General features: G+C 71.4%; 50 protein-coding genes (1 of these 50 cut by a window edge). 24 read left to right on the forward strand and 26 right to left on the reverse strand.

All coding sequences use genetic code 11. The annotated features are described in order from the left end of the window. The coding region (locus AC0699_RS06610) for a hypothetical protein (RefSeq protein ID WP_478656450.1) at positions 1-256 on the reverse strand (256 nt) is incomplete at its 3' end. A 463-nt stretch (positions 257-719) separates the two neighbouring features. On the opposite strand from AC0699_RS06610, the gene AC0699_RS06615 reads away from it, so the two are divergent. Then, complete coding sequence (locus AC0699_RS06615; protein ID WP_478656452.1) at positions 720-1,580, forward strand: slipin family protein; 861 nt, start codon at positions 720-722, stop codon at positions 1,578-1,580. Positions 1,581-1,662: 82 nt separating this feature from the next. On the opposite strand, the gene AC0699_RS06620 is transcribed toward AC0699_RS06615, so the two are convergent. Further along, on the reverse strand, positions 1,663-2,628 hold the full coding sequence (locus tag AC0699_RS06620) for a pirin family protein (RefSeq protein ID WP_478656454.1): 966 nt from the start codon (positions 2,626-2,628) through the stop codon (positions 1,663-1,665). 373 nt (positions 2,629-3,001) lie between these two features. Here AC0699_RS06620 and AC0699_RS06625 point away from each other — a divergent pair, with 373 nt between their 5' ends. From AC0699_RS06625 to AC0699_RS06640, 4 genes are all read left to right on the forward strand, one after another. After that, positions 3,002-5,305, forward strand: coding sequence for a VMAP-C domain-containing protein (locus AC0699_RS06625; protein WP_478656457.1), 2,304 nt, complete (start codon positions 3,002-3,004; stop codon positions 5,303-5,305). 17 nt (positions 5,306-5,322) lie between these two features. Next, the gene (locus tag AC0699_RS06630; RefSeq protein ID WP_478656459.1) at positions 5,323-6,369 is read left to right on the forward strand and encodes an AAA family ATPase; all 1,047 of its coding nucleotides are present in this window, start codon (positions 5,323-5,325) and stop codon (positions 6,367-6,369) included. Between the two features lie 2 nt (positions 6,370-6,371). Beyond that, positions 6,372-10,145, forward strand: coding sequence for an SAV_2336 N-terminal domain-related protein (locus AC0699_RS06635; protein WP_478656462.1), 3,774 nt, complete (start codon positions 6,372-6,374; stop codon positions 10,143-10,145). A 145-nt stretch (positions 10,146-10,290) separates the two neighbouring features. Then, the gene (locus tag AC0699_RS06640; protein WP_478656464.1) at positions 10,291-10,641 is read left to right on the forward strand and encodes a tetratricopeptide repeat protein; all 351 of its coding nucleotides are present in this window, start codon (positions 10,291-10,293) and stop codon (positions 10,639-10,641) included. A 100-nt stretch (positions 10,642-10,741) separates the two neighbouring features. Here AC0699_RS06640 and AC0699_RS06645 read toward each other — a convergent pair whose 3' ends face one another. Further along, a complete protein-coding gene (locus AC0699_RS06645) occupies positions 10,742-12,184 on the reverse strand; it encodes a dihydrolipoyl dehydrogenase family protein (protein ID WP_478656466.1) in 1,443 nt (480 codons plus the stop codon). Between the two features lie 148 nt (positions 12,185-12,332). Here AC0699_RS06645 and trxA point away from each other — a divergent pair, with 148 nt between their 5' ends. Further along, on the forward strand, positions 12,333-12,701 hold the full coding sequence (gene trxA, locus AC0699_RS06650; RefSeq protein WP_453669003.1) for a thioredoxin: 369 nt from the start codon (positions 12,333-12,335) through the stop codon (positions 12,699-12,701). A gap of 380 nt (positions 12,702-13,081) precedes the next feature. Here the strand turns inward: trxA and AC0699_RS06655 are convergent, their stop codons facing one another. The 3 genes from AC0699_RS06655 to AC0699_RS06665 form a co-directional block, all read right to left on the reverse strand. After that, positions 13,082-13,351, reverse strand: coding sequence for a hypothetical protein (locus tag AC0699_RS06655; protein ID WP_469766781.1), 270 nt, complete (start codon positions 13,349-13,351; stop codon positions 13,082-13,084). 143 nt (positions 13,352-13,494) lie between these two features. Then, the gene (locus AC0699_RS06660) at positions 13,495-14,517 is read right to left on the reverse strand and encodes a LacI family DNA-binding transcriptional regulator (protein WP_478656469.1); all 1,023 of its coding nucleotides are present in this window, start codon (positions 14,515-14,517) and stop codon (positions 13,495-13,497) included. Between the two features lie 139 nt (positions 14,518-14,656). Beyond that, complete coding sequence (locus AC0699_RS06665; RefSeq protein WP_478656472.1) at positions 14,657-15,481, reverse strand: TIGR02452 family protein; 825 nt, start codon at positions 15,479-15,481, stop codon at positions 14,657-14,659. 136 nt (positions 15,482-15,617) lie between these two features. Here AC0699_RS06665 and egtA point away from each other — a divergent pair, with 136 nt between their 5' ends. From egtA to egtD, 4 genes are read left to right on the forward strand one after another with little or no spacing between them, the layout of a single operon-like run. Then, the gene (gene egtA, locus AC0699_RS06670; protein ID WP_478656475.1) at positions 15,618-16,886 is read left to right on the forward strand and encodes an ergothioneine biosynthesis glutamate--cysteine ligase EgtA; all 1,269 of its coding nucleotides are present in this window, start codon (positions 15,618-15,620) and stop codon (positions 16,884-16,886) included. Then, complete coding sequence (egtB, locus tag AC0699_RS06675) at positions 16,883-18,196, forward strand: ergothioneine biosynthesis protein EgtB (protein WP_478656476.1); 1,314 nt, start codon at positions 16,883-16,885, stop codon at positions 18,194-18,196. Before egtA ends, egtB begins: the two co-directional genes overlap by 4 nt. Beyond that, on the forward strand, positions 18,196-18,951 hold the full coding sequence (gene egtC / locus AC0699_RS06680; protein WP_478656479.1) for an ergothioneine biosynthesis protein EgtC: 756 nt from the start codon (positions 18,196-18,198) through the stop codon (positions 18,949-18,951). Before egtB ends, egtC begins: the two co-directional genes overlap by 1 nt. Continuing rightward, entirely contained in the window at positions 18,948-19,910 is a 963-nt protein-coding gene (egtD, locus tag AC0699_RS06685; RefSeq protein ID WP_478656481.1) for an L-histidine N(alpha)-methyltransferase, read from the forward strand. Before egtC ends, egtD begins: the two co-directional genes overlap by 4 nt. Here egtD and AC0699_RS06690 read toward each other — a convergent pair. From AC0699_RS06690 to AC0699_RS06700, 3 genes are all read right to left on the reverse strand, one after another. After that, positions 19,805-20,839, reverse strand: coding sequence for a lysophospholipid acyltransferase family protein (locus tag AC0699_RS06690; RefSeq protein WP_478656483.1), 1,035 nt, complete (start codon positions 20,837-20,839; stop codon positions 19,805-19,807). The two genes, egtD and AC0699_RS06690, sit on opposite strands and share 106 nt — an antisense overlap. Continuing rightward, positions 20,836-21,618 (reverse strand): GNAT family N-acetyltransferase, encoded by a 783-nt coding sequence (locus AC0699_RS06695; protein ID WP_478656486.1) that lies wholly within the window; start codon positions 21,616-21,618, stop codon positions 20,836-20,838. Before AC0699_RS06695 ends, AC0699_RS06690 begins: the two co-directional genes overlap by 4 nt. Positions 21,619-21,786: 168 nt before the next feature. Beyond that, positions 21,787-23,034, reverse strand: coding sequence for an extracellular solute-binding protein (locus AC0699_RS06700; protein WP_478656488.1), 1,248 nt, complete (start codon positions 23,032-23,034; stop codon positions 21,787-21,789). A 189-nt stretch (positions 23,035-23,223) separates the two neighbouring features. Between AC0699_RS06700 and AC0699_RS06705 the strand changes: the two genes are divergently transcribed. Continuing rightward, complete coding sequence (locus tag AC0699_RS06705) at positions 23,224-23,436, forward strand: dodecin (RefSeq protein ID WP_478656490.1); 213 nt, start codon at positions 23,224-23,226, stop codon at positions 23,434-23,436. Positions 23,437-23,533: 97 nt separating this feature from the next. Here AC0699_RS06705 and AC0699_RS06710 read toward each other — a convergent pair whose 3' ends face one another. Beyond that, the gene (locus tag AC0699_RS06710; protein WP_478657188.1) at positions 23,534-24,016 is read right to left on the reverse strand and encodes a phosphatase domain-containing protein; all 483 of its coding nucleotides are present in this window, start codon (positions 24,014-24,016) and stop codon (positions 23,534-23,536) included. Positions 24,017-24,100: 84 nt separating this feature from the next. Between AC0699_RS06710 and AC0699_RS06715 the strand changes: the two genes are divergently transcribed. Further along, positions 24,101-25,123, forward strand: a complete 1,023-nt coding sequence (locus AC0699_RS06715; protein WP_478656493.1) for an MsnO8 family LLM class oxidoreductase — start codon at positions 24,101-24,103, stop codon at positions 25,121-25,123. Between the two features lie 10 nt (positions 25,124-25,133). Continuing rightward, complete coding sequence (locus tag AC0699_RS06720; RefSeq protein ID WP_478656495.1) at positions 25,134-27,482, forward strand: ATP-binding cassette domain-containing protein; 2,349 nt, start codon at positions 25,134-25,136, stop codon at positions 27,480-27,482. A 3-nt stretch (positions 27,483-27,485) separates the two neighbouring features. Here the strand turns inward: AC0699_RS06720 and melC2 are convergent, their stop codons facing one another. The 3 genes from melC2 to AC0699_RS06735 all read right to left on the reverse strand — a co-directional run bounded on the left by melC2 (position 27,486) and on the right by AC0699_RS06735 (position 30,097). Then, positions 27,486-28,331, reverse strand: coding sequence for a tyrosinase MelC2 (gene melC2 / locus AC0699_RS06725; RefSeq protein WP_478656497.1), 846 nt, complete (start codon positions 28,329-28,331; stop codon positions 27,486-27,488). Positions 28,332-28,348: 17 nt separating this feature from the next. Beyond that, complete coding sequence (gene melC1, locus AC0699_RS06730) at positions 28,349-28,777, reverse strand: apotyrosinase chaperone MelC1 (RefSeq protein ID WP_478656499.1); 429 nt, start codon at positions 28,775-28,777, stop codon at positions 28,349-28,351. A gap of 363 nt (positions 28,778-29,140) precedes the next feature. Beyond that, positions 29,141-30,097 carry a LysR family transcriptional regulator gene (locus tag AC0699_RS06735; protein ID WP_478656502.1) on the reverse strand — a complete coding sequence of 319 codons (957 nt, stop codon included), beginning with the start codon at positions 30,095-30,097 and terminating at the stop codon, positions 29,141-29,143. 44 nt (positions 30,098-30,141) lie between these two features. Here AC0699_RS06735 and AC0699_RS06740 point away from each other — a divergent pair, with 44 nt between their 5' ends. Continuing rightward, complete coding sequence (locus AC0699_RS06740) at positions 30,142-31,086, forward strand: serine hydrolase (RefSeq protein ID WP_478656504.1); 945 nt, start codon at positions 30,142-30,144, stop codon at positions 31,084-31,086. Between the two features lie 57 nt (positions 31,087-31,143). Next, positions 31,144-32,163, forward strand: a complete 1,020-nt coding sequence (locus tag AC0699_RS06745) for an MBL fold metallo-hydrolase (protein ID WP_478656506.1) — start codon at positions 31,144-31,146, stop codon at positions 32,161-32,163. Here the strand turns inward: AC0699_RS06745 and AC0699_RS06750 are convergent. Genes AC0699_RS06750 through AC0699_RS06760 form a run of 3 tightly spaced genes read right to left on the reverse strand, consistent with a single transcriptional unit; the run spans position 32,153 to position 35,548 of the window. Beyond that, on the reverse strand, positions 32,153-32,899 hold the full coding sequence (locus AC0699_RS06750; RefSeq protein WP_478656508.1) for a succinate dehydrogenase/fumarate reductase iron-sulfur subunit: 747 nt from the start codon (positions 32,897-32,899) through the stop codon (positions 32,153-32,155). The two genes, AC0699_RS06745 and AC0699_RS06750, sit on opposite strands and share 11 nt — an antisense overlap. Then, positions 32,896-34,842 (reverse strand): fumarate reductase/succinate dehydrogenase flavoprotein subunit, encoded by a 1,947-nt coding sequence (locus AC0699_RS06755; RefSeq protein ID WP_478656510.1) that lies wholly within the window; start codon positions 34,840-34,842, stop codon positions 32,896-32,898. Before AC0699_RS06755 ends, AC0699_RS06750 begins: the two co-directional genes overlap by 4 nt. A gap of 1 nt (position 34,843) precedes the next feature. Then, positions 34,844-35,548, reverse strand: coding sequence for a succinate dehydrogenase (locus AC0699_RS06760; RefSeq protein ID WP_478656512.1), 705 nt, complete (start codon positions 35,546-35,548; stop codon positions 34,844-34,846). A 97-nt stretch (positions 35,549-35,645) separates the two neighbouring features. Here AC0699_RS06760 and AC0699_RS06765 point away from each other — a divergent pair, with 97 nt between their 5' ends. Further along, positions 35,646-36,542: a LysR family transcriptional regulator gene (locus AC0699_RS06765; protein ID WP_478656515.1), complete on the forward strand. Its 897-nt coding sequence runs from the start codon at positions 35,646-35,648 to the stop codon at positions 36,540-36,542. 226 nt (positions 36,543-36,768) lie between these two features. Here the strand turns inward: AC0699_RS06765 and AC0699_RS06770 are convergent, their stop codons facing one another. The 3 genes from AC0699_RS06770 to AC0699_RS06780 all read right to left on the reverse strand — a co-directional run bounded on the left by AC0699_RS06770 (position 36,769) and on the right by AC0699_RS06780 (position 40,949). Next, positions 36,769-38,937, reverse strand: coding sequence for a putative bifunctional diguanylate cyclase/phosphodiesterase (locus AC0699_RS06770; protein ID WP_478656518.1), 2,169 nt, complete (start codon positions 38,935-38,937; stop codon positions 36,769-36,771). After that, positions 38,937-39,749, reverse strand: coding sequence for an SAM-dependent methyltransferase (locus AC0699_RS06775; protein WP_478656521.1), 813 nt, complete (start codon positions 39,747-39,749; stop codon positions 38,937-38,939). The genes AC0699_RS06770 and AC0699_RS06775 overlap by 1 nt, the downstream gene beginning before the upstream one ends. A gap of 225 nt (positions 39,750-39,974) precedes the next feature. Beyond that, positions 39,975-40,949 carry an SCO0930 family lipoprotein gene (locus AC0699_RS06780; protein ID WP_478656524.1) on the reverse strand — a complete coding sequence of 325 codons (975 nt, stop codon included), beginning with the start codon at positions 40,947-40,949 and terminating at the stop codon, positions 39,975-39,977. Positions 40,950-41,143: 194 nt separating this feature from the next. Here AC0699_RS06780 and AC0699_RS06785 point away from each other — a divergent pair, with 194 nt between their 5' ends. The 3 genes from AC0699_RS06785 to AC0699_RS06795 all read left to right on the forward strand — a co-directional run bounded on the left by AC0699_RS06785 (position 41,144) and on the right by AC0699_RS06795 (position 43,185). Continuing rightward, a complete protein-coding gene (locus AC0699_RS06785; RefSeq protein WP_478656526.1) occupies positions 41,144-41,650 on the forward strand; it encodes a hypothetical protein in 507 nt (168 codons plus the stop codon). A 23-nt stretch (positions 41,651-41,673) separates the two neighbouring features. Next, positions 41,674-42,438: a bestrophin-like domain gene (locus tag AC0699_RS06790; RefSeq protein WP_478656528.1), complete on the forward strand. Its 765-nt coding sequence runs from the start codon at positions 41,674-41,676 to the stop codon at positions 42,436-42,438. Between the two features lie 195 nt (positions 42,439-42,633). After that, positions 42,634-43,185 carry a hypothetical protein gene (locus AC0699_RS06795; RefSeq protein ID WP_478656531.1) on the forward strand — a complete coding sequence of 184 codons (552 nt, stop codon included), beginning with the start codon at positions 42,634-42,636 and terminating at the stop codon, positions 43,183-43,185. 106 nt (positions 43,186-43,291) lie between these two features. Here AC0699_RS06795 and AC0699_RS06800 read toward each other — a convergent pair whose 3' ends face one another. Continuing rightward, entirely contained in the window at positions 43,292-44,197 is a 906-nt protein-coding gene (locus AC0699_RS06800; RefSeq protein WP_478656534.1) for a hypothetical protein, read from the reverse strand. A 310-nt stretch (positions 44,198-44,507) separates the two neighbouring features. On the opposite strand from AC0699_RS06800, the gene AC0699_RS06805 reads away from it, so the two are divergent. Continuing rightward, positions 44,508-45,167 (forward strand): class F sortase, encoded by a 660-nt coding sequence (locus AC0699_RS06805; RefSeq protein WP_478656536.1) that lies wholly within the window; start codon positions 44,508-44,510, stop codon positions 45,165-45,167. A 59-nt stretch (positions 45,168-45,226) separates the two neighbouring features. Here the strand turns inward: AC0699_RS06805 and AC0699_RS06810 are convergent, their stop codons facing one another. Both AC0699_RS06810 and lysX read right to left on the reverse strand, forming a co-directional pair. Then, positions 45,227-46,078, reverse strand: a complete 852-nt coding sequence (locus tag AC0699_RS06810) for a polysaccharide deacetylase family protein (RefSeq protein ID WP_478656539.1) — start codon at positions 46,076-46,078, stop codon at positions 45,227-45,229. Positions 46,079-46,189: 111 nt separating this feature from the next. After that, the gene (gene lysX, locus AC0699_RS06815) at positions 46,190-49,498 is read right to left on the reverse strand and encodes a bifunctional lysylphosphatidylglycerol synthetase/lysine--tRNA ligase LysX (RefSeq protein WP_478656541.1); all 3,309 of its coding nucleotides are present in this window, start codon (positions 49,496-49,498) and stop codon (positions 46,190-46,192) included. A gap of 60 nt (positions 49,499-49,558) precedes the next feature. Between lysX and AC0699_RS06820 the strand changes: the two genes are divergently transcribed. Further along, a complete protein-coding gene (locus tag AC0699_RS06820) occupies positions 49,559-50,044 on the forward strand; it encodes a universal stress protein (RefSeq protein WP_478656544.1) in 486 nt (161 codons plus the stop codon). Between the two features lie 200 nt (positions 50,045-50,244). Then, positions 50,245-51,678: an amino acid permease gene (locus AC0699_RS06825; RefSeq protein WP_478656546.1), complete on the forward strand. Its 1,434-nt coding sequence runs from the start codon at positions 50,245-50,247 to the stop codon at positions 51,676-51,678. A gap of 31 nt (positions 51,679-51,709) precedes the next feature. On the opposite strand, the gene AC0699_RS06830 is transcribed toward AC0699_RS06825, so the two are convergent. Next, on the reverse strand, positions 51,710-52,846 hold the full coding sequence (locus AC0699_RS06830; protein WP_478657190.1) for a CapA family protein: 1,137 nt from the start codon (positions 52,844-52,846) through the stop codon (positions 51,710-51,712). A 297-nt stretch (positions 52,847-53,143) separates the two neighbouring features. Between AC0699_RS06830 and AC0699_RS06835 the strand changes: the two genes are divergently transcribed. Continuing rightward, positions 53,144-53,710 carry a sigma-70 family RNA polymerase sigma factor gene (locus AC0699_RS06835; RefSeq protein ID WP_478656548.1) on the forward strand — a complete coding sequence of 189 codons (567 nt, stop codon included), beginning with the start codon at positions 53,144-53,146 and terminating at the stop codon, positions 53,708-53,710. Here AC0699_RS06835 and AC0699_RS06840 read toward each other — a convergent pair. Next, positions 53,659-54,105 carry a nuclear transport factor 2 family protein gene (locus AC0699_RS06840; RefSeq protein ID WP_478656551.1) on the reverse strand — a complete coding sequence of 149 codons (447 nt, stop codon included), beginning with the start codon at positions 54,103-54,105 and terminating at the stop codon, positions 53,659-53,661. The two genes, AC0699_RS06835 and AC0699_RS06840, sit on opposite strands and share 52 nt — an antisense overlap. 221 nt (positions 54,106-54,326) lie before the next feature. On the opposite strand from AC0699_RS06840, the gene AC0699_RS06845 reads away from it, so the two are divergent. Further along, a complete protein-coding gene (locus tag AC0699_RS06845) occupies positions 54,327-54,848 on the forward strand; it encodes a hypothetical protein (protein ID WP_478656553.1) in 522 nt (173 codons plus the stop codon). A 122-nt stretch (positions 54,849-54,970) separates the two neighbouring features. Here AC0699_RS06845 and AC0699_RS06850 read toward each other — a convergent pair whose 3' ends face one another. Together AC0699_RS06850 and AC0699_RS06855 are read right to left on the reverse strand one after the other, a co-directional pair. Beyond that, positions 54,971-56,182, reverse strand: coding sequence for a histidine kinase (locus tag AC0699_RS06850; protein ID WP_478656555.1), 1,212 nt, complete (start codon positions 56,180-56,182; stop codon positions 54,971-54,973). After that, positions 56,179-56,415: the end of a sodium/solute symporter gene (locus AC0699_RS06855; protein ID WP_478656558.1), read on the reverse strand. The gene runs 1,497 nt beyond the window's last position; the window shows 237 of its 1,734 coding nt (coding positions 1,498-1,734); its start codon lies off the right edge, out of view — the gene reads right to left on this strand; the stop codon is at positions 56,179-56,181. The genes AC0699_RS06850 and AC0699_RS06855 overlap by 4 nt, the downstream gene beginning before the upstream one ends.

Below are 56,415 nucleotides of genomic sequence, written 5' to 3' on the forward strand. Positions count from 1 at the left end.
TGTATGGGTCGTTCTCCTGCGGGATCAGGCGGACGGGTCGCGCGGTGGCGCCCGCCCCCCCCCCCCCCCCCCCCCCCCCACGCACGGTCACTTCTGCGGAGGCGGTCGCGCCCTTGCGGACCTTGCGGCCGGCTCCGTCCTCGGCGAGGTCGACACCGCTCATACGGGTCTGAGCGGTGAAGGGCACCCACTCGGCCCCCTCGAGCTCGCCCTGGTGGCGCTCGCGCAGCCCGTAGTTCTCCTTCGCCAGGACCACGACCGGGCCCCTTGAGAAAACCGCCTGTTTCGAGCCAACGCGATCGTCCTTGATGGGGTCCTTACGGCAGCTGACTCGACTTTGACGACTCTTTTACGGCCACCTCTTCGGCCTGCGAAGATCCGGGTCCGCCGGCAACACGGGGCGGCACCTCGCCCTGCCCGCCCCGCCGTCCAGGCGCAGGGCCGCCAGGGAGTCGGTCGCCCGGGGCGGGAAGCGCAGGGCCAGACGGCCGGCACACGCCGTTCGTTCTCGCGGAAGATCTCGACGGTCCGCTCGGCGGCGGCACGCTCGCGGCGAAGGTGATGTTGTCGAACTCGCCGCGTGCCCGCGTCCATGGGCGACGTCCAGCACACCACAAGAGGCACTCTTAACGACTCCCTGATGCTCAACCGGGATCCGTACGGCTCCGGAGGCTGTCATCTTCGGTATCCCACTCACCTCTCGGGGAAGGGCCGTTGCCGTGGAAGCTGCCGTAGCAGGAATCGTCGTTGTCGTGGTCTGCGCACTCGTCGTGCTGCGCAGCGGGATGCGTGTGGTCAACCAGGTGGAGCGGGGCGTCGTCTTCCGGTTCGGCAAAGCGCTGCCCGGGTACCGGCAGCCCGGCATCACCTTCCTCATTCCGTTCGCCGACCGGATGCGGAAGGTGAACGTCCAGGTGGTCACGCTGCCGATCCCGACACAGGAGGGCATCACACGTGACAACGTCTCGGTGAAGGTGGACGCCGTCGTCTACTTCCGGGTCACCGACCCCGCCCGAGCCGCGATCGAGGTCCAGGACTACGTCTTCGCTGTCGGCCAAGTGGCACAGTCCTCGCTCCGTTCGATCATCGGCAAGAGCGACCTGGACGACCTGCTGTCCGACCGTGAACGGCTGCACGAGGGACTGGCGCTGATGATCGACAGCCCGGCAGCCGGCTGGGGTGTCCACATCGACCGGGTCGAGATCAAGGACGTACAGCTGCCGGAGTCGCTGAAGCGGTCGATGTCCCGGCAGGCGGAGGCCGAGCGGGAGCGACGGGCGCGAGTGATCACGGCCGACGGTGAGTTCCAGGCCGCACAGCAGCTCGCCAACGCCTCCCGGATCATGGCCGACACGCCAGAGGCCATGCAGTTGCGACTGCTGCAGACGGTCGTCGAGGTGGCCGCGGAGAAGAACTCCACTCTCGTGATGCCGTTCCCGGTGGAACTGCTCCGCTACTTCGACCGGGCAGCGCGGAACCTCGGCTCCGGGGGCAATGCCGTGGATGCGGTGCCGGCACCCGACGCCGTGCCCGCTGCGCGGGATGAGAGCCTGGCCGACCCACGCGTCCAGCCGTCATAGTCGTCGGCGGCGTACCGACACCACCCGAGAGCCTCACCCGAGAGACCCACACGAAAGACTCACCCGAGAGCTTCAGCCCTGGTCAGCGCACCCGTCCCCGTGGTTTCAGCGCCACGGGCGGGAGTTCGGGAGCGGCCAGCCGGTCCCCGGCGTAACCCTTGACGTCGCCGAAGCGGGTGCCCTCCATCCAGTCCCGGCGGGCCTGTTCGATCTCCTCCTGCGAACGCCCGATGAAGTTCCACCACATGATGAGTTCTTCCTCGAACGGCTCGCCGCCGAGCAGCATCAGGCCCGCGTCCGACTCGGCGCGCAGGGGCAGTTCGGTACGACCGCAGCCGAGGTAGAGCATCGACCCGGGCAGTACGGGCACTCCGTCGACATGGGCCTCGCCGGACATGGACAGCACGGCGTACTCGAAGTCCGGTTCGAGCGGGATGCTGGTCTCGGTGCCGAGGGACAGCGCCAGGTCCGCGCCCACGATGGGGGTGTACGTCGAACCGGGCGAGGCGGCGCCGTCGAGCTCGCCCAGGATGACCGTCGCGGTGAGTCCCGGTGCGGTGACGTGCGGCAGCTCGGCGTGGTGCTGGAAGTGCGGCTCCACATCGCGGTGGGCGTCGGGCAGCGCGACCCACAGCTGGGCGCCGTGGAGGAAGCGGGCGTGCGGCTTCGGGCTCTCCTCGGAGTGGCTGATCGCCCGCCCCGAGGTCATGAGTCCCAGCTCGCGCGGCCGGATCGTCTGGAGGCTGCCTGCGCTGTCGCGGTGCAGGACCTCGCCCTCGTGCAGCCAGCTCACGGTCTGGAGTCCCATGTGCGGGTGGGGCGGGACCTGCATGCCGGGTTCGTCGGCGATGTCGTCGGGGCCGTAGTGGTCGACGAAGCACCAGGCGCCGACCATGCGGCGGCCGAGGTTGGGGAGCAGCCGGCGGACCTCGGTGGATTCGCCGAGCGGGACATGGCGGGGGGCGAGGAGCTCACGCACCGGCTCGGCGACGACGAAGCCGCGGCCGCCACATGCGGAGAGCGCAGCCTGACGATCAAGATTGCTCATGACGCCCAACCTAGCCCTGTGCGGGGCGGGTCACAAAGACCTGCCGACTGAGCCACCGTGTACTCGGATTCGCCTGGTGGGACTGTGTTTGTCGGCCGCCTCCCCCGGTCCGGGGCCGTACCTGGACCCAGGGGGTGTCCGGTGGATCGGACCCGGCAAGATCCATAAGACACAAACACCCCTCGGAGCTGGAAGGCTCGCATCGGGGTCGAGGGGCCGGGGCGCGCGCTCAATATCCGCAACCGCCACCGCCCGCGCCCGCTCCTCGTGCAAACTGATCGAATGGCAATGCCGATGGGCCTTGAACGCGTCAACTCCGCGTCCTCCTATGCGTGGTAGCGGGGCGCGCACGCGGCGGCTCTGGTTCCGCCCGGTGTCCGCCGCGTCGTCCGGGGCCGAGGGTGCGCGCGCGTCCCTGGCCTGCGTACGGACGGTGGAACGGTCCGTCGGCAGCGGTGTCTATCTGGGCGAGCGCCGCGTGCTGACCTGCGCGCACGTCGTCAACGAGTGCCTGGGCCGGGAACCGTTCGCCACGGACCGGCCCGCTTCGGCAGCGGTTCACGTCTCCTTTCCCGTCGCGCCGCACACCGATCCGCTGACGGCCCGTCTCGCTGTGTGGGTTCCGGCTCGGGCGGAGCACGACGGGCCCGGTGCGGGCCGGCCGTCACAAGGAACGAGCGCCGTGTGGCAGGGGGACCTAGCCGTCCTCGAACTGGACTCCGAGCCGCCCGCGCCGATCCGCCCGGTCGAGTGGGCGGACATGGCGCAGGAGCAGCGGGTGCGGGCCTGGTACAGCACGGGCCAGCCCTTCACGTACGCGGACGGGCAGGTCGAATGGTGCGACGACCGGCTCGGGTTCGTCGACGCCGGCATCCGCGGAGCGGCCATCGGCCCCGGCTACAGCGGAGGTCCGCTGTGGTGCGACGGACAACAGGCCGCGGTCGGCGTCGTCCTGGGTGTCCTGCACCCGCCGGAGGGGCCCTTCCGCCCGGGGGACGTCACCCGCAGGACGCTCGCCCTGCCCTGGCAGGCCGTACGCGCCGAGCTGGAGGCCGCGGAGCCCCGGTCTCCCGGCTCGACGTCCCCGTGGAGCGGAGCCGGGCACGAGGCGGCACTCGTCGACCCCGGCACCCGGCACGGCATAGCCGCCGTGGTCGCCCACCTGTGCGCCGACCCCGAGCGTCGCGCCGAACACGCCGACCGGATGGCGGGCGAACTGGGGCTGACCCGGGCCCCGGGAGCCGTCCCCACGGTGGACGACATCGTCGATCTGCTCCTCACGCATCCCAGGGCGCTCGCCGTGCTGACAGAGGGCCTGCCCGGCGGTGAGCGCGAGGCAGCACTGAAACTGCTCTTCCTCGGCCGTGCTGCCGCCGTCCAGGGCCTGTTGTCCGTACGCGAACACCGCTGGCTCCTGGACCTGTTGCCGCCGGAAGTGGCCGCGCGGCTCCCCGAAGCGGCCCGGGCGGCCCTGCCGCACACCACGCTCTTCGACGGCGCACCGGGCGAGGAGACGCAGCCGCCGCAAACTCCTGCCGCCCCTCCGCCGGCGGACCCGACAGCCCGGTTGGTCGAGGCGCTGGAGGGGTTCTGGGGCGACAGCGCGCCCGTACCGGCCGGTTCGCCACGCGTACCCGCCCTGCTGCGGGCGATGGAGTATCTGGCCGCCACCTGTGAGGAGAAGCAGTCGCGCGATCTGCGCGACTGGTCCGAGCAGGTCGCCCACCGGCTCGGAGTCGCGGCCGAGGCTCTCGGTGAACGGCGGGACGACGCCATCGCCTGGGCGCGGCGCAGGCAGCAGGAGGGCACACCGCCGGTACCGCGTCTGACGGTGCGGCTCACCCGGGTCTCCGGCGAGACCTTCCGCTGCGAGGCGTGGTACGAGTCAGGCAGGGGCGACGCGGCTCCGGATGATGCGGCTCCGGATGATGCGCCGGGCGGCGCAGAGACGGAGCGCCTGGTCGTTTCGGACGACGTGGACCGCACCCCGGCGCAGATCGCGCGGCTGCTCCACGGCGTACTGGCGCGGGAAAGGACGCCGTCCGCATCGCCGGACGCCCCGGGCGCGCTCATCGAGGTGCTGCTCGAAGCAGACGATCTGGACGTCGCCGTGGACCAGTGGGAGCAGGAGACGTCACCGTACGAGGTGCCGGTCGTCCTCGGCGCCGAGTACGTCGTCGTCATCCGCTGCCCGGAGATCCGCAGGCGGGTGCCTGAGCGCCTGCCCGACTGGCGGGCGCGCTGGGCGGAGTTGGAGCGCGGGGGCGGCGTCCTGCGACTGGATCGCCGCCACACCACACGCCACCAGGTCTACGGGCTGCTCACGGAGGACCCGGGTCTGGCCCGGGTGATCGTCGACTGTGCGGAGGAGTATCGGGGGTCGTTGCGGGCCGTGTGTCTGGCGCTCGGTGTGCCCGTCGTCGTCTGGGACCGGTGCGCCTCGCCCGCGCCCACGGGCGGGGACCGGCTCCTCGCGCTGGTGCTGAACGGACCGCCGAAGGGTCTGCCGCACCGGGTGCGCCGCCACCGCGCCCGCGCCCTCGCCGAGGCCGACGACTCCCGGCTCACGGCCGTCACGCCCGCGCTGGTGTGGGACGACGCGTCCCGGCTGCCGCCGCGGGCGCTGTGGAGCGACCCGTCGTACGAGAACCCGGCAGCCCTCGGCCGTACGCCATGAGAGGAGACGCGACACCGATGACGTCCGCGCAGCACCCGCACCACGCCCAACCGCCGGAGACGGACGGCTGGTTCCTGTTCCGCGGAGACGGGGAGGTGCGACAGGTCTCCATGCCCGAGCCGCCTCCCTGGCGGCGCTTCGGGGCGGCGGACGCGGAGCGCGGCCACGGCGCCGGTCCCAGGGCTGCGGACTCCCCGCGCCCGTACCTCATCGGGCGCCCCGAGACCGACGTCGTCAACGCGGCGCTGCATCTGCGGCGCCCCCTGCTGGTCACCGGCCATCCGGGCACCGGCAAGTCGTCGCTCGCGTACGCGGTGGCGCGTGAGATGTCGCTCGGCAAGGTGCTGCGCTGGACCGTCAACAGCAGGTCGTCCTTGGCCGCGGCGCTCTACCAGTACGACGCGGTGGGCCGGCTGCGCGAGTCGAACTTCCGCGGTGACGGCGCCGCACGGGAGGACTCCACGCCACCGGAGTCACCGGAGCCGCCGGAGTCACCGGACATCGGCCGCTACATCCGGCTGGGTCCGCTCGGCACCGCGCTGCTGCCCTCCGAGGCGCCCCGGGTCCTGCTGGTCGACGAACTGGACAAGGGGGACATCGATCTGCCCAACGATCTGCTGGCCGTCTTCGAGGAGGGGGAGTTCGAGATCCCCGAGCTGTCCCGGCTGCCTCCCGGGCAGGACACCGTGTACGTCCACGCGCTGCACGCCGCCGAACCGCAGCCGGTGCACCGGGGCTTGGTGCGCTGCCAGGAGTTCCCGGTCGTCGTCATCACCAGCAACGGCGAACGTGAGTTCCCTCCGGCCTTCCTGCGGCGCTGTCTGCGCCTCGACCTGCCGGACCCCGACGAGGAGCGGTTGCGCGCCATCGTGGCGGCGCACCTCGGCGAGGAGGCGCTGCCGCGTGTCGAGGACCTGATCCAGGCGTTCCTGGCCCGCCGGGCCCCCGGTGAACTCGCCACCGACCAACTGCTCAACGCGGCCCATCTGCGGCTGGGCGGCGTCGACCTGCACGCGCAAGGGCTCCTGGACTCGGTGCTGCGCCAGCTCGGAGGGCCGGCCTGACCGTGCTCGACATCGACCGGCTCCGGGACCTGACCGGGCTCTTCGGTGGTGAGGTCACCGCCGAGGAGCTCGCCGACGTGCTGTGGCTGGCCGAGCGCGTGCCCGGCGGCGCGGACGCCCCGCTGGCGCTCGTCGGCTCGTCGGGAGCGGGGAGCGGGCGGTCGGACCGGGCAGAGGGCGGCTCCGAGCTCTCCGACGGCATGGCGACCGGTCCGGACGCCGCCGACGCCGCCGACGCCGCGGGCCTGCACGCCGCACCGGCCGATCCGCAGCCCACGGTCCCGGAACCGGAAACGGAAACGGAACGGGAACCGGAAACGGGAAACACAGAGAACACGGACGACGGCGAGGACGCACAGGACGCACAGGACGTCCAGAGCACGGACGGCACCGGCACCGACGAGCCCGGCGGCCACCCTGACGAGGACGTCCACGAGGAGCCCCCACCGCTGCCCGACAGCCCGGGCGACGCCGCCGGCCCGCCCCCGGTCCTGCCTCGCGCCGTCTCCGTACGCATCGCCCAACCGCGCGGCCTGGCCGCCCCGTTGCTCGCCGCGCGCGCACTGCGGCCCCTCAAGCGGCTCCGCGCCGATCCTCGCCGTACCGAGATCGACGAGGCCGTCACGGCTTCCCGGATCGCCCACACCGGGCTCGTCGACGTGGTGACCAGGCCGGGGCGCGAACGCTGGCTCGATCTGGCGCTGGTCGTGGACGACAGCGTCTCGATGCTGCTCTGGCAGCAGCTGTACGCCGACCTCCGCACGCTCTGCGCCCGCCTCGGCGCCTTCCGGCAGATCCGTACGTGGGCACTGCGCCCGGACGGGCCGGACGGGCGGGCCCCGGGCCGGCCGGTGCTGTCCACAAGGCCGTTCGGCACGGCGGGGGCGTGGGTGCCGCCGGAAGTGATCTGCGACCCCTCGGGCCGCACCATGACCCTCGTGATCACCGACGGGGCGGGGGCGGCCTGGCGCGGCAGCGCGCTGCGCCGGGTACTGACCCGCTGGTCGGACTGCGGACCGACCGCGATCGTGCACGCGCTGCCCCCGCGCCTGTGGGAGGGGTCGGCGCTGCCGGTACGCCGCTGGACGGTCCGGGTGCCGCACTCCGGAGCTCCCAACAGCCGGTGGAGGGTACGTGATTCTCTGCTGCCACCGGAGCTCAGCGCGTTCACCGGCCGGGCGCTGCCGGTGCTCGAGCCGACGCCGCAGGGGCTCGGCCGCTGGGCACGGGCGGTGGCGACGGGCGGCATGGACACCGTGTTCACGCTGTGGGACCCCGAGGCCGCCGCTGCCGGCGCATCGGCTGACGTCGCGCCCCGCGATGACGTCCGGCGCTTTCGCAGTACGGCGTCACCCGAGGCGTATCGACTGGCGGCACATCTCGCGGCGATCGCTCCGGTCACGGTCCCGGTGATGCGCCTGGTGACGAACGCGGTGCCCTGGCAGGCCACCACCGCGCACCTGGCGGAGGTCTTCCTGGGCGGGCTGATGCGGCTGGACGGGAACGACCGGCCCGCCGACCGCGCGGGCGGCGCCGACCGCGGCCACGGTCGCAGGCTGTTCTCCTTCAGCGACCGGACCCGTGACGTCCTGCTCGACGCCGTCCCCACGGCCGAGATCGTGCTGACGGCGCGCCGCGTGTCCACACTGGTGGCCGGACTCGCCGGGCAGGCACCCGAGTTCGCCGCCTGGCTCAACCGGGCGGACGGTCCCGAGCGGCTTCCCGAGCACGCCCGGAGCTTCGCGTGGCTCGGGCCCGCGCTGCTGCAGCGACTGGGGCTCGGCGCCCTGCCCGGAGCGGAGTGGAACGAGCTGCCCACCGCGCTGCCCAGGGAGGAACCGGCGCCGTCCCCGGAGCCCTCCGGCCTCCTGCCTCCGTCCTTCCCGCCCGTGGACCGGGCGACGCCCGCCCCGCGCCGACCCTGGGCGCTGGTCACGACGGTGGAGACACGCAACCGGACCCATTACCGGCTGGTCTCGAGGATCGGGGAGAGTGTCTGGTCCGGGGCGCATCTCGGGGTCAGCCCGGAAGGCCACGAGGTGGTGCTGCGCACGGTCCGGCCCGAGCACGTGGCCACCGAGCACGCCGCCCTGGCCAGATTCGCCCACGACTGTCTCCCGTCCCTGATCGAGTCCGACGCGGCGCACAGCACCCCGCACTGGACGGCGAGCTCGGTCGTGGGCACCCGGTCCGGCCGCCCGGCGCCGCATCTGGGCCAACTCGTCGGCTCCACGGGGCGACTTGGTGCGGAGGCAGCGCTCTGCCTCGCCCAGCGTCTGGCCGCGGCCCTGACCCACAGTCACAGTGCCGGCGTCGTCCACGGGCGGCTGCAGCCCCGCCACGTACTGATCACCGAGGACGGCCCGCTCATCACCGGCTGGCACCGGGCGACGATCGACGGCGCCCCCGCCGGCCCGAACGACGAGGCCGCGCTGCCCGAGGACGACATCGCGGCGCTGGGGGCCATCGTCGCCCACGCCGCGTACGGGAACGACGCATACGCCCACACCCCCCGCTATGACGCCGATCGCGGCACGCTGGAACCACTCGACGCATCGGACTGGGAGCCGTCGTCCTACGCGCGGGACGATCAGGCCCTCCACGCCGTGGTCAGCACCTGTCTGCACGGCACGGACGGACCGCCGACGGCCCGGGACGTGCTGAGTCTGCTGCGGGACCGGGTGCCGCGAGGCGCCGCGTCCCGCCCGCTGGGGGAATGGCTGTCACCGTCCGCCGTCACGCTCATCGACGGAGCCCGCATCCGCCGCACTGCCCCGGACGGCGTCGGATACGAGGGGGTGGGCCCCCAAGTGCCCGTCCAGCCGGGCGCTTCGGCCGCACCCTCCGCGGCCCCGAAGCCCGTCGGCGTATCGGTCGAACGCTGGTTGCGGCTCCCCGGGGAGCCTCCGCAGCGTCCACGGCGCCGCCGGTTCGGCTCCCGTTCCCGCGCCAAGGCGGCCGATCAGCGGCTCGCTCCGATCGGTCCCGCGCGGCGCGGATTCTGCGTCGCGGTGCTGGGCGCACTGCCGGGCTCCGGACGCAGTACGGTCGCCGCGCACCTCGCTTCGGCGCTGGCCAAACCGGTCGCGGACGCCTACCGGACCCCGGTGATCATGGTTCCGGCCTGCCGGCGGACGCAGGTCTTCGGCTACCGCGTCGCACCGGCGGACTCGGCCGGCGCCCAGCGATTCGCCGACGGCACAGCGCTGGCCTGCCCGAGCGGTGACGACTACCTCACCTTCACCGACGCGGCGGGGGCCCGGTTCCTGTACGTGAGCGTCGGGCCCGGGGACCGGCTGGACCTCGGCACGGGCCCACGACGCAGCCACGTGGAGTGGGTCACCCAGTACGGCACGACCGTCGTGGACGCGTCCGACTCGTTCCTGCCACCCGCCGGCGAGGCGCTGCGCGGCCTGCTGGGCTCGGTCGACCATCTCGTCTTCACGGCCACCACGGCGCCGGGCCAGGTGGAGAGGACCGCCCGGCTGATGGCGTGGCTCGCGCGCGAGAGTCTCGACCTCGTGGCCCATTCGACGGTGGCTCTGTGCGACGCGGAGGACGACGGCGACATCGACGGCCGGCTGCGGGAGGCATCGGCGCAACTCGGCAGCCTGACGGGTCGGTTGATGGCCGTACCGTACGACGCGACGATCCGCGGCCAGGGCCTGACGGAGCTCGCGGCGCTCGCCCCCGCGACACAGAGCGTGTTCCACCGTCTCGCGCGCGAGGTGATGGAGAGCTTCCCGCGCGGCGGCACGCCGTTCTTCATACGGTGAGCGCGCTCTTCACACGGTGAGCGCGCTGAGCCGCTACGGCGCGTGCGGCCCGTGCACACTGCCCGCCGTTGCGGAATATTGAATCGATCTCTCCGGTTGGCGGTGTCGCAGGGCGGCGGAGCAGGCCACCGCGGAGGGAGAGCAAGTGAGCGAGACGTACTACGAGTTCGGGACGGCCTCGGAGCGCTGGGACCGTGCACAGTTCTTCTTCGAAGCCAAGGAGTACCTCACCGCTGCGCGAATCCTCGGCGGGCTGGTGGCGGAGGTCCCGGAGCAGGTCGCGCCGCGGCTGCTGCTGGCCCGGGCGTACTACCACTCGGCCCAGCTCGGGAAGGCCGAGGCCGAACTGCGCGCGGTCCTGGATCGCGACCCGGTCGAGCACTACGCCCGGCTGATGCTTGGCCGCACGCTGGAGCGGCAGGGGCGGGGCGCCGAGGCTGCTCCGCATCTGCGGATGGCGGCGGCGATGTCCGGAGACTTCCCGGAGGGGCCGTGAGCGGACTGCGGCCGGTGTGCGCGCACCGGCCGCAGTCGGCGCTGAGCGACCCGTCCGCCATGGAGTCCCGGCGGACGGGTCGCTGCCCGGTGGCGCCGGATCAGGCCCGACTGCCGTCCCGGTACGCCTCCAGGAGGCGCAGCCACACCTCGCTGATCGTCGGGTATGCCGGAACCGCGTGCCAGAGCCGGTCGATCGGGACCTCGCCCGCCACCGCGATCGTCGCCGAGTGGAGCAGTTCGCCCACGCCCGGGCCGACGAAGGTGACGCCCAGGAGGATCTCCCGGTCCAGGTCGACGACCATCCGGGCTCGCCCGCGGTAGCTGTCGCCGTAGAGTCCCGCGCCCGCGACGCCGGCGAGGTCCTGGTCGACGGCGCGGACACGGCGGCCGGAGGCCTCGGCCTGCGCGAGGGAGAGGCCGACCGCCGCCGCCTCCGGATCGGTGAAGACGACCTGCGGCACGGCGTCATGGTCGGCGGTCGCGGCGTGCGCGCCCCAGCGGTCCGACTCCAGCAGCGGTACGTGCTGTGCCCGGGCGGCGATCGCCGCTCCCGCGATGCGGGCCTGGTACTTGCCCTGGTGGGTGAGGAGAGCGCGGCGGTTGACGTCTCCGACGGCGTACAGCCAGTCCTTGCCGTCGACCTGGCAGCTGTCATCGACCGGGAGCCAGGAGCCGGGCTCCAGCCCCACCGTCTCGAGTCCGATGTCCTCGGTGCGCGGGGCGCGTCCGGTGGCGAAGAGCACTTCGTCGGCCTCGATCAGCTCCCCGCCCTCAAGGACGACCGTGACCGGGCCGGCGCCGTCCGACCGCTGTACGGCGGCGACGCTCACGTGCGTACGGACGATCGCACCGGCCTCGGTGAGGGCGTCGGCGACGTGCTCGCCGACGAAGGGCTCCATGCGCGGCAGCAGCCCCCCGCCGCGCACCAGCAGGGTCACCTGGGAGCCGAGCGCCTGGTAGACGGTGGCCATCTCCGTACCCACGACTCCCCCGCCGACGACGACGAGCCGCCCCGGCACGGCCTGCGCGCTGGTCGCCTCCCGGCTGGTCCATGCCTTGGCACCGGCCAGCCCCGGCAGACCGGGCAGGACGGCGCGGCTGCCGGTGCACACGGCGACGGCGTGCCGGGCGGTCAGCACGTGATGCTCGCCCTCGGGTCCCTCGACGACGACCTTGCGGGGACCGTGCAGCCGGCCCCGCCCGCGGTAGAGGCGGGCGCCGATCGAGTCCAGCCAGGCGACCTGGCCGTCGTCCTTCCAGTGCGAGGCGTACTCGTCGCGGTGCGCCAGGACCGCGTGGGCGTCGAGCGGGCCCTGTACGGCCTGGCGCACGCCCGGGACCCTGCGCGCGTCGGCGCGTGTGATGACGGGCCGCAGCAGCGCCTTGCTCGGCATACAGGCCCAGTACGAGCACTCCCCGCCGACGAGCTCGCCCTCCACCACTGCGGTACTCAGCCCCGCGGCTCGGGTCCTCCCCGCCACGTTCTCCCCGGTCGGACCGGCCCCCAGGACCACAACGTCGTATTCCACAGCTTCCGTCATACGGACAGTCTGGTGCCACGTGTGCACCGAAGCCACATGGGCAGGCGGAATACCGCCGCCCCGTGCGCCGTTGGCCTGGGGGTCCCCCCGGGCCCGCCAGGGCGTAGGGGGAGGGTCCGACCGGACACCAGGAAGAGGTAGGGAAACAATGAGCACTGTTGAGCTCACCAAGGAAAACTTCGATCAGGTTGTATCTGACAATGACTTTGTCCTGATCGACTTCTGGGCTTCCTGGTGCGGCCCGTGCCGTCAGTTCGCGCCGGTCTACGAGCAGGCCTCCGAGCGCCATCCGGATCTCGTCTTCGCCAAGGTGGACACGGAGGCGCAGCAGGAGCTGGCCGCGGCCTTCGAGATCCGCTCGATTCCCACGCTGATGATCGTCCGGGACAACGTGGCCGTGTTCGCCCAGCCCGGGGCGCTGCCGGAGCCCGTCCTGGAGGACGTGATCGGCCAGGCCCGCGGGCTGGACATGGACGAGGTCCGCAAGTCCATCGCGGAGGCGCAGCAGCCCCAGTAACCGGGGGGGACGGGCCCGGGCCGCCGCTGTCCGCGTGCGGCCCCGGCTCCGGCGCACCGGAACGGACGCCCCACCGCCTCGCAGGCGGCGCGGGTCGCCGGCGAGGCGAGCAGGATTCCGCGCCGACCCGGTGCGCGAGGCCGGGCGCCTCGGCAATGCGGTCGGGTAGGTGAACTCGACGCCGGGCTTGCGAGGTTGTGTGTTGCGGGGTGCGTACGCCTGCCGTCCGGGCGTACCGGTGGCCCGAGTTCGTGGGCAGGCATTCCGCAAGGCGAGCGCGGCGACATGACGGTACCCCCAGGTGAAGCGCTGCGGGAGGGTGGGCACAACCAGTCCACCGGCCCGCACCCGCACCCGCACCCGCACAACGAGAGCCGCCCTCACTCCGGTGTCTGCCGGGAAACCAGCGCCGTCAACCCGTAGTCCAGCTCCGAGCCGTCAACGAGCAGCGCCTCCACCGTGCGCGTCACGGGGTCGATGTCCGCGACGATGCCGTGCCCCGCGTACCGCGGGTAGCCCGACGCGCCCGTCTCACCGGTGGTCTCGACCACTGCCGAGCGCACCGCGCTGTCCTCCACCGTCGCGCCGGCGCGGTCCTCGACGTGCTCGGGCACCAGCAGGATCTCGAAGCGCCGCGGAACTGTCCTCATGCCATGACGCTAGCCATGCACCGCCCGCCACGCATGTGCAGATCGACGCATCATGCCGACGCCGGTCGGCCCGTCGGGTCGGGTCCGCCCGTCGGGTCGGCCGGGCAGCCGGCCCATCAGCCCGCCGCGTCGGCCCCGCCTCGTCAGGTCGACTCGCGCCTGACGACCTGCGCCCCCATCAGGTCGTGCCGCTCGGGCGCCCCGCCCGGATCCCGGACCACGCGGTCCACGAGCTCGGCCAGATACTCCCCCGTCACCATGTCGATCCGCACGGTACTGAGCCTCGGTCGCAGCAGCCGCCCCAGCAGCAGGTCATCCGCACCGATCACCGCGGTCTCGTCCGGGACGCCGATCCCGGCGTCCTGGAGGGCCCGCATCAGGAGCATCGCGTACTCGTCGTTGTACGCGTACACGGCGTCCACACCGAGCTCACGCCACCGCGCGGCGAGCGCATCCGCGGCGTCCTCGTCGTAGGCGAGCGGGATCGCCTCGACGGTCGCACCCGTCGGCTCCGCGGTCTCGCGCGCCCCGGCCAGCCTGGGCTCGGAGAAGAGCTCGAGCCCCGGCTCCACCGGCATGATCACACCGATCCGCCGGTGCCCGCGCTCCAGCAGATGCTCCGCCGCCCGGGCGCCGACCTCACGCTGGTCCATGACCAGGGAGTGCGCGCCCTCGACCGGCTGCGGGCCGAGCGTTATCACGGCCTTCGCGCCGGAGCGCTTGAGCACCTCGACCCCCTGCGGAGTGAGCGCGATCTCGCCGAGCGAGAGGACCGCGACGGGCCGCAGCTCTGCCCACGCGCGGGCCGCCGCGTCGCCGTCGAGGCCCAGGCTGCCGTACTGCACGACGGTGTAGTCGAGGCGCCGCAGCGCCCATTGGAGTTCGTTGATGAAGCTGCTGTAGAGCGGACCGACCGGGATGTGCGCGGTGGGCAGGAGAACCATGCGGGTGTGTCCGGCCCGCAGACTGCGTGCCGCCGCGTGCGGAACATAGCCCAGCTCCTCCGCGGCCTCGCGGACCCGTCGGCGGGTGGGCTCACTGATCCGTACCGCCGAGGTGTTGTTCAGCACGTACGAGACGGTGGCCCGGGAGACTCCGGCCAGCCGGGCGACATCGGCACTGGTCGGTACGGAACGTTCTGCTGGCTGTCTGGGTGTCTGGCTCATCGCCCTCGGCATCCTTCCAGACCAATCCTGTTCAGGGTCTGGCGGTTGGCCTGAATTGAACGCTACACAGTGGTGACACGAGCCATTGACACGAGCAACCCTTGCGCCACCACGGTCAGGCACCCGGGCGGACAGTGGCCTACGACGCCGGGAATGCCGCGCGGAACGCCCCCAGCGTGGTCCCGGCCTGCGTGCGGTCCAGCACCGCGAAGACGCTCTCGTCGAAATGCCCGGAGAACCGGCCACCGCCCGTGAGCAGGGCCTTGAACGCGCCGGCCACCTGGGCCGGGTCGTTGCGGAACACCCCGCAGCCCCAGGCGCCGAGCACCAGCCGCCGGTAGCCGGTCGTGGCGGCCGTCTCCAGCACCCGTTCGGCCCGGGACGCGAGCGCGGCCGGTATCCGGGCGGCCTCCCCCGGCGTACGGCTGGTGATCACGCCCGCCTTCGGTGCGGGTGAGGTGAGGAAGCCGACCGTGTACGGCGCGTCGAGCAGACCTCCGCGGTCGTCCCGGAAGACCGGGACACCGGGCGAGTGGATCACCCGGTCGGTGTAGAAGGGGCTGCGCTCGGCCCGGTGGTGATCGTAGAAGTCCGGGACGCTCAGCAGCGTGGTGTAGAGCGCGGAGGACCGGCAGAGCGCCTCCTCCTGGGCCTGTGCGCCGTTCAGATAGCCGCCTCCCGGATTCCGCGCGGAGGCGAAGTTCAGCACGGCGACAGGCCCGCTGTCCTGGGCCGTCATGCGGCGGGCGGCTTCCAGGCTGCTCTCGCCGGTGACCTCGCATACGCTGGAACGGTCCGTGTCGGGGGTAACCGGCACGGGCCCGGGTCCGTACATCCGTGTCCCCTCGACCGCGGCGGACAGTTCCCCGCCGATCGTCACCATGTGGCCGCCCGGCGCCCGGTAGCGACCTGCGTCGACGATCTCCTGGGTCTGTTTCGCGATCCCCCGCAAGCGTGCGCTCATACCCGGAATCCTCAGTGACCGAACCTCAACACGGCAAACGGATATTACGAGCCGCTGACGCCCGGCGGGGGCACTCTTGTGCGAACCATCGGCGGTGGCCTTAGGTGGACGGAACGCTTCGACAGAGGAGTCGACCATGCCAGCACCCGACTTCGGGGGCAGCGGCCCGCCGCTCACCGAGGACGACGCCGAAGACCTGCTTCGATGTATCTGCTTCAAGACGGGCCCGCCCCGCACCGTCGGGGTCGAACTGGAATGGCTCGTTCACGAACTGCACGTTCCGCAACGGCCTGTCGCGCCGACCACGCTCGACCGGGCCTACGCCGGACTGAGGGAGCTGCCCCTCGGCTCGACGCTCACTTTCGAACCCGGTGGCCAATTGGAGCTCAGCTCCCCGCCCGCCGCGTCGCTGATGGAGTGCATCGACTCCACCGCGGCGGATCTGGCCCTCGTCCGGACCGCACTGCGCGGATCCGGCCTCACTCTGACCGGGTTCGGCAACGACCCCTGGCACCCGCCGCGTCGGCTGCTGCGCCAGCCGCGCTATGACGCCATGGAGGCCTGGTTCGATCGCACCGGACCCTCCGGGCGCTCGATGATGTGCTCGTCCGCCTCCGTACAGGTGTGTCTGGACGCGGGATTCGAGGAGCCCGGGCCGCTCGGGCTCGGCAGACGCTGGCAGCTGGCTCATCTGCTGGGTGCGGTGCTGGTGGCGGCCTTCGCCAACTCCCCTGCGGGCGCCGGGCGGCCCACCGGCCGGCGATCCACCCGGCAGGCTCTGTGGACGGATCTGGACCCCGTACGGGCTCTCGCGCCGGATCCGGGAGTACCTCCGCGGGAAGCGTGGGCCGCTCATGTGCTGGACACGCCGGTCATGTGCATCAGGGCGCCCGAAGGGCCGTGGGCGTCGCCGGAGCGGCTGACTTTCCGGGAGTGGATACGGTCCCGCGCGCCGCGGCCGCCCACCCGGGCGGATCTCGAGTACCACATGACGACGCTGTTCCCGCCCGTGCGGCCGCGCGGACATCTGGAACTGCGCATGATCGACGCGCAGCCCGGCGAGGACGGCTGGATGGTGCCGGTCGCGGTGACGACGGCGCTGTTCGACGACCCGGAGGCCGCGGAGACCGCCTACCGCACGGTCAAGCCGCTCGCCGAGACGGCGGGCGCGCTGCCCGCGCCGCGCAATCCGCTCTGGACCCATGCCGCCAGGGACGCACTCACCGATCCCGAACTGCACAGCGCCGCCGTCACCTGCTTCGCCGTCGCTCTGGAGGCTCTGCCCCGGCTGGGGGCCTCCACCGCCGTCCAGGACGCGGTCGCGGCGTTCCACGACCGCTACGTCCTGCCCGGCCGATGTCCGGCCGACGACTTCTCGCTCCGCAGCAAGGAGATCCACTCATGAACGAGTCCCTGGTGGCGTCCGACGACGTGCTCAGGAAGCGCGCCCTGGAGGCGCTGACCTCGGCCCGGGCCCGTACCACGGTGCTCACGACGTGCGTCGACGACCATGAACTGACCGCCCAGCACTCTCCGTTGATGTCGCCGCTCGTCTGGGACCTGGCGCACATAGGCAACCAGGAGGAGCAGTGGCTGCTGCGGGCCGTCGCCGGGCGTGAGGCGATACGCCCCGAGATCGATTCGGTCTACGACGCCTTCGAGCATCCCCGCGCCGAACGGCCTTCGTTGCCGCTGCTCTCCGCCGCCGAGTCGCGGATGTACGCGTCCGACGTACGCGGCCGGGTGCTCGACATCCTCGACTCCGCGCCGCTGCACGGCAACCGGCTGACGGACGCGGCTTTCGCCTTCGGGATGATCGCGCAGCACGAGCAGCAGCACGACGAGACCATGCTGATCACCCATCAGCTCCGGAAGGGACCGGCCGCGCTCGACGCCCCGGAACCGCCGAGCGGCAGCACGCTCGGGCTGCCGGCCGAAGTGCTGGTTCCGGCGGGCCCCTTCACGATGGGCACCTCCGCCGAGCCGTGGGCGCTGGACAACGAACGGCCCGCGCACCAACGCCAGGTCCCCGCGTTCTTCATCGACACCACGCCCGTCACCAATGGCGCCTTCCAGGCCTTCATCGCGGACGGCGGGTATGCGGACGAGCGCTGGTGGGCGGCGGAGGGCTGGGACCAGATCCGCAAGCACGGCATCGGCGCACCGCTGTTCTGGCGGCGCGAGGGCGGCCAGTGGCTGCGTCGCCGGTTCGGGGTGACCGAGGTGGTCCCCGAGGACGAGCCCGTGCTGCACGTCAGCTGGTACGAGGCCGACGCGTACGCCCGCTGGGCCGGGCGGCGGCTGCCGACGGAGACCGAGTGGGAGAAGGCGGCCCGCCACGATCCCGTTTCCGGGCGCTCCCGGCGCTACCCGTGGGGCGACGAGGATCCGTCCCCGGACCGCGCCAACCTGGGCCAGCGCCATTTGCGGCCCGCACCGGCAGGGGCCTACCCGGACGGTGCGTCGCCGCTCGGGATCCGGCAGCTGATCGGCGACGTCTGGGAGTGGACGTCGAGCGACTTCCTGCCCTACCCCGGCTTCGCGGCGTTCCCGTACCGCGAGTACTCCGAAGTGTTCTTCGGCCCCGACCACAAGGTGCTGCGTGGCGGTTCGTTCGCCGTGGATCCGGTGGCGTGCCGTGGCACGTTCCGCAACTGGGACCTGCCGGTGCGCCGGCAGATCTTCTCCGGGTTCCGTACCGCCAGGGACGCGTGATGTGCCGGCACATCGCTTTTCTGGGCCCGCGGACGGCGCTGGGTGAGCTGCTGGTGCGGCCGCCGCACGCGCTGCTGCGGCAGTCCTGGGCGCCGCGCCGGCAGCAGCACGGGACGGTGAACGCGGACGGCTTCGGGGTGGGCTGGTACGCGGAGGGTGACCCGGTCCCGGGCCGCTACCGCCGGTCCGGGCCCGTCTGGGGCGACCAGTCCTTCGCGGACCTGGCCCGGGTGGTCCGCAGCGAGGCGCTGCTGGCCGCCGTCCGGGACGCGACCGAGGCGGGCGCGGACGGGGAGGCGGCCGCCGCGCCGTTCGCCGCCGGGCCCTGGCTGTTCAGCCACAACGGTGCCGTCAGGGGCTGGCCGGGCTCGGCCGCCCCCCTCGCCGCCGCGCTGCCCGCCGCCGAACTGCTGTCGATGGAGGCGCGGTGCGATTCCGCGCTGGTGTGGGCGCTGGTGCTGCACCGGCTGCGGGACGGCGACGAACTGGGCCAGGCGCTGGCCGAGACCGTCCTGGAGGTGGCGGCGGCCGCGCCGGGATCGCGGCTGAATCTGCTGCTCACCGACGGTGTGACGATCACCGCGACCGCCTGGGGCGACACGCTCTGGTATCTCGCCGAGCCCGGCCGCAGGACGGTCGTGGCGTCGGAACCGTACGACGACGATCCCCACTGGTGCGAAGTGCCCGACCGGACACTGCTCGCGGCAACCCGCACCGATGTACTACTGACCCCGCTCAAGGAGCCATCTGCGTGAGCCCGTTCCAGCTGACCCGCACCCTGCCCGAGGACGCCACGGGCGCCGCGTTGCGCGCCGATGTGCTGCGCGGGCTGACCCGTACCCCCAAGGAGCTGCCTCCCAAGTGGTTCTACGACGCTCGCGGAAGTGAGCTCTTCGAGGAGATCACCCGGCTGCCCGAGTACTACCCGACCCGCGCCGAGCGGGAGATCCTCCTCGCACGCGCGCAGGAGATCGCGGCGGCGACCGGTGCCCGCACCCTGGTCGAGCTCGGTTCCGGCTCGTCGGAGAAGACCCGTCATCTGCTGGACGCGCTCACGGACCTGCACAGTTATGTGCCGGTGGACGTCAGCGAGAGCGCCCTGGCCGGGGCCGCCGAGGCACTGCTGGCCGAGCGGCCCGGGCTCCAGGTGCATGCTCTGATCGCCGACTTCACGCATGTACTGGCCCTGCCCACGACGCCGGGGCCGCGGCTCGTCGCGTTCCTCGGCGGCACGATCGGCAATCTGCTGCCGGCCGAGCGCGAGGTGTTCCTGCGGTCCGTGCGGGCGCTGCTCGCGCCCGGCGACGCGCTGCTGCTCGGCACGGACCTGGTGAAGGACGAGGAGGTGCTCGTGGCGGCGTACGACGACGCGGCCGGTGTCACCGCCGAGTTCAACAAGAACGTGCTGGCGGTGATGGACCGGGAGCTGGGGGCGGACTTCCGCCCGGACGACTTCGACCACGTGGCGGTGTGGAACGCGCAGGAGGAGTGGATCGAGATGCGCCTGCGGGCCCGGGAGGCACTGAACGTGAAGATCCGCGAGCTGGATCTGGTGGTGCCGTTCGAGGCGGGTGAGGAGATCCGTACGGAGGTGTCGGCGAAGTTCCGTCAGGAAGGCGTGCGTTCCGAGCTGGCGGACGCCGGGATGAAGCTGGTCGAGTGGTGGACGGATACGGAGGGCAGATTCGCGCTGTCCCTGTCGACCGCGGTCTGAGCCTGAGCGGGGATCCCGCGAAGGCGTTTGCGGGGCGGGGCGTGGGTGTCGTGGCCGGCAGCGGCCCCGGTGACCGCGCTCTGCGCCGCGCGGGCCAGTGAGCGGCGGTCGGTGTGGACGCCCGCGGGGATCGGGGGCAGGATCCTGATCTCCGCGGTGAGCCCGCCGGCCGTCGCGACCCGCCACAGGGAGGCGGCCAGCGGATCCTCTCCGACGAACGCGGCGGCGCCGACGGGCCCGTACGTGATGCGTACGGGCTGTACGGTTGCGCCCGCGTCGATCGCCGCCTGGAACGCGGCGTGCCGGAAGCGTCCGCTCTCGCGGCCGCACCACGTGGACCCCTCGGGGAACACGATCACCCGTGCCCCGGTCCTGAGCGCGTCGGCCATGGTCCTGACGACCCCGGGCAGCGCGCGCAGCCGGTCCCGGTCCACGAACAGCGTCCCGCCGAGCCCGGCGAGCGGCCCGAGGACGGGCCACTGCCGCACCTCGCGCTTGGCGAGCATCCGTCCGGGCATGGCCGCGGCCACGAGGGGGATGTCCAGCCAGGAGATGTGGTTGGGGACGACGAGTGTGCCGGGCAGCCGGCGCCGCGGGTGCAGCTCGTCCTGAGCGGGCCCGGGACCCGGCGTGAGGCCGGCCCCCGCCTCAGGGCCGCTCCCCGGCTCGGGGCCGGTCCCAGCCTCGGGGCCCACGATGCGTATCCGCACGCCGAAGGCCCGGATCACCGCGCGGCACCACAGGCTGACCAGCCGGGCACGGCGGCTGGAGCCGAGCAGGATCACCAGTGGGGACAGGACGACGCCGGCGAGGACCGCCGACGTGCCCGCGATCAGGCGGACGACCGCCGTGAGGCGGCCGACCATGGGCCACTGGGTGGTCGCACAGTCGGCCGGAGTGCAGGGTGCGGTGGGAAGCCAGACGCTCATTTCACCGGGGCCAGCGAGAGGAAGTGGCGGAGGTAGCGGGGGTTGGTGCGGCGCAGCGACAGCAGGACGTACAGGTCGGCGACGCCGAAGTCCGGGTCGTGGGCGGGCGCGCCGCACACCCAGGCGCCGAGGCGGAGGTAGCCGCGCAGCAGCGGGGGAAGCTCGGTGCGTCCGGCGGGGCGGTCGATGCCGTCGGCGCTCCAGAGCTTGTGCGGGGTGACCCAGTACTCCTCGGGCGCGAGGTGCTTGGCCTTGACCGTGTCCCAGGTCGCGGCGGCGAGGGTGCCGCCGTCGGCGAGCGGGATCGAACAGCAGCCGGCCAGCCAGGTGTGGCCCGTGCGGGTCATGTAGCGGGCCAGGCCGGCCCAGATGAGGGCGATGACGGCGCCGTTGCGGTGGGCGGGGTGGACGCAGGAGCGGCCGACCTCGACCAGGTCGTCGCGGATGGGCGCGAGCCGGGCGAGGTCGAACTCGGTCTCGGAGTAGAGCCGCCCGGCGACCTTGGCGCGCTCGGGCGGCAGCACCCGGTAGGTGCCGACGACCTCGCCGGTGTCCTCGTGCCGCACCAGGATGTGGTCGCAGTACGCGTCGAACGCGTCGATGTCGAGGCCGGGCTCGGGCCCCTCCAGCCGGGCGCCCATCTCGCCGGCGAACACCTGGTGGCGCAGCCGCTGCGCGGCCCGTACGTCATCCTGGTCGCGGGCGAGGGACACCACGTATTTGGGCTCCGGCTCAGCGGACAGGAGTGGGGCCGGGACGACGGCTGGCGTTGCGGGCATGACGGTCTCCTCTGCCGGACGGTGAGGCCGGATCGCGCCTGTGACGGTCCGGCCTCTAACTAATTCCGTGACCGGCTGGATTCGACATGACGTCGATGCGGAGTGTGGATGTGCGACATCTGAATGACGGGCAACTCCGCTCGCCCGGGCCCGTGCGTGACGGCAGGGTCAGCCGAGGGCTTCGGTGATCCGCTCGGAGGCGCTCTTGGCGGCGCGCTCGGCGTTCTCGCCCCGCAGGACGGCCGTCATGTACGGCTTGATCGGGTTGTCGGCCTCGACGGAGGCCCACTTGGGGGAATTGGGGGTGGCCCGGCCCTGCGCGGCGCCGGCGGCCATCGCGGCGGTGGCCTCCTGGCCTTCGATGGCCGATGCGAGGGTGGTCTTGTTGGGGACGTAGCTCATGGTCCTGGCGAGGTCGGTCTGCCAGCGTTCACCTGCCAGGGCCTCGACGACGTCGATAGCGGCACTGCGGTTGCGCGCCTTCCTGGGGATGATCAGATCGGATCCGCCGGTGAAGACGGCGCCGGGTCTCTTCGCGGTCTTTCCGGGGATCGGGAAGAAGCCGAGCTTGCCCCGCAGCGCCGGGTTCTCCTTCTCGATCACGGTGGCGGAGGACGGGGTGGCGATGATCTGGGCGACGTTCCCCTTGGCGAACACACCGGTCTGCGGCGGTGTCATCTCGTCCGCGCCCTCGGGGCCGTCGCCGAGGGCCTGGAGCTCCTTGTAGAACGTCATGCCGCGGATCGCGGCGGGTTTGTGCAGGACGCCCGCCCAGGAGCCGGCCTCGTCGACGGCGAGGTCCCCGCCCTCGTCCCAGATGAAGCCGGCGAGGGTGTACCAGTCCTGCCCGGAGAGGTAAATGCCCTGGTTGCCCTCGCTGTTGAGCTTGTCGGTGTCCTCGAGCCACTGGGCGCGGGTCTTCGGGGGCTGTGTGATCCCCGCCTCCGTGAACAGGTCCTTGTTGTAGATGACGACGCGGTTGGCGGCGTACCAGGGGATGCCGTACTGCGTACCGTCGATGCTGCCCGGCTCGGCGAGGCCCGGCAGCCAGTCGTCGCTGCCGAGATCGCGGATGGACTCCAGGGTCAGGTCGAGCAGTGCGTCGCTCTCGGCGTACTGGGCGACCTGGGTGTTGCCGACCTCGATGACGTCCGGCGCCTCGTCGCTCTCCAGCGCTGCGGTGACCTTCTCGCCGATGCCGGTCCACTCCTGGAAGGTGACGTCCAGCCGGACGCCGGGATGGTGTTCCTCGAAGTCGGTGACGAAGCGGTCGAGGAAGTCCTCCGAGACGCTGTCCTTCATCAGCCAGACCCTGACGGTGCGGCCACCCGGGCCGCCGCCCGGCAGCATTCCGCATCCGGCGAGCGCGACAGCGGACACGACGGCCAGGGAGCAGGCCAGGAGGCGGTTCTTCACGTAGGTCACCTTTTACGTTGGGCACGGGAAGTGGACCCGACGTGGGGGGACCGAACGGCGTTCGCACGGGCGTGGCTGGGATTTTGGTATGTACCAATCGGGTGGTCAACCCCCGACGCCTCGCGGACGGCCCCGGGCTGGGGCACCGTGGAGTGAAACCTTCGACACAGCGAAGAGGAGTGCGGCCCCATGTCCCAGCACACCTACCGGGTCACCGAGATCGTCGGCACCTCCCACGAGGGAGTCGACCAGGCCATCCGCAACGGCATCGCCCGCGCCAAGCAGACCCTCAGGGGCCTCGACTGGTTCGAGGTGACGCAGGTGCGCGGCAACATCCTGGACGGCGAGATCGAGCACTACCAGGTCGGCCTGAAGGTCGGTTTCCGGCTGGAGGAGGCGTAGGGGCGGGGTGACCGAGGTCACCCGTACGGCCCACGGGGGCAGGTGCGGCCCTGGGCCAGGTGGGGCCCTCGGGTATCGGGTGGGCAGGACCCACGGGTCAGGTACGGCCCTCGCGCCCCTGTGCGTCCTTCATCGCCTGTGACGTGCTGGCCCAGCGGGCGCGCACGACCCTGAAGCCCGCCCGTTCGGCGGCACCGCAGACGAGTTCGTCGTCGTCGACGAGCATCCGGATCTCCCGGCCGCCGCCGAGGCGCCGCAGGATCTCCAGTTTGGTCGTCCGGGCGGGCCGGCGGTCGTGGTTGCGCCGCATCCACACCCTGCCGGTGGGCAGTCCGTGCCGCGCCAGCCACTCCAGGGTGGCGGGGCGGCAACGCTCGGGCCGGCCGGTGAGGTACATGACCTCGCACTCCCCGGCCGCCTCGGCCGCCATCCGTACGCCCTCGACGAGCGGTGTGTCGTCCGGCGCGGCAGCGAAGAAACCGTCCCAGTCGCGCGGCCTGCGCTCCAGGAAGTGCTGGCGGTGGCCGGTCTCGGCGATGGTCCCGTCCAGGTCGAATACGGCCAGTGGCCTGCTGTTCATGGTCACGCTGCCAGCCTAGGGCGTGGCCCCGGTGATCCTGGCTGCACCGGGAATCCTGGCGCCGTGCGGGCGTTGAACCCTGGTGTGACCTCAGTGATCGCTTCGACCAGGTTCTCCGTGCTGGACCGCTCCCGCACCCGTGCCGGGCAGGACGGCCCGCAGGCGCTGCGCGACACCGTGTGGCTCGCGCAGCAGGTGGAGGCGCTGGGCTTCCACCGCTTCTGGGTCTCCGAGCATCACGGTGTGCCGGGTGTGGCCGGCTCCGCGCCGACGGTGCTGGCGGCCGCCGTCGCCGCCGCGACCTCGGTGATCCGGGTGGGTACGGGCGGGGTGATGCTGCCCAACCACCAACCGCTCGTGGTCGCCGAGCAGTTCGGGGTGCTGGAGTCCCTCTTCCCGGGGCGGATCGACATGGGGCTCGGCCGGTCGGTCGGCTTCACCGACGGGGTACGCAGGGCGCTGGGCCGGGACAAGGACGACGCGGAGGACTTCGCGGGGCAGCTGGGCGAGCTGCTGCGGTACTTCGAGGGGAGACATCAGCAGGTGCACGCGCGCCCCTCCGAGGGACTGCGGGTACCGCCGTTCGTGCTGGCCACGGGCGAGGGCGCGGAGATCGCCGCATCGGCCGGGCTGCCGCTGGTGGTCGGGGACCTCAGGAGCCGGGAGCGGCTGCTGCGGGCCGTCGACCGCTATCGCGCCGGGTTCCGGCCGTCGCCGTGGGCGGCGGAGCCGTACGTCGTGGTGGCGGGCACGGTCGCGGTCGCCGGGAGCGAGGAGGAGGCCCGGCGGCTGCTGATACCGGAGGCGTGGGCGATGGCGTACTCCCGGACGCACGGCACCTTCCCTCCGCTCGAACCGACCGAGGCCATCGAGGCACGGGCGATGACCACGAAGGAGCGCGAGCTCTACGAGTCCGGGCTGCTCGGCCAGATCCACGGCACGGAGGCGCAGGTCACGGACGCACTGGAGACGGTGATCAAGGACAGCGGCGCGCACGAGGTGCTGGTGACGACGAGCACGTACGACCGCGAGGGTCTGCTGGACTCGTTCCACCGCCTCGCGCGCACAGCGGGCCTGACCAGCGCGAACGAGGGGGACACTGCCTAGAATCCCCGGTATGCAAGGCCCCCACGACCCCTACGTCCGCGTCCGCGCCGCCCGCGAGCACAATCTCAAGAACGTCGACGTCGACATCCCGCGCGACGCGCTCACGGTCTTCACCGGAGTCTCCGGGTCGGGCAAGTCCTCGCTCGCCTTCGGCACGATCTACGCCGAGGCGCAGCGTCGCTACTTCGAGTCCGTCGCCCCGTACGCCCGACGGCTCATCCACCAGGTGGGCGCGCCGAAGGTCGGCGAGATCAGCGGTCTGCCACCGGCGGTCTCCCTGGAGCAGCGCCGCTCGTCCCCCACCTCGCGCTCCTCCGTCGGTACGGTGACCACCCTGTCGAACTCGCTGCGGATGCTGTTCTCCCGCGCGGGCGACTATCCGGCGGGCGCCGCGCGGCTGGACTCGGACGCCTTCTCGCCCAACACCGCCGCAGGGGCCTGCCCGGAGTGCCATGGCCTCGGGAGGATCCACCGCACCAGCGAGGACCTGCTGGTCCCCGATCCGTCGCTGTCGATCCGGGAGGGCGCGATCGCCGCCTGGCCGGGTGCCTGGCAGGGCAAGAACCTGCGTGATGTCCTGGACACCCTCGGGTACGACGTCGACAGGCCTTGGCGGGAGCTGGAGCAGAAGGACCGCGACTGGATCCTGTTCACGGACGAGCAGCCGGTGGTGACGGTCCATCCGGTACGGGAGGCGAGCCGTATCCAGCGCCCGTACCAGGGCACGTACATGAGCGCCCGGCGCTATGTCCTGCACACCTTCGCCGACTCCAGGAGCCAGACGCTGCGCACCAAGGCCGAGCGCTTTCTGACCAGCGCGCCGTGCCCGGTGTGCGGAGGCAGCCGGCTGCGGCCGGAAGCGCTGGCGGTGACCTTCGCGGGGCGGACGATCGCCGAGCTGGCCGCGCTGCCGCTGACCGCGCTCGCCGACGCCCTGCGCACGGACCGGGACGACGAGACGGCGCGGGTGCTGACGGCGGATCTGCTGTCCCGGATCGGCACGGTGACCGAGCTGGGGCTCGGCTATCTGAGCCTGGACCGTGCCACGCCTACGCTCTCCAGCGGTGAGCTGCAGCGGCTGCGGCTGGCGACGCAGCTGCGCTCCGGCCTGTTCGGGGTCGTGTACGTGCTCGACGAGCCGTCGGCGGGGCTGCATCCCGCGGACACGGAGGCGCTGCTCGTCGTCCTGGACCGGCTGAAGGCGGGCGGCAACACGGTGTTCGTCGTGGAGCACCATCTGGATGTGGTGCGGCACGCCGACTGGCTGGTCGATGTGGGGCCGCGCGCGGGCGAGCACGGCGGCCGGGTGCTGCACAGCGGGCCGCCCGAGCGGCTCGCCGAGGTGACGGAGTCGGCGACCCGCCGCTTCCTCTTCGGCGCGGAGCCGGCTCCGGTCCGGGCGTCCCGGCAGCCGTCGGGGCAGCTCACGCTGGGGCCGGTGACCCGGCACAATCTGCACGGCCTCACGACGCGGCTGCCGCTCGGGGTGTTCACCGCGGTCACCGGTGTGTCGGGTTCCGGAAAGTCGACGCTCGTGGGATCGATCTCCGGGGAACTCCCGGGCGTGGAGCGGATGGTGACGGTGGATCAGCGGCCGATCGGCCGTACTCCCCGGTCCAATCTGGCCACGTACACCGGGCTCTTCGACGTCGTGCGCAAGCTCTTCACCGCCACCGACGAAGCCCGGGCGCGCGGCTACAAGGCGGGGCGGTTCTCCTTCAATGTGACGGGCGGGCGGTGCGAGACCTGCCAGGGCGAGGGGTTCGTCTCCGTCGAGCTGCTCTTCCTGCCCAGTACGTACGCACCCTGTCCGGACTGCCAGGGCGCCCGCTACAACCCGGAGACCCTCGAGGTCCGGTACGGCGGCCGGAACATCGCCGAGGTGCTCGATCTGACCGTCGAAGCCGCGGCCGAGGTCTTCGCGGACACACCGGCGGCGCTGCGGAGCCTGCGCGCGCTTCTCGACGTCGGCCTCGGCTATCTGCGGCTCGGCCAGCCCGCGACCGAGCTGTCCGGCGGCGAGGCCCAGCGCATCAAGCTCGCCGCCGAGCTTCAGCTCCTGCGCCGGGGCCACACGCTGTACGTGCTGGACGAGCCGACGACCGGACTGCATCCCGCCGATGTGGAGGTGCTGATGCGGCAGTTGCACGGCCTGGTCGACGCCGGGCATTCGGTGGTGGTCGTCGAGCACGACATGGATGTGGTCGCGGGCGCCGACTGGGTGATCGACCTGGGCCCGGGGGGCGGAGACGAGGGCGGCAGGATCGTGGCCGAGGGGTCTCCGGCGGAGGTGGCGCGGGCGGCCGGGAGCCGCACCGCGCCGTATCTCGCCAAGTCCCTCGGAAGTGAAGCCCGTTAGGACCTACGCGGCCGGGGCGGCCCCGGCAGCCCTGTCATAGGTGTAGTGGGGCGTGTGGTCGAGCATGTCCGCGGGGGTCACGTCGTTCCACGGGCGCATGGTGTCGTGCAGGTCCACGACGTTCGCCGTGCCGGCCGCGGGCAGGTACGTGGAGCCCGGGTGGCGTGCCTGCCACTGCGACCAGAGCTTGTCGATGAACGCGTGATGCATCCAGAACACCGGGTCGTTCGGGGAGACTCCCGTCGCCATCTGGCCACCGACCCAGACGTGCACGCGGTTGTGCAGATTGACGCCGCGCCAGCCCTCGAGGTGGTTGCGGAAGCCGTCGGACGCGCTGTTCCAGGGCGGGGCGTCGTACGTGGGCATGGCCATGACGGAGTCGAGCTCGGCCCTGGTCGGCAGCTGCCGTCCGTTCTCGCCGAGGGCGCGCCGCAGATAGCCGCGCCCGTCGACCCGTACGGTGATGGGCCAGGCACCGGAGGCGGCCGCGAACGGGCCGTCCATGACCTGGCCGTCCCTGCTGCGGCCGGTGCCGCCGAGGAAGTCGGCGGCCCAGAGCGAGGAGGCGGCGGTGCGGTCGGCGGTCCAGTCCCAGTACGGGAGCGCCACCGACGGGTCCACGGACTGCAGGGCCCGCTCGAACTGTATGAGGAACCTGCGGTGCCAGGGCAGGAAGGACGGCGAGCGGTGCCCGACGCGGTCCCCGTTGTCCGTGTCGTTCATGATGAAGGCGTTGTGGGTGGTGACGAAAGCGTCGTACTGCCCATTGCGCTTGAGGGCGAGAAGGGCGTCCACGAAACGGCGCTTCTCGTCGGCGGTCAGCTGGGCCTGGTTCTTCCGTACGGTCATTGCGGTGGCGCTCCGGATCAGGTGAGGGCGAGCGAAGCGAGATGGGGGTCCCCCCAGCCGAAGGCTGGGGGAGGGACGAGGGCGGCACCCTGGAGTTCGACGACGGCGGCGCGGGCGAGGGCCAGCGGCGTGGCCCGCGGTTCGTAGTGGTTGACGACACTGATCCAGGTGCCGTCGGCGTTGCGCATCACATGCAGTTCCTCACCGTCGATGCGGACGGTGTAGCCGCCTCCGTGGCCACCGTGGTGACCCCCGTCGTGACTGCCGCCGTGGGACGGACCGCCCTGTATCCGGCGGCCCTTGTAGACCTCGTCGAAGGAACCGGGTGCGGCCTGGCCGGGTGATCCGGCGCCCTGTGCCGTGCCGCGGGTGACGCCGGTCACGGCGATGCCCGCGACGGCGCCGGCGGCGGCGCCCAGGGCTTGGCGGCGGGTGAATCTGGACATGGCGGAACCCCCAGGTATGTCGGTGTTCGGACGGCGGTCCGTCGGTCGGTCGTACCGCCGAGGCCATGCCTACAGGTCTGCCGTCGATCGGCAGAAGTCGCCGGGAACCGGTTGGCTGCTATACGGACATCTCGCCACACAAAGTGCAGTGTTGAACGAAGTCGATCTTGCGCTCGACGCCTTCAGTCCACGCATGAGATGTAAATCCTGCGCCGAATGTGACAGTTCTGTGAAATATCTTCGGATCGCATCGGCCTGCTGTGCCGGGCCTCACAACGGAAAACTGTCCGGAACACATGCCGGGTTCCGCGGCACCCGGTCGGCACTCGTCAGCCGTGGACCACGGAGCACGGGCGGCACCCGTCAGCCGTAGACCACGGACCACGGGCGCGGCCCGTCCTGCTCGGGCCCGGAGTTCCGCATCGCCGTCGTTCGGTCCCGGGACAGCACGTCCGCGGCGAGGGCGGCGAATTCACCGGCCGCCGCGTGCGGCGCACGGCGCGGCCAGACCGCACAGATCCGCTGAGCGAGGGGCCGGCCGGCCAGCGGCCGCCAGGCCACCCTGGGCTCCTTGCGGGCCACGGGGCCCTGATCGAAGGCGACTCCGCAGCCCGCGGTCACCAGACCGATGAGGAACTCGGGATTCCGGGCGTGCCGTACACGGCCGGGTACGAAGCCCGCGTCCCGGCAGACGGCGAGCGTCCTGTCGTACCAGCCGGGCGCCGCGGCCCGTGGAAACAGAACGAGGTCATGCCCCGCGAGGTCGCCGAGCCCGACCTCGGGCAGCCGGGCCAGCGGCGAGGTGCGCGGCAGCACCACGCCCAGCTCGACGCCGACCTCGGGTCCCAGGACCAGATCGGTGGCGTCGACCGGCTGGTGGACGAGCCCGACATCCAGTCGTCCGGAGGCCAGCAGCCTCAACTGCTCGTCCGTCGTCACCTCCTGGAGGTCGACCCGGAGACCCGGAGTCCGTTCGGCACACTCGGTGAGCAGCGCGCCCAGCACCGCGGCCGTGGTGTCCGGCGGTACCCCCGCCCGCAGGGTGCCCAGGTCGCCGTCGCGAGCCCGGCGCACCAGGGCCCTGGTGCGCTGCTCACGGGCCAGCAGTTCCCTCGCTTCCTCGAGGAGCACCGCCCCGGCCGGGGTGAGCCGGACCTGACGCCGTGAGCGGTCGAAGAGTTCGGCGCCGAGGTCGTCCTCCAGCCGCCGGACGGAGCGGCTGAGGGGCGGCTGGGCCATGCCGAGGAGTTCGGCGGCCCGCCCGAAGTGGAGCTCCTCGGCGACGACGACGAAAATACGCAGGTGGCGCAAGAGATCCACGCCACGACCCTAAGCGATGGGAGCAGGGACCGGATGAGGCCGGGATGCTGATCGAGGAGAGGCTGCGCGCGGTGTTCGCGACGGCCGGAGCCGAGGGCCGGCTCCACGCGGTGGACATCGACGCGCAAAACGGGCCCGACGAGTTGGCCGGGGTCGGGTACGGAGCCGACGAACCGGTCGTCATCGCCTCCGTGTTCAAGGTGCTGCTGGCGCTGGAGTTCGCCCGGCAGTCCGCGGCCGGCCAGCTCGACCCCCGGGAGCGGGTGCGGGTCACGGCGGAACACCGGCTGGGCGGCTGGGGCACAGCGGGCTGCGCGGACGATGTGGAGCTGTCCCTGCGGGATCTCGCACACTTCGCGATGTCGGTCAGCGACAACTCGGCCGCCGACCTGCTGCTGGCCCGGGTGGGAGTGGACACCGTCCGGCTGCTGACCGCCGAACTGGGCCTGGCGGACACCCGTGTCGTGGGCGGGCCCCGGCAGGTGCTGGAGTCGATGCTCGCGGAGGTCGGAGCCCGGGACGAGAAGGAGTTCGCGGCTGTCTTTCCCACGTTGTCCCCGGCCCGGGTGCACCGGCTCGCGGTGCTCGACCCGGAGCGTACGAACGCGAGCACGCCGCGCGACATGACACGGCTGCTGCGGATGGTCTGGCGCGACGAGGCCGGGCCTCCGGAAGCCTGCGCCCAGGTACGGGACCTGATGGCCCGGCAGGTCTTCCGGCACCGGCTCGCCTCCGGGTTCGGGGACGACGTACGGGTGGCGGCGAAGACCGGCACGCTGCCGGGGCTGCACAACGAGGCGGGGGTGGCCGAGTATCCGGACGGAGGCCGGTACGCGGTCGCGGTGTTCGCCCGCACCCCCGACCTCGCCGCGAACCGCACCGTGACGGATTCCGCGATCGGCACGGCGGCGCGGACGGCCGTGGAGTTTCTGCGCGGCTCGAAACCCTCCGCTCCCCTCCGGCCAGGCCTCATGCATCGCCGGGTATGAGTCGGTGACCCACCCGGTCTTGGACGTGCGCGGCTCCGGGGTGATCTTCTGCGTCCCATGAGCGATGCACAAGGACGATCCACGCGAAGGGTTGTACGGCGAACGCTGCTTCGGGGCGCGGCCCTTGGGGCGGCAGCGCCGCTGCTTCCCGCCACGGCGGCCACGGCCACGGCGGCGGGCTCGACGCCCCCCACCCCCGTCCCTGCGGACTCGGCGGTCCTCCGGTGGCTGGGCACCACGGGCTGGCGCATCGGTATCGGCGAGCGGACCGTGCTCTTCGACCCGTACATCACCCGTTTCAGCACCGGGCTGTTCACCGCCAAGGGCGGTTTCGACCCGGCCACGAAGCTCACCACGGACCGGCCTTTGGTCCGCGAGCACGCCGGGCGGCCCGAGGTCGTGCTGGTGAGCCACACCCACTGGGACCACATCAACGACGTTCCGTACATCGCCCGGTCCACCGGTGCCCGGGTGATCGGCACCGAGACGACGTATCACGTGCTGCGGGCGCTCGGGGTCGACAAGGCGCAGATCAGTGTCGTCAAGGGTGGCGAGGTGCTGGACTTCGACGGCTACACGGTCGAGGTCGTCTCCAGCCGGCACAGCCGCAACGCGAGGTACTCGTACTTCGCTCCCGGCACGATGTGCGCCCCGCCGGCCCGCGCCCCGGAGACCGTCTCCGATCTGCCGGAGGGTGACACGCTCGCCTTCCAGCTGAGCGTCCGGGGCGGTCCCTCGGTGTTTCTGATGGGGGCGAGCGACTTCGAGGAGCGCGCCGCGAACGGGCTGCGGCCCGACATCCTGATGGCGGCGACACCGTCGAGCAAGGCGACGTACCGCTATCTCCCGCGGCTGCTGGGCGCGCTCGGCAACCCCGCGACGGTCGTCCCGGTGCACTGGGACGACTTCGAGAGGCCACTGAGCGCCCCGCCGCGGCGTGATCCCGCGATGGACCTGGACGGGTTCGTCGCCGGGATCCACCGGCACAGCCCCGCGTCCAGGGTGGTCGTCCCCGACTACCGCACGGTCTACGGGGCGGACATGAGGCCCGTTCCGGCCGGAGGTCCTACCGGCTGACCTTCCGGGTCGCCCGCAGCCACTCCTTGTTCATCGCCGCGATGGACGGCAGCGGGATGCCCTTGGGGCAGGCGGTGGCGCATTCGCCGGTGAGGGTGCAGCCGCCGAAGCCCTCCTCGTCCATGGTCGCGACCATGTCGAGGACCCGGGTCTCGCGCTCCGGCGAGCCCTGCGGGAGCACATTGAGGTGGTTGACCTTCGCCGAGGTGAAGAGCATCGCCGAGCCGTTGGGGCAGGCCGCGACACAGGCGCCGCATCCGATGCACTCGGCGTGCTCGAAGGCGTAGTCGGCGTCCGCCTTCGGGACCGGAGTGGCGTGGGCCTCGGGGGCGGCGCCGGTCGGGACGCTGATGTACCCGCCGGCCTGGATGATCCGGTCGAAGGCCGAACGGTCCACCACCAGGTCCTTCACCACCGGGAAGGCGGAGGCGCGCCACGGCTCGATGTCGATGGTGTCGCCGTCCTCGAAGGACCGCATGTGCAGCTGGCAGGTGGTGGTGCGCTCGGGTCCGTGGGCGTCACCGTTGATGACGAGCGAGCAGGCGCCGCAGATGCCTTCACGGCAGTCGTGGTCGAAGGCGACGGGGTCCTCTCCGCGCAGGATGAGTTCCTCGTTGAGGGTGTCGAGCATCTCCAGGAACGACATGTCCTGCGAGATGCCGTCCACCTCGTAGGTGGCCATGGCGCCGGGGGCGTCGGCGTTCTTCTGGCGCCAGACGCGCAGGTTGAGCTTCATGCGTAGCTCCGCTGGGTGGGGTGGACGTACTCGAAGACGAGGTCTTCCTTGTGCAGGACGGGCGACTCACCGGTCGCCGTGAACGCCCAGGCCGCGGCGTACGAGAACTCCTCGTCCCGCCGTGCCGCCTCGCCGTCCGGGGTCTGGGACTCCTCGCGGAAGTGGCCTCCGCAGGACTCGCTGCGGTTCAGCGCGTCGAGGCACATCAGCTCGGCGAGCTCCAGGTAGTCGACGATCCGGTTGGCCTTCTCCAGCGACTGGTTGAACTCCTCGCCGGTGCCGGGCACCTTGATCCGGCGCCAGAACTCCTCGCGGATCTGCGGGATCCGGCCGAGTGCCTTGCGCAGGCCCTCGTCGGTGCGGGCCATTCCGCAGAACTCCCACATCAGCTCGCCGAGTTCACGGTGGAAGGAGTCGGGGGTCCGGTCGCCGTCGACGGAGAGAAGCAGATTCAGCCGGTCCTCGGTCTCGGTGACCACCTCGGTCACGGCGGGGTGGCTGTCGTCGATCTCGTCGTGGTGCGGGTTGCGGGCGAGGTAGTCGTTGATGGTCGAGGGCAGGACGAAGTAGCCGTCGGCGAGACCCTGCATCAGCGCGGAGGCGCCGAGCCGGTTGGCGCCGTGGTCGGAGAAGTTGGCCTCGCCGATGGCGAAGAGCCCGGGGACGGTGGTCTGCAGGTCGTAGTCCACCCAGAGGCCGCCCATCGTGTAGTGCACGGCGGGGTAGATCCGCATCGGCACCTCGTACGGGTTCTCCGCGGTGATCCGCTCGTACATGTCGAAGAGGTTGCCGTACTTCTCGGCGACCTTCTCCTTGCCCATGCGGCGGATCGCGTCGGCGAAGTCGAGGTAGACGCCCTGGCCGCCGGGACCGACGCCACGGCCCTCGTCGCAGACGTTCTTCGCGGCGCGCGAGGCGATGTCGCGCGGCACGAGATTGCCGAAGGAGGGGTAGATGCGCTCCAGGTAGTAGTCGCGCTCGTCCTCGGGGATCTCGTGCGCGGGCCGCTGGTCACCGCGCGCTTTGGGCACCCAGATGCGGCCGTCGTTGCGCAGCGACTCGCTCATCAGCGTCAGCTTGGACTGGTGGTCGCCGGTGCGCGGGATGCAGGTGGGGTGGATCTGGGTGAAGCAGGGATTGGCGAAGTACGCACCGCGCCGGTGGGCCCGCCAGATGGCGGTGGCGTTGGAGTTCATGGCGTTCGTCGACAGATAGAAGACATTGCCGTAGCCGCCGGAGGCGAGGACGACCGCGTCGGCGAAGTAGGTGTCGATCTTCCCGGTGACGAGGTCGCGGGCGACGATTCCGCGGGCCCGCCCGTCGACGACGATCAGGTCGAGCATCTCCGTACGCGGATGCATCTCCACGTTGCCGGCGGCGATCTGCCGGGACAGCGCCTGGTAGGCGCCGAGCAGCAGTTGCTGGCCCGTCTGGCCGCGTGCGTAGAACGTACGGGAGACCTGGACGCCGCCGAAGGAGCGGGTGTCGAGGAGGCCGCCGTACTCGCGGGCGAAGGGGACGCCCTGGGCGACGCACTGGTCGATGATCTCGACGGATATCTGCGCGAGGCGGTGGACGTTGGACTCGCGGGCGCGGAAGTCGCCGCCCTTGACGGTGTCGTAGAAGAGCCGGTGGACGGAGTCGCCGTCGTTGCGGTAGTTCTTCGCCGCGTTGATGCCGCCCTGGGCGGCGATCGAGTGGGCGCGGCGCGGGGAGTCCTGGTAGCAGAACTGGACGACGTGGTAGCCCTGTTCGGCGAGCGTGGCTCCGGCGGACCCGCCGGCGAGGCCGGTGCCCACCACGATGACGGTGTGCTTGCGGCGGTTGGCCGGGTTGACGAGCCTGGCTTCGAAGCGGCGGCGGTCCCAGCGGTCAGCGATGGGGCCTTCGGGCGCCTTGGTGTCGGCGATCGGCTCGCCGGTCGCGTAGTTCAGGTAGCTCATGTCAGCTCACCAATCCGGTCATGACGGCGACGGGTACCGAGATGAAGCCCACCGTCAGCACCAGCGCGAGCGCGTTCGCGGCGGTCCTGAGAATGCGGTCGCGCTTCGCGTTGCCGGCGCCGAGGGTCTGGGCGGCGCTCCAGAAGCCGTGCCGGATGTGCAGGCCCAGGGCGAGCATCGCGGTGAGGTAGATGGTGTTGCCGTACCAGGTGGAGAAGGTCGCGACGACGTTCTGGTACGGGCGTCCGTGCTGCGCGTTCTCGTTGACGGTGAGCGTGGTCAGGTCCAGCAGGTGCCACACGATGAACAGGCCGAGGATGATTCCGCCCCAGCGCATGGTGCGGGTGGCGTAGCTCGCGCGGGGCCGCTTGTGGACGTACTTGCTGGGGCGTGCCCTGATGTCCCGCCTGCTGAGCTGGTACGCCGACACACCGTGCAGCACGACGGCCGCGAGCAGCACCACGCGGACGATCCAGAGGGCCCACTCGTAGTGCAGGAAGGGCTCGCCCATGGTGCGCAGCCAGTGGGCGTAGCCGTTGAACTCGTCGGATCCGAAGAAGATCTTGAGGTTGCCCAGCATATGGACGACCAGATATCCGAGCATGATCAGGCCGGTCATGGCCATGATCGTCTTCTTGCCGACGGTCGATCCCCAGAGCGTGCGCGTCATGGACGGTCGTCGGTCCGTCCGCGTTGCCAGAGCCATGGACACAGACGCTAGGGCGGGGAGTGTCGAAAGGTCCAAGACATGCTTCGGCTCATCTCGATAGGCGATGCCTATTATGGCGCGTAGGGTGGAGCGCATGCAGTTCCAGCAGCTCCAGTACTTCGTGGCCGTGGCCGAGACCCGGCACTTCACACGGGCCGCCGAGCGGGTGCACGTCTCGCAGCCGTCGCTGTCGCAGCAGATCCGGGCGCTGGAGAAGGAGCTGGGGGCGGAGCTGTTCAGCCGGGCGCGCGGCAATATCGCGCTCACGGACGCGGGCGAGGCGCTGCTGCCGCTGGCCCGGCGGATCCTCGCGGACGCGGACACGGCCCGGCACGAGGTGCAGGAGCTGGCGCAGCTGCGGCGCGGGCGGATCAGGCTCGGGGCGACGCCGAGTGTCTGCACCGGACTGCTGCCGGACGTGCTGCGGGCCTTTCACGATCTGCACCCGGCGATCGAGCTGCTGATCGAGGAGGGCGGCTCGCACGATCTCGTACGGGGGCTGGCGCGCGGCGCCCTCGATCTGGCACTGGTGGTGCTGCCGTTGCCGACGCCGTCGCCCGCGCTGACGGCGGTGGAGCTGCTTCAGGAGGACCTGGTGGTGGTGTCCTCGGCGGCGGCGCCCGCGCCGCGCCGTCCGGTGCGGATCGCGGACCTCCAGGGGGAGCCGCTGGTGATGTTCCGGCACGGGTACGACCTGCGGGAGCTGACGGTCGCGGCGTGCCGGGCGGAGGGCTTCGAGCCGACGTTCACGGTGGAGGGCGGGGAGATGGACGCGGTGCTGGGGTTCGTGCGGGCGGGCCTCGGGGTGGCGGTGGTGCCGCGCATGGTGGCCGTGCGGGCGGGGCGCGACCTGCGCGTGACGGCGCTGGCCCGGCCGGGGCTGCGGCGGACCATCGCGCTGGCCCACCGCAGTGACGTGGCGCCGCCGCGGGCTGCGCGGGAGTTCCAGCGCCTGCTGCTGCGCACGCACCCGCCGGTACCTGCGCCGTGACGGCGCCGGGCGGGCGCGGCCGGGCCCGTGGGCGCCGACGTTCGTCGGGCGACTGCGGCCCGGTGGTCGGGTCCTGCCCACCCTCCCCCGGAGCTTCGCCCGGGGGCCCCATCTCGCTGCGCTCGCCCTGCGGTACGACTCCCCACAACCCAGGGCGGTGTGCGGACGCCCATCGCCCCCACCCACCCGCACGCGTGGTGCGGCCGGCAGCGCGCGCCGCCGGCAGCTACACCGCGTCCAGCAGGGACAGCGCGTGCAGGCGGTCCGGGGGGCCCGGACGGGCGTAGTACCAGCCCTGCGCCGTGTCGCAGCCCAGTTCCCGGAGTTGTTCCGCCTGCGCGCCCGTCTCGACGCCCTCGACCGTCACCGCCAGCTCCAGACTGTGCGCCAGCGAGACGATGCCCTCGACGATCTTTATGTCGACGGGGTCCGCCGGATGCTGCTGCATGCCCTGCGTGAACGACCGGTCCAGTTTGAGCACGCTGACCGGCAGCCGCCGCAGGTTCGCGAGATTCGAGTAGCCGGTGCCGAAGTCGTCGAGCGCTATGTCGACGCCCATCTCGGCCAGTTGACGCAGCGGCTTGAGCAGATCCTCGTCGGCGCCGATGAGCGCGGACTCGGTGACCTCCAGGCAGAGCGCCCCCGGTTCGAGCCCGGAGCGCTCCAGGACGTCGACCGTGTCGGCGACCAGACCGGGATGGTGCAGCTGGGCCGGTGACAGGTTGACGTTGATCCGCAGCGGCCGGGCGGTCCCGCCGCGGGCGGCCTCCTCGTGCCAGAACCGGGCCTGGCGTACCGCTTCCTGGAGCACCCAGCGCCCCAGCGGGACGATCAGCCCGGTGTGCTCGGCGAGCGGGATGAACCGGTCGGGACCGAGCACCCCGTGCTGCGGGTGGCACCAGCGCACCAGCGCCTCGGCCCCGTGCACACTGCCGTCGCCGAGATGCACCAGCGGCTGGTACTCGATGAAGAACTCGCCGCGCTCCAGGGCCGCCGGGAGCGCCGTGGTCAGCCCGTGCCGGGTGATGGCGCGGGCGTCCGCTTCCGGGTCGGCGAGCTCGAAGCGGTTGCCACCCGCCGACTTGGCCCGGTACATGGTGATGTCGGCGCTGCGCAGCACCTCCGCGGAGGTCCGCTCGCCCGCGGGCCCCTCCACGATCCCGATGCTGCCCCGGACGCTGATCTCGCGGCCGTCGAGCATGACCGGCGCGGCCAGTACGGTGAGGATCCTGGCGGCGAGGTCACCCACCTCGCGCTGGGTGTCCGGGCCGGTCGTCAGCGCCACGAACTCGTCGCCGCCGAGCCGGGCCACCATCTCGCCGGCCGCCGTCGCGCAGCTCTGCAGCCGGTCGGCGATCTCGACGAGCAGCCGGTCCCCTGCCGAGTGGCCGAGGCTGTCGTTGATCGCCTTGAAACCGTCGAGGTCGAGATAGCAGAGCCCGAAGCGCGCCCCGTCGCCGGCGGCCAGGGCCTTCTCCAGCCGTTCGAAGAAGAGCGTGCGGTTGGGCAGCCCGGTGAGCGCGTCGTGCGTGGCCTCGTACCGCAGCCGCAGGTTGAGCAGCCGGCGTTCGGTCGTGTCCTCCAACAGCGCCAGCTGGTACTGCGGACGTCCGTCGGGGTCCCGCAGCAGCGAGACCGTGAGGTTGGTCCAGAGGACCGTGCCGTCGTTGCGGTAGAAGGGCTTCTCGACCCGGTAGTGCTCGCGTTCGCCGCGTACCAGCTCGTCGTACAGGCCCCAGGTCTGGGGCTGGTCCTCGGGATGGACCCACTCGATGACCTTGCGGCCGCGGACATGGTGCTCGAGGCCGCCGAACATCCGGGTCAGAGTGTCGTTGACCTCCAGCACATTCCCTTCGAGGTCGGCGATGCCGATGCCGATGGCCGCCCCTTCGAACACCGCGCGGAAGCGGGTCTCGGTGGCGTGCAGGGCGTCCATGGCGTCGCTGCGGGCCGACAGCGCCGATCGGGCGATGGCCTCCTGCTCGGTGAGGGTGCGCTCGCGCAGCGCCTGGGCGTAGCCGGCCGCGAGCGCGTGCTGCAGCCGGGCGCAGCGGGCACGGCTGTCCTCGGCGGGCTCCTGGTCCGTCCCGCAGTAGAGGACGAGATAGGCGTCGACCACGCCGAGCGTGCGGCTGAGTGCGTCGGGGTCGGTGCAGTGCGCGCCGACCAGGGCGGCCCCGACCCGATGGGCGGGGGCGGTGTCGAAGGGACGCGCGTGCAGCGCGTCGCTGAGCTGCCGTGCGAGCGGCAGCAGATGCTGTTCGAACTCGGGGCGGGTCAGCGACGTGGCCGTGACCGGGAAGATCGCCCGGCTCCAGATGGTCGCGAACCGCCGGAGTCTGTCCTCGAGGCCGTCCGGGTCCGTCGCGGATCCCGCTGCCTGCGACGGCGTCATCACCCCTTGCGCCCCACCCCTGCGAAGCCGGAGAACGCGTATGGATCCTCCTGCGCGGCCGGGGTGTCGGGCCGCCAGTCGGGCATCGACACCAGTCCGGGTTCGATCATCGTGAACCCGTCGAAGAACAGCTGGATCTCCTCACGGGAGCGCATGACGAGCGGGTTGCGGATGTCTTTGTAGACACCGACGGCGCCGCCTGCCTGCTCCTGGGGGACCGGTACGCCCTCGTACGAGGCGTGCGTGAGGACGAGCAGGCTTCCCGGTGCGAGCGCGTCGCGCAGCTCGGTCACGGCGCGCTTCGGGTCGTCGGAGTCCTCCAGGAAGTGGAGCACGGCGACGAGGAGCAGGGCCACGGGCCGTTCGAGGTCGAGGAGCCGGACGGTCTCGGGGCTGTTGAGGATCTCGACCGGCTTGCGCAGATCGGCCCCTACGATGCCGGCGTTGTCGTTGCCCTCGAGCACGGCCTGGCTGTGTGCGACGGCGACCGGGTCGTGGTCGACGTAGACCACCCGGGCCTGCGGGGTCGCTCTCAGTGCGACTTCGTGCACATTCCCGAAGGTGGGTATGCCGGAGCCGATGTCGAGGAACTGGGTGACGCCCTCGCTCACGGCGAAGTTCACGGCACGGCGCATGAACGCCCGGTTCGCCTGCATGATCTTGGGGAGGCCCGGCATGAACTGCATGGCCCTGCGGGCGGCTTCCCGGTCGACCTCGAAATTGTGCGAGCCGCCCAGATAGTAGTCGTAAATACGGGACACGCTCGGCACCGAAATGTCGATGCCCGGCGGGGCCCAGGCGGGACGCTCCATTGATGTCTCCAACAAGTCGCCACGGGGGATACGGCCATGTGCGTGGCCGGTGTTCGAGCCGAGGCTACTGATCGGCCGCCAAGAGAGCGAGCAGAAACGGAAATTACCGATCCGTTCTTGGTCACACGCCACCGGCACGTGCGGCTTGTCGGCGCGGATGCAGCCGGCCCGCCGGCACGCGGGGGGCGTGACGGCGGGCCGGTGGCCGGAGGCGCAGCGTGGGGGCTACTTGGGCGCTCCGACCGGCTTGCCCTGGGGTGAGACGGCGAACCAGGTGCCGCCCACGCCCTGCCCGTTGGTGTCACCGGGCTTGTCGTCGCCGGAGAAGGTGTAGATCGGCCAGCAGTCGATGGTCTGCTGCTTGATGCCGTCGGGACGGTCGAAGGTGACGAAGCCCTTCTTGAGGATGCCTTCGGTGTCGTTCTTGTCGACGGGCTCGACGACCGGCCACTTCTCCAGGCAGGCGCCGGTGCAGGCCGTCTTCATCGGCCAGGCCGAGTCCTTCATGAAGCGGTAGACGGTCATACCGTTCTTGTCGACGACGATCTCGCCGAGCTTGGGGTCCTTGCGGACGGAGAGGCCCGCGAGGTCCGCGGCTTCGCCGCCCGCCTCCTCCGCGCCTTCCTCGCCGCCACCGCCGCCGGGCGCGGCCTTCTTCCCGTCGGGCGCCGAGGCGAACCAGGTGCCGCCCACGCCCTGGCCGTTGGCGTCTCCGGCCTTGGTGTCCTTCGCGTAGCGGTACATCGGCCAGCCGCCGATCGTGAGCTGCTTGCTGCCGTCGGCCCGGGTGACCGCGCCGATCAGGGAGGCATCGGTGCCGGGGGCGGGCGTGACATCGCCGGCGGCCACGATGGGCCAGGCCTTGGCGCAGTCGCCTTCGCAATTCGACTTCGGCGGGCTGGCGGTGTCCTTGTCGAAGCGGTAGAGGGTGAAGCCCTCGCTGTCGGTGAGGACCTTGCCGAGCTTCTTGCTGTCCCAGACGGCGAGCTGTCCGGCCGTCTTGGGGGTGGTGGCCGCGGCGTTGCTGCCGGATCCGTAATCGGAGCCGTAGCCGCTGTCGGCGGCGGGCTGTCCGGCCGGGTTGACGGCGCCGACCGCCTGTCCGTTCGTCTGCGTTCCCTTGTCCTGACCGCACGCCGTCGTCAGCGCGAGTACGGCCGCCGCAGTCACCGCGAGCGAGGCGTTCCGCCAGGTATTCATGTCAACTCCCGTTGTGCCCGGTGTCTGTTCTGGCGCCTGGGTGCGCCGTTCATGGCCCTAGGTACGGGCGGGAGGGCGTGCTGTGTTCAACGGGTTCCGGAAAAATTCTCCGCAGCCGCAAACCCGATCCGCCGACAACCCCTCCATCAGGGGAATCGGCACCCGTTCGGGCGTGTCAGGACACCGTGCGGATCATGCTCATCGGCGTGTACGGATCGCTCGTCGGGCGGCTGTTGGCAGCCGCCGCACTCGCCTGGCTGCTGGCGGCCCCGGTGCCCTCAGCTGCCGACTCCTGCTCGTACGCCTCGATCGGCCCCGGCGGCCCCGGCGACCCCGGTTCCGCCGTCGCGGTCGCGGGGAGCGGTCACTGCGTGGCCGGGCCGTCGCCCACTCCGGAGCCGCCTCCGCCGCCTCCCCCGCCACCACCGCCCGAACCGCCGCCCCCGCCGCCGCGGATCGAGCCCGCGCCCGCCCCGCCCCCTCCGCCGGAGCCGCCACCGCCGCCTCCGCCGGCCCCGTCTCCTCCGCCCCCGCCGAAGGCCCGCCCCGAACCACCGCAGCCGACCCCGGTCGCGCTCCCCCACTACCGCAGACCCCAGCGCGAGGAGCCGCGGGGCGGGCCGTCACTGGTCTCCCTGACGCTCCTGGTCACGGCCCCCGCGGTGCTCGCCGCGGCCTTTCTGCGCCCCCGATCCCGCTAGTTCCGCAGTTCCCGGAGGTTCTCATGTCGGAATGGGCCGTACTGACGATCGCGATGGCCGCGGCGTGCGCGGTCGTCCTGACCATCACCGTCATCAACCACCGCCGTGTCGGCGACGACGACGACCCGTCGGAGACCCCCGACGTCATCGAGTACATGACGATGATGATCGGCGTGGTGTACGCGATCGTGCTGGGCCTTGCCATCGCGGGTGTCTGGGAGGCGCGCGGCGCGGCGCAGGATTCGGTGCGCCACGAGGCCCAGGCGCTGCACGAGGTGCACGCCCGCGCCGAGGTCTATCCGGCCGAGGTCCGTGCCCGCATCCGTGCCGACGTGGACGCGTACGTCAAGCATGTCGTGGGCGCCGAGTGGCGCCACATGGCCGAGAAGGGATCGCTCAGCGACAAGGGGACGCGGCTCCTCGACCAGGTACGCCGGGACGTGACGGACTACGTGCCGAAGACCGACCACGAGGGCCAGGCGTATCAGCCCCTGGTCGATCAGGTGGCGGCGGCGGATGACGCCCGGGGACTCCGGGGAGAGGGCATCGAGCCGACCATGCCCGGCGTGGTGTGGTTCGGACTCATCACCGGAGCACTGGTGACCGTTGGCCTGATCTTTACGCTCCAGATCCGCCGCACATTCCGGGAACTGCTCCTGGCCGGCCTGTTCAGTGCACTGATCGCGTTTCTGCTCTTTCTCATCTGGGATTTCGACGCACCGTTCGGCCGAGGCATTTCGGCCACCGCCGCACCGTTCACCGAACTCTTCCCGCATCTCCGCGACTGACCGTGACGAACCCGGGTGGCGTACGGCGGCGAGGACACGAATGTCCGCCACCCGGGTGACACACGTGCCCCATTCGCCCGTCTGAGATCGCGGGTGTGATAGGGCGCTCCTAGCGTTTCGGGTATCGAGGTGCATTCCCTGCCTTTTGTGGAAACCCCTTCCGCAGCTGCTCCTCGGAGACCCGGAGGATTGCCCATGCGCGCGATACCCGTCGCGTCGGCCGCTCTGCTGGGAGCGGCCGCCCTCGCTCTGACCACTTCCACCGCGACGGCCGACACTGCGGGCGGCGCCGCCGACGCGGCCCGCAAGCAGCCGTTCTCGTTCGCCGTCTCACCCTCGACCGTCGCCCCGGGCGGGCAGGTCACCCTGAGGGTGTCGGGCTGCACCACCACGGCCACGGCTTCATCAGGCGTCTTCGACACCGTGACCATCGCGCCGGGCCTGACCGGCACGGCGACGGTCGACTGGGATGCCCGACGGGGCGCGGTGTACTCGGTGCAGTTCAGCTGCAACGGCCAGACCGGAACGACCGATCTGACCATCTCCGGCGGTACGGCTGCCCCGGCCCCGGCCACCGCCACGGCCCGCTCCACGAGCACCTCCGCCCCGCAGGGTGTCAGAGGTGGTATCGGCGGAAGCATCCGCGAGATGGACGCCGAGGAGATCGCGGCCGGTGCCGTGCTCGTCCTGGTGGCGGCCGGCGGGGTGTTCTACGTCCTGCGCCGCCGGTCGGGCCGGCTCCACTGACCGCTCCCCCCGCACCGGGATCCCCCGCCACCACGCCCGTCGCCCCGAGTCCTGGCCGAGGACTCGGGGCGACGGGCGGTTCAGGCCGACCGGGAGGTTCGGCCGGTCAGGCCTTCCCGCTGCTCGTGCGGCGGCGCCGGATGATGAAGAAGGTGCCGCCGACGGCCGCTGCGGCGACGAGTCCGCCGCCGACGGCCATTTCGGTGCTGGAGGGGCCGAGCGAACCACCAAGGCCACCCTGCGCGCCGCGAGCGGCGAGGACGGTGAACGTCTGGGTGGCGATCCGGTTGTGGTCGCTGCACCGGACGGCGAGGTTGTACTGGCCGGGCGTCGCGTGGTCGAAGATCCGGGCCGTGGCGAGATAGGCTCCGACGCCACCGCGGCCTCGGTCGTCGTCGCGACGGTTGTCGTTGCGGCGGTTGTCGTTGCGGCCGTTGTCATTGCGGCCGTTGTTCCCGCCCTGGTCACGACGGTTGCCGTTGTTGTTCCCGTTGTTGTTCCCGTTCCCGTTGCCACCCTGGTCACGGCCGTTCCCGTTGCCGTTGCCGCGGCCATTCCCGTTGTTGTTCCCGTTCCCGTTGCCACCCTGGTCACGGCCGTTCCCGTTGCCGTTGCCGCGGCCATTCCCGTTGTTGTTCCCGTTGCCGTTGCCGTTCCCGCCCTGGCCAAGACCGTTGTCATTGCCCCCCTCGTCCCAGCCGCCCTCGCCCTCGTCGTCCCGGCCGTCGCCGTTGCGTCCCTGGTCACGGTTCGCGCCGAAGTTCCCGTGCAGGACGCCGTCCCTGAAAAGGTTGGCCGCGGGAAAGGCGTTGGACGTGACGGTGCCGCCACGGTGGCAGCCGTCGACGATGATGGTCAGGGTCCCGCCCTGATGGACCGCGTTCGGAGAGAGGGAGAGGTTTCTCGGACCGGCGTTCCCCTCATTGCCCGTGGAAGCGGCGACCAGTGGGGCTGAGAGCCCGACGGCCGCGCACGCGGTGAAGGCCACCGCGAGAGTGCGTGAAGCACGCATGGTTGAACCTCCAGTGGAAGACGCCCCGGAACGGTGCTCCGGGAGATCGACGAGAACGCCCTCCATGACGAAGATTCACCGGCTTGCGCATTCACCGCATTCCGGGACTGGTCCACCCCAGTGAGCCGACACGCCGGTGCTCGGTGCCCGGATCTGACGGAGTCGCAGGTCACGGACCATCAGAAGTTTTATATGGCTATGTACTCGTTCGGGTCACCCCGAGTGGCCGTACCACCCGTTCGCCCCTCTCCGGTCGCCGCGTCCGATCCAGGCGCCTAGCGTGCCTGCCAGACGATGAGATGGGAGAACCATGGGCCAGGACTACACCGGCTCGGAGTCCAGAAAACGCTCACCGTGGGGCGTGCTGGCTCTCGTCATGCTCACCGGTCTCGCGCTGGTGCGGAACGGCATCGACGTGGGGATGGGGCCGCCCCAGCCCGCCGTCGCGGCCGCGCTGGACAGCAGCCGCTCCGGTCTGGACTCGGTCCCTCTGACCGGCTACGTCGAGCCGCTCCCGTACGCCCCCGCCTCGCGGATCGCCATCCCGGCGATCCACGTGGACGCGCCGATGGTCGACGTGGGGCTGGACGCGAACGGCTGGATCCAGGCGCCGGCTCCGCAGGACCCCAACCTCGCCGGCTGGTACCAGAACGGCATCGCACCCGGCCAGCAGGGCACCGCGGTGGTCGTGGGCCATGTCGACAACGCCGGGGGGCCCGCGGTCTTCTACGGTCTGGGCGCGCTGCAGAAGGGCCAGTTCGTCGAGGTGACCCGCTACGACGGCAAGGTCGCGATCTTCGAGGTGTACGGCGTCGAGGTGTTCTCCAAGAACAGCTTCCCCGGCGCCCGTGTCTACGGTGACACCGGCACCCCCGAGCTGCGGGTGATCACCTGCGGCGGCGGATACTCCCGGGCCGGTGGCTACGACGGCAACGTCGTCGTCTTCGCCCGCATGATCGCGTCGCGCTGAGCGTCCGGCCCGCCCTTCGGCGGGCCGGACGGTCCGCACTGTTCGGCGGATCCGCGCTGTTACACGGATCCGCGCTGTTCAGCACTCGGCACCGCGATGCGGTATCCGGAGTCCAGCAGGCGCGGCAGATAGCTGCGCAGCGCCGCCACGCTCTGCGAGCGGTTGCCGCCCGCGTCGTGCGAGAGGACGATCGCGCCGGGCTCCGCCCCGTCCATGACGCTGCTGACGATGGTGCTGGTGCCGGGCTCGCTCCAGTCGACGGTGTCGATGGTCCAGGCGAGCGGTTCCATGCCCAGCTCGGCACCGATCTCGAAGGAGTACCTGTTCCACGTCCCGTACGGCGCCCGGTACCACAGCGGCGGGGCGCCGAGGGTCTTCTCGATGAGCTCGCTGGTGCCGGCCAGTTCGCCACGGATGCCGGACGGACCGAGCCGGGACATCAGCGGATGCGACCAGGAGTGGTTGCCCACCACGTGGCCGTCGTCGGCCATTTCCCGCAGCAGGTCCCGGTTGTCGGCCGCCATCTCCCCGCAGACGAAGAACATGGCAGGTACGCCGTACCGTCGCAGCGTCTTCAGGATCTCCGGGGTGTAGCGGGGGTCGGGACCGTCGTCGAAGCTCAGCACCATGGAGCGGCCCAGCGACGGCATGCTCAGAAAGGGCCGCCGCCGTACGGGAGTCGCCGCTCTGGTCAGAGGTGTCGGGGCGAACGCCGTCATCGGCTGCAGCCGGTACTCGGAAGTCTTCCTCACCGCACTCGCCTGTGGCCCGGCCGCCGGAGGCGGGGCCGTGGGCCCGGCGGGCGCCTTGGACCGCTCCGAGGTGAACAGGGGTGCGACGGCGGCGGCTCCGACGCAGGCGGCGATGCTCAGCACCGTCCGCCGCCCCAGCATCATCTGATCCTTCTCCATGAGCAATGGCTGCCACGGGCGACGGCCGGTGCCCCTCAACAACACCGGTTCGGCGGTGCGAAACACCCGATGGGGCGATCATTTGGCGCAAGTGATCGGACAGTTGCCTGATCAGTGGCGGCGCACCAGAGGGAACGGCAGCGTTTCGCGGATGGTGAGACCGGTCAGGAACATCACCAGCCGGTCGACGCCGATGCCGAGTCCGCCGGTCGGCGGCATCGCGTACTCCAGCGCGTCCAGGAAGTCGTCGTCGAGCTCCATGGCCTCCGGGTCGCCGCCCGCGGCGAGCAGCGACTGGGCCGTCAGGCGCCGTCGCTGCTCCACCGGGTCGGTCAACTCCGAGTAGGCGGTGCCCAGTTCCGTACCGAAGGCGACGAGGTCCCAGCGTTCGGCGAGGCGCGGGTCGCGGCGGTGCTGGCGGGTCAGCGGGGAGACGTCGGTCGGGAAGTCCTTGTAGAAGGTGGGCAGCTGGGTCTTCTCCTCCACCAGCCGCTCGTACATCTCCAGCACGACGTCACCACGGGTGTCGTCGGGGCTGTGCGGGACTCCGGCCAGATCGCAGAGCCTGCGCAGGGTGTCCTCGTCGGTGTCGGCGTCGACCTGCTCGCCGAGCGCCTCCGAGACCGCGCCGTAGAGCGTCTTGACCGGCCACGGCCCGGAGATGTCGTGCGCGACGAGCTTGCCGTCCGCTCCCGCCTTGTGTGCGACGGGCGATCCGAAGGCGGCGGTGGCGGCGCCCTGGATGAGTTCACGGGTGAGGTCGAGCATCACGTCGTAGTCGGCGAAGGCCTGATAGGCCTCCAGCATCGTGAACTCGGGGTTGTGCTTGTACGAGACGCCTTCGTTGCGGAAGGTGCGGCCCATCTCGAAGACCTTCTCCATGCCGCCCACGCACAGCCGTTTCAGGAAGAGTTCGGGGGCGATGCGCAGATAGAGGTTCATGTCGTAGGCGTTGATGTGGGTGGTGAAGGGGCGGGCGTTGGCGCCGCCGTGGATCTGCTGGAGCATCGGGGTCTCGACCTCGAGATAGCCGCGGTCGAGCAGCCCTTGGCGCAGTGCCTGGACGGCGGTGGAGCGTTCGCGTACGACGCTGCGCGCGTCGGGGCTGGCGACGAGGTCGAGATAGCGGCGGCGGACGCGGGCCTCGGGGTCGGCGAGTCCACGTCGTTTGTCGGGCAGCGGACGCAGGCATTTGGCGGTGAGCTGCCAGGCGGTGACGAAGACGGTGAACTCGCCGCGATCGCTGGCGCCGATCTCGCCGGTGGCGGTGATGTGGTCCCCGAGATCGGCGTCGGCGGTGAACCCGGCGAGCACCCCGGGGCCCGATCCGTCGCGGGTGAAGGCGACTTGGAGGTCGCCCGACCAGTCGCGCAGCACCGTGAAGACGACGCCTCCGAAGTCGCGTACGGCCATGACGCGCCCGGCGACGGTGACTTGTTCGCCGGTGCGCGCTCCGGCCCCGAGGGCGGGGTGCGCGGCGCGGACCGCGGCGAGGGTGCCGCTGCGTGCGGCAACCCCGACGGGGTAAGGGTCGATGCCCTGTTCGCGCAGCCGCTCCAGTTTGCGGTGGCGGATCCGTACCTGCTCGGGCAGTCTGCGCTCCCCCATGGGGCGCACGGTGTCGGGCCCGGCCAGTTGCAGGGAGTCGATCGGCGGCAGGCCCGCGGTGCCGGCCACGGGCCCGGTGTCTCCGCGCGGCCGGCCCCTGCCCCACATCTTGCGCAGGCTGGGTACGGAGACGAAGCCCTCGGCGATCCCGGAGGCGAGACCGATCCGGGCGAGGGAGCCGGCGTCTCCGTAGCAGAGGAACCGCGGGTACCAGGCGGGCTGGTACTTGACGTTGGACCGGTAGAGGGCTTCCAGCTGCCACCACTTGGAGAAGAAGAGCAGCAGGCGGCGCCAGAGCCGCAGCACCGGTCCGGCGCCGATCCGGGCGCCTTCTTCGAAGGCGGAGCGGAAGACGGCGAAGTTGAGGGAGATCCGGCGGACGCCGAGCTGCGGGGCGTGGTCGCACAACTCCGCGACCATGAACTCCATGATGCCGTTGGGTGCGGTGTGGCGGTCGCGGCGCATGAGGTCGAGGGAGATGCCGTCGCGCCCCCAGGGGACGAAGGAGAGCAGGGCGATGAGCCTGTCGTCGGCGTCGAAGGCCTCGACGAGCAGGCATTCGCCGTCCTCGGGGTCGCCGAGCCGGTCGAGGGCCATGGAGAAGCCCCGCTCGGTCTCGGTGTCCCGCCAGGCGTCCGCCCGGGCGATGATCTGTTTCATCTCCTCGTCGGTGAGGGCGGAGTGGCGGCGGATCCGGGCGGTCGCGCCGAGTCGGCGGACCCGGCCGACGGCCTGCCGGGTGACCCGCATGTCCCGGCCGTCGAGGTCGAACCGGTCCACGTACAGGATCGCCTCGTCACCGAGCTGGATGGCACCGAGTCCGGAGCGGGCGTACGACCGCGCACCGTCCTCGGAGGCTCCCATGACGGCGGGCGCCCAGGCGTAGCGGCGGGCGACGTCCAGCCAGGCCTCGATGGCGGGGGTCCATGCTTCCTTGTCGCCGACGGGGTCGCCGCTGGCCAGGGCGACCCCGACCTCGACGCGGTAGGTGACGGCGGCCTTGCCGCTGGGTGCGAAGACGACGGCCTTGTCGCGCCGGGTGGCGAAGTAGCCGAGGGAGTCCTGTGAGCCGTACGCCCCGAGCAGCGCGCGCAGGCGGGGTTCCTCGTCGCCGTGGAGGGCGGCTTCCATGCGCTGTGAGCGGAAGAGCGTACGGGCGGAGTTGAGCAGGGCGAGCGCACCGAAGAGGCCGAGGAGGAAGAAGAGAGTGCGGGACGGGCTGCCGTCGAACTGTGCGCCGGAGACGAGGCCGCCGAGCACCCGGTTGGCGGACCACAGCAGCCGCTGTTCGCGGACGAGGTTGCCCGGGAAGAGTTCGACGAGTCCCCAGCCGACCAGGATGCCGATGGCGAGTCCGAGGATCAGGACGAGGATCGCGTGCCGCAGGGCGCCGCGCCGTGTCAGCCCGTAGAACTCGTGCCGTGCGAGGAGGAGGATCGCGAGGGCGATCAGGCAAAGCACCAGGTTGGGGACCCAGTCCGTGTCCCGGTAGAAGACGAGGACCAGGACGTCGGCGACGACGAGGAGTGCCAGATAGGCCACGACCAGCCACCAGGCGACCTTCTTGCGGGCTCCGATCGCGGCCGCGAGCAGCAGCAGGAAGACGGCGTAGGCGAGGTTGGCGCTGACGGGGACGGCGACCTGGTCGAGGAAGAGCGCGACGGGGCGCAGCGGCCTGCGCAGGGGCACGATCAGGGCCAGGATCGCGCAGAACGCTCCGAGCAGGGCGAAGAACATCGCGAAGCCGTCCGGCACCTTGCCCGTGAAGCGGCGGCGGGTGCCGGCTGCGCGCTCCTCCACGCTGACACTCATGCTCCGCACTCTAGGGAGCCCCTCGGCCGGGCGCCTGTCGGCAGCGATAGCCTCGATGGCGTGAGTGAGCAGGAACCCGCGCAGCAGCCCCGGCAGCAGCCCCACCGCTTCGAACGCGGCACCGACGGTCCGAAGGTCATCGTCGTGGGCGTGGACGGCTCCGATTCGTCGCTGCGGGCGGCGGCGTACGCGGGCGGCCTCGCCCGGCGGCAGAACGCCCTGCTCGCCATCGTGTACGTGCAGCCCGTCATGCCCGCCGGCGCCGCGCTGGGTGCGCCGATCGCCGACACCACGGGGGAGATCGCCGAGGGGCTGGTCAAGGAGATCCGTGAGGCGGCGGAGCGGGTGCGGGGCATCTGGGACGTGCGCTGGCAGTTCCACACGTTCCGCGGCGATCCGTACGGCGGGCTGGTCACGGCGGCGGACGAGCTGAAGGCGGACGCGGTCGTGGTGGGGGCGTCGGAGTCGGCGGGGCACCGGATCATCGGCTCCGTCGCGGTACGGCTGGTCAAGGCCGGCCGCTGGCCGGTGACGGTGGTCCCGTAACCCGTGTGACGGTGGTCCCTTAACCCGTGTGACGGCGGCCCTGTAGCCCGTGTGACGGCGGCCCTGTAGCCCGTGTGACGGTGGCCCTGTAGCCCGTACGGAGTCCTCGCCTCCGCTGCAGCATGTCGCCTTCCGTCACCGGCTTCCCTGGTCCATCATGAGCCGCCGTTGTCCGACAGCGGTGCGCGAAGAGGTGACTCATGGCAGGGCTCCGGATGGGGCAGGGCGTACTGCGCCGCAAGCCCATCGAACTGATCGAAGAAGGCGCCCCGAGCGAACAGCTCACGAGAACACTGGGCCTGTGGCAGCTCACGGCCATCGGCATCGGCGGCATCATCGGAGCCGGGATCTTCGCCCTCACCGGAGCGGTCGCGAACGAGAAGGCGGGCCCCGCGGTCGTCATCTCGTTCCTGATCGCGGGCGTGGCGAGCGCGGCCGCGGCGTTCTCGTACGCCGAGTTCGCCGGTCTGATCCCGAAGGCGGGTTCGGCGTACACCTACGGCTACGCGGTGCTCGGTGAGCTGGCGGGCTGGTTCATCGGCTGGGACCTGCTGCTGGAGTACACGGCGATCGTGGCGGTGGTCGCGATCGGCATCTCCGGGTACTTCAACTTCCTCCTCGTCGAGCTCGGCGCTCCGCTGCCCGTCTGGATGCTGGGTGCGCCGGGCACGGGCGAGGGGCACCAGGTCGATCTGTTCGCGTCGCTGCTGTGTCTGTTCACCGCGTATCTGCTCACGCTCGGCATCAAGAACGCGGCCCGTTTCGAGACGGTCGTGGTGGTGCTGAAGGTCCTGGTCGTGCTGCTGGTGATCGTGGTCGGCTTCTTCCACATCGACACGGCCAACTACACGCCGTTCTTCCCGTTCGGCGTCGGCGGGGCGTTCGCGGGTGCGGCGACGGTCTTCTTCGCGGTGTTCGGGTACGACGCGATGTCGACGGCGGCCGAGGAGTCGAAGGACGCGCAGCGCCATATGCCGAAGGCGATCCTCTACTCGCTGGCGATCTCGATGGTGCTGTACGTGCTGGCGTGTCTGGTGCTCACGGGCATGCAGAACTACACGGAGATCGACCCGGAGAGCGGCTTCTCCTCGGCCTTCAAGTCCGTGGGTCTCGGCGGGCTCGCAAACGTCATCGCGGTGGGCGCGATCATCGGAATCATCACCGTGATGTTCACCTTCATGCTGGGTGTGACCCGGGTGTGGTTCGCGATGAGCCGGGACGGGCTGCTGCCCCACTGGTTCGCGAAGACCAGCCCGAAGCGGCACGTGCCCGTGCGGGTGACCTGGATCGTGGGTGTGGCGTCGGCGGTGATCGCCGGGTTTCTGCCGATCGGCGAGGCGGCGGAGCTGACGAACATCGGCATTCTGCTGGCGTTCGTCGTGGTGTGCATCGCGGTGATCGTGCTGCGCTACCGGCAGCCGGATCTGCCGCGGGCGTTCCGCTGCCCGGGCGTGCCCTTCGTGCCGGCGATCGGTGTCGCGTTCTCGATCTGGCTGATCACGTTTCTGGCCGTGGAGACCTGGATCCGTTTCGTGGTGTGGCTCGTGGTCGGTCTGATCATTTACTTCACGTACTCGTACCGGAACTCGGGGCTCGCGAAGGCGGAGGCGGAGGCCGGGCCGAAGACGTTGTGATCCGTGGTCCAGGTGCCGGACGCGCGCCCGGTCAGCGGCCCATGACGAGACCGTCGGCGGCGGCCCCGCGGCTCAGGACGACGTCGCGGATCCGGTCGCGTACGGCGGTGTGGTGCGCCGCACCGCGGCCGATCGCCGCGTTCAGGTTGACCACGCGGCCGGTGGCCGTGTCCATCCACTGCGGGATGAACTCGGCCTTGGTCACCACCCAGCGCCCACCGGGCCGGGCGGGCGGGGCGAAGGTGAAGCGACCGATGGTGCCCTGGTTGCCGCGCGGGTCGTGGTCGCCGTCGTGGTTGGTCATGGGGCCGGCGATCTGGTCTCCCATGCCGTACACCACCCAGGTGTCGTTGACCTTCTCGTAGGCCTGCGGGACATGGGCGTGGGTGCCGATGACGAGGTCGATGTCGGGCCGCCCGCCGGTACGGGCGGCGGTCAGGGTGTCGCCGAGCCGCAGCTGCTGCCGGTCGGGCGCCGTCTGCCATTCGGTGCCCCAGTGCACGCTGACCACGACGACGTCCGCACCTGCTCTGCGGGCGGCCCTGGCATCCTGGAGGATCTGCCGCTCGTCGATGCGGTTGACCGCCCATGGCCGGCCTTCGGGGAGCGGGATGCCGTTGGTTCCGTAGGTGTAGGCGAGTTGGGCGACCTTCGCCGATCCGGCGTGCAGCCAGGCGGGCCGACGGGCCTCGGCCGCGCTGCGGGCGGTGCCGGCGTGCTCGACGCCGGCCCTGTCGAGCGTGTCGAGTGTGCGGCGTACGCCGTCGGCTCCGTCGTCCAGGCTGTGGTTGGACGCGGTGGAGCACGAGTCGTAGCCGGTGGCGCGGAGGGCTTCGGCGATCTGCGGCGGGGATTTGAAGGCGGGGTAGCCCGTGTAGGGCCCGCTGTTCTCGCCGTACACCGTCTCCATGTGACAGATCGCGATGTCGGCCCGGGACACGACGGACCTGATGCCGTCGAGCATGGGCCGGAAGTCGTAGCCGTCGCCGTGCGCGTCGGCCGCCGCCTGGCGGATGACCGAGGCGTGCGGGAGGACGTCGCCGGCGGCGACGAGGGTGAAGCCGCGGGCCGTCGAGGATCCGGCCGCGGTGGGGTGCGTGGGAGGTCCGGGCTCCCGCCGGCCGGGGGCGGCACCCTTCGACTGCCCGGGGCCGCCGCAGCCCGCCATGGCGCCGAGCAGCGCGGCGGCGGTCACAGCCAGCGCAGCCGTGCGTCCATACCCGATCACAAGCCTCAGTCAAGCATCAAAACGCATAATGCGCTCAAATCATGACTAAATGGATGCCACTCATCCGGCTGACCACTCGCTGCGGGCCGACCGACCGCTCACCGCACCATTCGCCGCATCGTGCGACCGCTCAACGCACATCCGTGTGCGGCGCCTGCCCCTTCCCGCCCTCATGCGTTCGAATACGCCACGTAGCAGCGAACTCTCCGGAAAATCTTGCGCGAAAGGATGCCGACGATGGCGACGGCGACAGCGACGGCGACGACCGACGAGCGGGCGCTGGCAGAGCTGCAGCACGAACACGGTCCCGCCCTGCTGAGCTATCTCCTCGGACTGACCTACGGGGACCGGCAGCGGGCCGAGGACCTCCTCCAGGAGACCTTGCTGAGGGCCTGGCAGCATCCGGAGGCGTTCGACGCGCCGTACGAGTCGATGCGGCCCTGGCTCTTCACCGTCGGCCGCCGTCTCGCGATCGACGCGCGTCGCTCCCGGCTGGCCCGGCCGGTCGAGATCGGCGACGGGGTCCTCGCCGCCACACCCGACCCGTCCGACGTCACCGACCGCGCGGTCGCCGCGCTCGACGTCCGCGCGGCGGTCGGCAGGCTGAGCCCCGAGCACCGTGCCGTGCTGGTGCAGATCTACTTCCACGGCCGGAGCGTGGGCGAGGCGGCCCGGGCGCTCGGTATTCCGGCGGGCACGGTCAAGTCGCGTTCGCACTACGCCCTGCGCGCACTCGCCCGCTGTCTGCCCGGCTACAGCCGGACACCCGGCTCCGGCTCCCGGGCGGGCGCGATCCGCTCGTAGCAGTCGTAGTTCCGCTGCGCGACGATCAGACCGTCGCGGAACTCCAGGAACGTGGCGATGTGCGCACGCAGGACATGTCCCGCGGGGAGACCGCCGAGCGGGACGGCGAGTCTGCCGGTCCAGGTCACCTCGAGGGCGACCTGGTCGCCGTGCGCGACCGCGTTGATCACCTCGAAGCTCTGCTCGGTGAGCGCCTTGCGGCCCTGTTCCGCAGCGGCGAGCAGACCTTCGAGGTCGCGTCGCACACCGTCGGGGAAGAGGGCGTTGGGCAGTTCGTCGTGGATGGCGTCCTCGTGGAAGAACCGTCCGAGCTCCTTCCCCGTCGCGAATCCCGCCACCGCCCGGTGGTAACGGATCGCGGTCTCGACGAGGGGGTGGTCCTGTACCGGATTCATAGGGCAACGGTACGGAGCGCATGCGGTGGACGCAGCCGCAGGCCCGTCACTTCGGCCCCCGTTTCCCCATCCGTCCCCTGGTCTCCCTCGCGACACGAATTCGCGGCGACCGGATTCGAAACGAGCCGCTCGAGTTGAGTAAAGAGGAACCCTGAGGCGTGTCTCTCGGTGGAGGCTCGTCGTCGAGACCGCACTGAAGCATCCGGGAGAAGGTGGAGATTGTGCTGCCCGAGAGTACGAACGGGACCAGTGGAGGGGATCTGGCGGTCCCCATCGCCTGGCTGTGTGCCGAGTACATAGCGGATCACGTGCTGCGCGCCGGCGGCCTGGTGGAGACCGGCTCACTGGAGTTCAGAGCGGGCCGGGAGACCCTGGCCCTGACGGTCTACCTGTGCGACAGCGAGGACGAACCCGCCGGTGTACGGATGCTGTCCGGGCTGGACGAGTGGCTGTCGGTCACCGCGTACGGGCACCCCTGGAAGGAGTGGGTACGCGAACGCATGGCCGTCCGGGAGGCCTTCGAGCGGGACACCGGACGGCCGGACCCCGATCTGGCGCTGGCCAGGGACGCCTGGCGGTGGCTGGAACAGACCGAGCTGCTCGCGGCCGACCTCGGCGACGACCCCGGGTCGTGGCATCCCGCTCTGCCGGTGGGTCCGGCGCCGGACGAGTCGTCGCAGGTGTGGACCCCGGCCTGGCGGCTGGGGCTTCCGCTGGGGCACCTGGCCGTCCATCTCTTCTGAGCTCGCGGTCCGGCCTGCTGCCCGGCGGCCGGCGCCGTCCGGTGTCCGGTGTCCGGTGTCCTATGTTCTCGACGCTGCTGCACGCCACTCCCGGCAACGAGACGACACACGTGTTGTGCGGCTCAGCACCCGCCGGAGTTCTTGTGCACCCCGGCGCGGTACTTGGGGATCCTTGCGGTGATCTTCATGCCTGCACCGGTACCCGTCTCGATGACCAGACCGTAGTCGTCCCCGTACACCTGCCGCAGCCGTTCGTCGACGTTGGACAGACCGATGCCGGAGGAACGGGAGCCCTCCCCCGCCAGGATCCGGCGCAGCTCGGCGGGGTCCATGCCGACGCCGTCGTCCTCGATGGTCACCACCGCCTCGGAGCCCGCGTCCTGTGCCGAGATCGAGACGCGGCATTCGTCCCTGGAGTCCTCGAGTCCGTGCTTGACGGCGTTCTCGACGAGCGGCTGGAGGCAGAGGAAGGGCAGCGCGACCGGGAGCACTTCGGGGGCGATCTGGAGCGTCACCTTGAGCCGGTCCCCGAAGCGCGCCCCGGCGAGCGCCAGGTACTGCTCGATGCAGCGGAGTTCGTCGGCGAGGTGGGTGAAGTCGCCGTGCCTGCGGAACGAGTAGCGGGTGAAGTCAGCGAATTCCAGGAGGAGTTCACGGGCGCGCTCGGGATCGGTACGGACGAACGAGGCGATCGCGGCGAGCGAGTTGAAGATGAAGTGGGGGGATATCTGCGCGCGCAGGGCGCGGATCTCGGCCTCGATGAGCCGGGTCCTGGAGCGGTCGAGCTCGGCCAGTTCCAGCTGCACGGAGACCCAGCGGGCGACCTCGGTCGCGGCCCGTACGAGGACCGCCGATTCCTTGGAGCCATAGGCGACGAGCGCGCCGAGCACACCCTCCTCGCCGGTGAGCGGGGCGACGACGGCCCAGCGCAGTGGGCACTCGGCGTCGTCGCAGCCGGTGCGGATGCTCTGGCTGCGGCCGGAGTCCAGCACCTCGGCGACCCGGCGCATCACCCGCTGCTGGTGGTGGTCGCCGCCGAGGCCGTCCCAGGCGAGGACGGTTTCGCGGTCCGTGAGGCAGAGTGCCTCGGTGCCCAGCAGCGAGCGCAGCCGGCGGGCGGCCTTGCGGGCGGTGTCCTCGGTGAGCCCGGCCCGTAGCGGCGGCGCGGCGAGCGAGGCGGTGTGCAGCGTGTGGAAGGTCGCGCGCTCCACCGGGGTGCCGAGGTCCAGGTCGGGGTCGGTGTCCCGCCGCGCGGTGAGCCGGCCGAGCGCGAACCCCGCAGCGAGCAGGACGGCTCCGGCTGCGCTCAGGGCGGCCAGTGCCGTTCCGGTCATCGCTGCGCTCCTTCGGGCTGCGGCCGTCCGACGAGGTCTTCCGGCAGATGGAGGCGCGCGAGGATGGCGGCGGCTCCGGACGGTATGTGGCGGGGGGTCGCGAGCGACACCAGCACCATGGTGAGGAAGCCGAGAGGCACCGACCAGACGGCGGGCCAGGCCATCAGGGTGTGCGCCCAGCCTTCGGGGGCGAGGCCCGCCCGGGTGGCCATGACGGCGGTCAGCGCGGCGCC

This window comes from Streptomyces sp. NPDC043870, from assembly GCF_056435785.1.

Coding starts and splice junctions, on each gene's coding strand:
- melC2 (WP_478656497.1), bottom strand. CDS start 28,331: ATGACCGTACGGAAGAACCAGGCCCAGCTGACCGCCGACGAGAAGCGC.
- AC0699_RS06740 (WP_478656504.1), top strand. CDS start 30,142: ATGCTGATCGAGGAGAGGCTGCGCGCGGTGTTCGCGACGGCCGGAGCC.
- trxA (WP_453669003.1), top strand. CDS start 12,333: ATGAGCACTGTTGAGCTCACCAAGGAAAACTTCGATCAGGTTGTATCT.
- AC0699_RS06850 (WP_478656555.1), bottom strand. CDS start 56,182: ATGACCGGAACGGCACTGGCCGCCCTGAGCGCAGCCGGAGCCGTCCTG.
- AC0699_RS06660 (WP_478656469.1), bottom strand. CDS start 14,517: ATGAGCCAGACACCCAGACAGCCAGCAGAACGTTCCGTACCGACCAGT.
- AC0699_RS06790 (WP_478656528.1), top strand. CDS start 41,674: ATGTCGGAATGGGCCGTACTGACGATCGCGATGGCCGCGGCGTGCGCG.
- egtA (WP_478656475.1), top strand. CDS start 15,618: ATGCCAGCACCCGACTTCGGGGGCAGCGGCCCGCCGCTCACCGAGGAC.
- AC0699_RS06745 (WP_478656506.1), top strand. CDS start 31,144: ATGAGCGATGCACAAGGACGATCCACGCGAAGGGTTGTACGGCGAACG.
- AC0699_RS06800 (WP_478656534.1), bottom strand. CDS start 44,197: ATGCGTGCTTCACGCACTCTCGCGGTGGCCTTCACCGCGTGCGCGGCC.
- AC0699_RS06825 (WP_478656546.1), top strand. CDS start 50,245: ATGGCAGGGCTCCGGATGGGGCAGGGCGTACTGCGCCGCAAGCCCATC.
- AC0699_RS06720 (WP_478656495.1), top strand. CDS start 25,134: ATGCAAGGCCCCCACGACCCCTACGTCCGCGTCCGCGCCGCCCGCGAG.
- egtC (WP_478656479.1), top strand. CDS start 18,196: ATGTGCCGGCACATCGCTTTTCTGGGCCCGCGGACGGCGCTGGGTGAG.
- AC0699_RS06780 (WP_478656524.1), bottom strand. CDS start 40,949: ATGAATACCTGGCGGAACGCCTCGCTCGCGGTGACTGCGGCGGCCGTA.
- AC0699_RS06810 (WP_478656539.1), bottom strand. CDS start 46,078: ATGGAGAAGGATCAGATGATGCTGGGGCGGCGGACGGTGCTGAGCATC.
- AC0699_RS06775 (WP_478656521.1), bottom strand. CDS start 39,749: ATGGAGCGTCCCGCCTGGGCCCCGCCGGGCATCGACATTTCGGTGCCG.
- AC0699_RS06760 (WP_478656512.1), bottom strand. CDS start 35,548: ATGGCTCTGGCAACGCGGACGGACCGACGACCGTCCATGACGCGCACG.
- AC0699_RS06785 (WP_478656526.1), top strand. CDS start 41,144: ATGCTCATCGGCGTGTACGGATCGCTCGTCGGGCGGCTGTTGGCAGCC.
- AC0699_RS06695 (WP_478656486.1), bottom strand. CDS start 21,618: ATGCCCGCAACGCCAGCCGTCGTCCCGGCCCCACTCCTGTCCGCTGAG.
- AC0699_RS06805 (WP_478656536.1), top strand. CDS start 44,508: ATGGGCCAGGACTACACCGGCTCGGAGTCCAGAAAACGCTCACCGTGG.
- AC0699_RS06830 (WP_478657190.1), bottom strand. CDS start 52,846: ATGGCGGGCTGCGGCGGCCCCGGGCAGTCGAAGGGTGCCGCCCCCGGC.
- AC0699_RS06795 (WP_478656531.1), top strand. CDS start 42,634: ATGCGCGCGATACCCGTCGCGTCGGCCGCTCTGCTGGGAGCGGCCGCC.
- AC0699_RS06620 (WP_478656454.1), bottom strand. CDS start 2,628: ATGAGCAATCTTGATCGTCAGGCTGCGCTCTCCGCATGTGGCGGCCGC.
- AC0699_RS06710 (WP_478657188.1), bottom strand. CDS start 24,016: ATGAACAGCAGGCCACTGGCCGTATTCGACCTGGACGGGACCATCGCC.
- AC0699_RS06755 (WP_478656510.1), bottom strand. CDS start 34,842: ATGAGCTACCTGAACTACGCGACCGGCGAGCCGATCGCCGACACCAAG.
- AC0699_RS06630 (WP_478656459.1), top strand. CDS start 5,323: ATGACGTCCGCGCAGCACCCGCACCACGCCCAACCGCCGGAGACGGAC.
- AC0699_RS06705 (WP_478656490.1), top strand. CDS start 23,224: ATGTCCCAGCACACCTACCGGGTCACCGAGATCGTCGGCACCTCCCAC.
- AC0699_RS06665 (WP_478656472.1), bottom strand. CDS start 15,481: ATGAGCGCACGCTTGCGGGGGATCGCGAAACAGACCCAGGAGATCGTC.
- egtB (WP_478656476.1), top strand. CDS start 16,883: ATGAACGAGTCCCTGGTGGCGTCCGACGACGTGCTCAGGAAGCGCGCC.
- melC1 (WP_478656499.1), bottom strand. CDS start 28,777: ATGTCCAGATTCACCCGCCGCCAAGCCCTGGGCGCCGCCGCCGGCGCC.
- AC0699_RS06645 (WP_478656466.1), bottom strand. CDS start 12,184: ATGACGGAAGCTGTGGAATACGACGTTGTGGTCCTGGGGGCCGGTCCG.
- AC0699_RS06690 (WP_478656483.1), bottom strand. CDS start 20,839: ATGAGCGTCTGGCTTCCCACCGCACCCTGCACTCCGGCCGACTGTGCG.
- AC0699_RS06750 (WP_478656508.1), bottom strand. CDS start 32,899: ATGAAGCTCAACCTGCGCGTCTGGCGCCAGAAGAACGCCGACGCCCCC.
- lysX (WP_478656541.1), bottom strand. CDS start 49,498: ATGAGTGTCAGCGTGGAGGAGCGCGCAGCCGGCACCCGCCGCCGCTTC.
- AC0699_RS06840 (WP_478656551.1), bottom strand. CDS start 54,105: ATGAATCCGGTACAGGACCACCCCCTCGTCGAGACCGCGATCCGTTAC.
- AC0699_RS06655 (WP_469766781.1), bottom strand. CDS start 13,351: ATGAGGACAGTTCCGCGGCGCTTCGAGATCCTGCTGGTGCCCGAGCAC.
- AC0699_RS06765 (WP_478656515.1), top strand. CDS start 35,646: ATGCAGTTCCAGCAGCTCCAGTACTTCGTGGCCGTGGCCGAGACCCGG.
- AC0699_RS06835 (WP_478656548.1), top strand. CDS start 53,144: ATGGCGACGGCGACAGCGACGGCGACGACCGACGAGCGGGCGCTGGCA.
- AC0699_RS06770 (WP_478656518.1), bottom strand. CDS start 38,937: ATGACGCCGTCGCAGGCAGCGGGATCCGCGACGGACCCGGACGGCCTC.